The 56,976-nt window shown below is 69.2% G+C and carries 49 protein-coding genes and 2 tRNA genes (2 of these 51 running past the window's edge); 26 read left to right on the top strand and 25 right to left on the bottom strand.

The features are described 5' to 3' along the window. Nucleotides 1-546, top strand: partial view of a polysaccharide deacetylase family protein gene (locus tag C5B99_RS14205; RefSeq protein ID WP_104243191.1) — the end only. 1,074 nt of this gene lie to the left of the window's left edge; 546 of the gene's 1,620 nt are visible here — the last part of the coding sequence; the start codon falls outside the window, past its left edge; its stop codon occupies nt 544-546. Nucleotides 547-598: 52 nt separating this feature from the next. Here C5B99_RS14205 and C5B99_RS14200 read toward each other — a convergent pair whose 3' ends face one another. Both C5B99_RS14200 and C5B99_RS14195 read right to left on the bottom strand, forming a co-directional pair. After that, the gene (locus C5B99_RS14200) at nt 599-991 is read right to left on the bottom strand and encodes a DUF1801 domain-containing protein (RefSeq protein ID WP_104243189.1); all 393 of its coding nucleotides are present in this window, start codon (nt 989-991) and stop codon (nt 599-601) included. Between the two features lie 68 nt (nt 992-1,059). Next, a complete protein-coding gene (locus C5B99_RS14195) occupies nt 1,060-1,842 on the bottom strand; it encodes a glucose 1-dehydrogenase (protein WP_104243187.1) in 783 nt (260 codons plus the stop codon). A gap of 149 nt (nt 1,843-1,991) precedes the next feature. On the opposite strand from C5B99_RS14195, the gene C5B99_RS14190 reads away from it, so the two are divergent. Beyond that, nucleotides 1,992-3,083, top strand: coding sequence for a glutathione S-transferase family protein (locus C5B99_RS14190; protein WP_104243185.1), 1,092 nt, complete (start codon nt 1,992-1,994; stop codon nt 3,081-3,083). Further along, nucleotides 3,080-3,592, top strand: a complete 513-nt coding sequence (locus C5B99_RS14185; RefSeq protein ID WP_104243183.1) for a DinB family protein — start codon at nt 3,080-3,082, stop codon at nt 3,590-3,592. The genes C5B99_RS14190 and C5B99_RS14185 overlap by 4 nt, the downstream gene beginning before the upstream one ends. A 24-nt stretch (nt 3,593-3,616) precedes the next feature. Here C5B99_RS14185 and C5B99_RS14180 read toward each other — a convergent pair whose 3' ends face one another. From C5B99_RS14180 to C5B99_RS14145, 8 genes are all read right to left on the bottom strand, one after another. Continuing rightward, entirely contained in the window at nt 3,617-5,011 is a 1,395-nt protein-coding gene (locus C5B99_RS14180) for a sodium/glutamate symporter (protein ID WP_219819520.1), read from the bottom strand. Nucleotides 5,012-5,078: 67 nt separating this feature from the next. Beyond that, nucleotides 5,079-5,981 carry a LysR family transcriptional regulator gene (locus C5B99_RS14175; protein ID WP_104243181.1) on the bottom strand — a complete coding sequence of 301 codons (903 nt, stop codon included), beginning with the start codon at nt 5,979-5,981 and terminating at the stop codon, nt 5,079-5,081. After that, on the bottom strand, nt 5,978-7,099 hold the full coding sequence (solA, locus tag C5B99_RS14170) for an N-methyl-L-tryptophan oxidase (RefSeq protein ID WP_104243179.1): 1,122 nt from the start codon (nt 7,097-7,099) through the stop codon (nt 5,978-5,980). The genes C5B99_RS14175 and solA overlap by 4 nt, the downstream gene beginning before the upstream one ends. Nucleotides 7,100-7,192: 93 nt before the next feature. Beyond that, on the bottom strand, nt 7,193-8,080 hold the full coding sequence (locus C5B99_RS14165; RefSeq protein ID WP_181059515.1) for an aminoglycoside phosphotransferase family protein: 888 nt from the start codon (nt 8,078-8,080) through the stop codon (nt 7,193-7,195). A 147-nt stretch (nt 8,081-8,227) separates the two neighbouring features. Beyond that, nucleotides 8,228-8,301, bottom strand: a tRNA-Pro gene (locus C5B99_RS14160). Between the two features lie 85 nt (nt 8,302-8,386). Further along, nucleotides 8,387-10,915 (bottom strand): transglycosylase domain-containing protein, encoded by a 2,529-nt coding sequence (locus C5B99_RS14155; protein ID WP_181059513.1) that lies wholly within the window; start codon nt 10,913-10,915, stop codon nt 8,387-8,389. A gap of 5 nt (nt 10,916-10,920) precedes the next feature. Further along, nucleotides 10,921-11,883 (bottom strand): metallophosphoesterase, encoded by a 963-nt coding sequence (locus C5B99_RS14150; protein WP_104243172.1) that lies wholly within the window; start codon nt 11,881-11,883, stop codon nt 10,921-10,923. A 32-nt stretch (nt 11,884-11,915) separates the two neighbouring features. Further along, the gene (locus tag C5B99_RS14145; protein WP_181058023.1) at nt 11,916-14,372 is read right to left on the bottom strand and encodes a transglycosylase domain-containing protein; all 2,457 of its coding nucleotides are present in this window, start codon (nt 14,370-14,372) and stop codon (nt 11,916-11,918) included. A 164-nt stretch (nt 14,373-14,536) separates the two neighbouring features. On the opposite strand from C5B99_RS14145, the gene C5B99_RS19365 reads away from it, so the two are divergent. Continuing rightward, a complete protein-coding gene (locus C5B99_RS19365; protein WP_181058021.1) occupies nt 14,537-14,695 on the top strand; it encodes a hypothetical protein in 159 nt (52 codons plus the stop codon). 2 nt (nt 14,696-14,697) lie between these two features. Continuing rightward, nucleotides 14,698-15,159 (top strand): RidA family protein, encoded by a 462-nt coding sequence (locus tag C5B99_RS14140; protein ID WP_104243168.1) that lies wholly within the window; start codon nt 14,698-14,700, stop codon nt 15,157-15,159. Between the two features lie 96 nt (nt 15,160-15,255). On the opposite strand, the gene acs is transcribed toward C5B99_RS14140, so the two are convergent. After that, on the bottom strand, nt 15,256-17,223 hold the full coding sequence (gene acs / locus C5B99_RS14135; RefSeq protein WP_104243166.1) for an acetate--CoA ligase: 1,968 nt from the start codon (nt 17,221-17,223) through the stop codon (nt 15,256-15,258). A gap of 553 nt (nt 17,224-17,776) precedes the next feature. On the opposite strand from acs, the gene C5B99_RS14130 reads away from it, so the two are divergent. From C5B99_RS14130 to C5B99_RS14065, 14 genes are all read left to right on the top strand, one after another. Further along, entirely contained in the window at nt 17,777-18,961 is a 1,185-nt protein-coding gene (locus C5B99_RS14130) for a TadA family conjugal transfer-associated ATPase (protein WP_104243164.1), read from the top strand. Beyond that, on the top strand, nt 18,958-20,007 hold the full coding sequence (locus C5B99_RS14125) for a type II secretion system F family protein (RefSeq protein ID WP_104243162.1): 1,050 nt from the start codon (nt 18,958-18,960) through the stop codon (nt 20,005-20,007). Before C5B99_RS14130 ends, C5B99_RS14125 begins: the two co-directional genes overlap by 4 nt. A 109-nt stretch (nt 20,008-20,116) precedes the next feature. Further along, a complete protein-coding gene (locus tag C5B99_RS14120) occupies nt 20,117-20,335 on the top strand; it encodes a DUF4244 domain-containing protein (RefSeq protein ID WP_181058019.1) in 219 nt (72 codons plus the stop codon). Continuing rightward, complete coding sequence (locus tag C5B99_RS14115) at nt 20,332-20,700, top strand: TadE family type IV pilus minor pilin (protein WP_258063373.1); 369 nt, start codon at nt 20,332-20,334, stop codon at nt 20,698-20,700. The genes C5B99_RS14120 and C5B99_RS14115 overlap by 4 nt, the downstream gene beginning before the upstream one ends. Then, nucleotides 20,607-21,266 carry an Rv3654c family TadE-like protein gene (locus C5B99_RS19835; protein ID WP_104243160.1) on the top strand — a complete coding sequence of 220 codons (660 nt, stop codon included), beginning with the start codon at nt 20,607-20,609 and terminating at the stop codon, nt 21,264-21,266. Before C5B99_RS14115 ends, C5B99_RS19835 begins: the two co-directional genes overlap by 94 nt. Further along, nucleotides 21,218-24,112, top strand: a complete 2,895-nt coding sequence (topA, locus tag C5B99_RS14105; RefSeq protein ID WP_104243158.1) for a type I DNA topoisomerase — start codon at nt 21,218-21,220, stop codon at nt 24,110-24,112. The genes C5B99_RS19835 and topA overlap by 49 nt, the downstream gene beginning before the upstream one ends. Then, nucleotides 24,109-24,747: a dTMP kinase gene (gene tmk / locus C5B99_RS14100; RefSeq protein WP_104243156.1), complete on the top strand. Its 639-nt coding sequence runs from the start codon at nt 24,109-24,111 to the stop codon at nt 24,745-24,747. Before topA ends, tmk begins: the two co-directional genes overlap by 4 nt. Nucleotides 24,748-24,749: 2 nt before the next feature. Then, nucleotides 24,750-25,919 (top strand): DNA polymerase III subunit delta', encoded by a 1,170-nt coding sequence (locus C5B99_RS14095; protein ID WP_104243154.1) that lies wholly within the window; start codon nt 24,750-24,752, stop codon nt 25,917-25,919. Next, nucleotides 25,916-27,514: an alpha/beta hydrolase gene (locus C5B99_RS14090; protein WP_104243152.1), complete on the top strand. Its 1,599-nt coding sequence runs from the start codon at nt 25,916-25,918 to the stop codon at nt 27,512-27,514. Before C5B99_RS14095 ends, C5B99_RS14090 begins: the two co-directional genes overlap by 4 nt. A gap of 87 nt (nt 27,515-27,601) precedes the next feature. Next, a tRNA-Thr gene (locus tag C5B99_RS14085) sits at nt 27,602-27,677 on the top strand. A gap of 95 nt (nt 27,678-27,772) precedes the next feature. Continuing rightward, a complete protein-coding gene (gene folP, locus C5B99_RS14080; RefSeq protein WP_104243150.1) occupies nt 27,773-28,702 on the top strand; it encodes a dihydropteroate synthase in 930 nt (309 codons plus the stop codon). Nucleotides 28,703-28,765: 63 nt separating this feature from the next. Beyond that, nucleotides 28,766-29,548: a dihydrofolate reductase family protein gene (locus C5B99_RS14075; RefSeq protein ID WP_104243148.1), complete on the top strand. Its 783-nt coding sequence runs from the start codon at nt 28,766-28,768 to the stop codon at nt 29,546-29,548. A gap of 156 nt (nt 29,549-29,704) precedes the next feature. Continuing rightward, nucleotides 29,705-31,111 (top strand): D-alanyl-D-alanine carboxypeptidase/D-alanyl-D-alanine-endopeptidase, encoded by a 1,407-nt coding sequence (gene dacB / locus C5B99_RS14070; RefSeq protein WP_104243146.1) that lies wholly within the window; start codon nt 29,705-29,707, stop codon nt 31,109-31,111. A gap of 64 nt (nt 31,112-31,175) precedes the next feature. Then, nucleotides 31,176-31,742 carry an isochorismatase family protein gene (locus tag C5B99_RS14065; protein ID WP_104243144.1) on the top strand — a complete coding sequence of 189 codons (567 nt, stop codon included), beginning with the start codon at nt 31,176-31,178 and terminating at the stop codon, nt 31,740-31,742. Nucleotides 31,743-31,775: 33 nt separating this feature from the next. Here the strand turns inward: C5B99_RS14065 and C5B99_RS14060 are convergent, their stop codons facing one another. The 7 genes from C5B99_RS14060 to C5B99_RS14030 form a co-directional block, all read right to left on the bottom strand. Next, complete coding sequence (locus C5B99_RS14060; RefSeq protein ID WP_258063372.1) at nt 31,776-33,797, bottom strand: ABC transporter ATP-binding protein; 2,022 nt, start codon at nt 33,795-33,797, stop codon at nt 31,776-31,778. A gap of 190 nt (nt 33,798-33,987) precedes the next feature. Beyond that, complete coding sequence (locus C5B99_RS14055) at nt 33,988-35,397, bottom strand: MFS transporter (protein WP_104243140.1); 1,410 nt, start codon at nt 35,395-35,397, stop codon at nt 33,988-33,990. A gap of 239 nt (nt 35,398-35,636) precedes the next feature. Beyond that, complete coding sequence (gene ribA, locus C5B99_RS14050) at nt 35,637-36,272, bottom strand: GTP cyclohydrolase II (RefSeq protein WP_104243138.1); 636 nt, start codon at nt 36,270-36,272, stop codon at nt 35,637-35,639. Nucleotides 36,273-36,286: 14 nt separating this feature from the next. Then, nucleotides 36,287-37,024 (bottom strand): polyprenol monophosphomannose synthase, encoded by a 738-nt coding sequence (locus C5B99_RS14045; RefSeq protein ID WP_104243135.1) that lies wholly within the window; start codon nt 37,022-37,024, stop codon nt 36,287-36,289. 91 nt (nt 37,025-37,115) lie between these two features. Further along, nucleotides 37,116-38,123: a tryptophan--tRNA ligase gene (gene trpS, locus C5B99_RS14040; protein ID WP_181059507.1), complete on the bottom strand. Its 1,008-nt coding sequence runs from the start codon at nt 38,121-38,123 to the stop codon at nt 37,116-37,118. Between the two features lie 82 nt (nt 38,124-38,205). Next, the gene (locus C5B99_RS14035; protein ID WP_104243131.1) at nt 38,206-39,054 is read right to left on the bottom strand and encodes an exodeoxyribonuclease III; all 849 of its coding nucleotides are present in this window, start codon (nt 39,052-39,054) and stop codon (nt 38,206-38,208) included. 88 nt (nt 39,055-39,142) lie between these two features. Next, nucleotides 39,143-40,231, bottom strand: a complete 1,089-nt coding sequence (locus C5B99_RS14030; protein WP_104243129.1) for a YihY/virulence factor BrkB family protein — start codon at nt 40,229-40,231, stop codon at nt 39,143-39,145. Nucleotides 40,232-40,385: 154 nt separating this feature from the next. On the opposite strand from C5B99_RS14030, the gene ptsP reads away from it, so the two are divergent. The 4 genes from ptsP to C5B99_RS14010 all read left to right on the top strand — a co-directional run bounded on the left by ptsP (nt 40,386) and on the right by C5B99_RS14010 (nt 44,527). After that, nucleotides 40,386-42,077 (top strand): phosphoenolpyruvate--protein phosphotransferase, encoded by a 1,692-nt coding sequence (gene ptsP / locus C5B99_RS14025; protein WP_104243127.1) that lies wholly within the window; start codon nt 40,386-40,388, stop codon nt 42,075-42,077. Between the two features lie 162 nt (nt 42,078-42,239). Next, nucleotides 42,240-42,980, top strand: a complete 741-nt coding sequence (locus tag C5B99_RS14020; protein WP_104243125.1) for a methionine ABC transporter ATP-binding protein — start codon at nt 42,240-42,242, stop codon at nt 42,978-42,980. Continuing rightward, a complete protein-coding gene (locus C5B99_RS14015) occupies nt 42,980-43,660 on the top strand; it encodes a methionine ABC transporter permease (protein ID WP_104243123.1) in 681 nt (226 codons plus the stop codon). Before C5B99_RS14020 ends, C5B99_RS14015 begins: the two co-directional genes overlap by 1 nt. 57 nt (nt 43,661-43,717) lie before the next feature. Next, nucleotides 43,718-44,527, top strand: a complete 810-nt coding sequence (locus C5B99_RS14010) for a MetQ/NlpA family ABC transporter substrate-binding protein (RefSeq protein WP_104243122.1) — start codon at nt 43,718-43,720, stop codon at nt 44,525-44,527. Here the strand turns inward: C5B99_RS14010 and C5B99_RS14005 are convergent. The 3 genes from C5B99_RS14005 to C5B99_RS13995 form a co-directional block, all read right to left on the bottom strand. Beyond that, nucleotides 44,524-45,789, bottom strand: coding sequence for a beta-ketoacyl synthase (locus C5B99_RS14005; protein ID WP_104243120.1), 1,266 nt, complete (start codon nt 45,787-45,789; stop codon nt 44,524-44,526). The genes C5B99_RS14010 and C5B99_RS14005 overlap by 4 nt on opposite strands. Further along, entirely contained in the window at nt 45,786-47,324 is a 1,539-nt protein-coding gene (locus C5B99_RS14000) for a class I adenylate-forming enzyme family protein (protein WP_104243118.1), read from the bottom strand. The genes C5B99_RS14005 and C5B99_RS14000 overlap by 4 nt, the downstream gene beginning before the upstream one ends. Before the next feature lie 68 nt (nt 47,325-47,392). After that, nucleotides 47,393-49,057, bottom strand: a complete 1,665-nt coding sequence (locus C5B99_RS13995) for a glycerol-3-phosphate dehydrogenase/oxidase (protein ID WP_104243116.1) — start codon at nt 49,055-49,057, stop codon at nt 47,393-47,395. Between the two features lie 139 nt (nt 49,058-49,196). Between C5B99_RS13995 and C5B99_RS13990 the strand changes: the two genes are divergently transcribed. Together C5B99_RS13990 and C5B99_RS13985 are read left to right on the top strand one after the other, a co-directional pair. Further along, entirely contained in the window at nt 49,197-50,000 is an 804-nt protein-coding gene (locus C5B99_RS13990) for a triose-phosphate isomerase family protein (RefSeq protein ID WP_146082014.1), read from the top strand. A gap of 176 nt (nt 50,001-50,176) precedes the next feature. Beyond that, a complete protein-coding gene (locus C5B99_RS13985; RefSeq protein ID WP_104243112.1) occupies nt 50,177-51,346 on the top strand; it encodes a Cmx/CmrA family chloramphenicol efflux MFS transporter in 1,170 nt (389 codons plus the stop codon). 49 nt (nt 51,347-51,395) lie between these two features. On the opposite strand, the gene C5B99_RS13980 is transcribed toward C5B99_RS13985, so the two are convergent. The 3 genes from C5B99_RS13980 to C5B99_RS13970 are packed head-to-tail and all read right to left on the bottom strand — an operon-like array spanning nt 51,396 to nt 55,297. Further along, nucleotides 51,396-52,208: a maleylpyruvate isomerase family mycothiol-dependent enzyme gene (locus C5B99_RS13980; protein ID WP_104243110.1), complete on the bottom strand. Its 813-nt coding sequence runs from the start codon at nt 52,206-52,208 to the stop codon at nt 51,396-51,398. Then, entirely contained in the window at nt 52,205-53,911 is a 1,707-nt protein-coding gene (locus C5B99_RS13975; RefSeq protein ID WP_104243108.1) for an amidohydrolase, read from the bottom strand. Before C5B99_RS13975 ends, C5B99_RS13980 begins: the two co-directional genes overlap by 4 nt. Nucleotides 53,912-53,965: 54 nt before the next feature. Beyond that, nucleotides 53,966-55,297 (bottom strand): MFS transporter, encoded by a 1,332-nt coding sequence (locus C5B99_RS13970; RefSeq protein WP_104243106.1) that lies wholly within the window; start codon nt 55,295-55,297, stop codon nt 53,966-53,968. A 143-nt stretch (nt 55,298-55,440) separates the two neighbouring features. Between C5B99_RS13970 and C5B99_RS13965 the strand changes: the two genes are divergently transcribed. Continuing rightward, nucleotides 55,441-56,616: a CdaR family transcriptional regulator gene (locus C5B99_RS13965; protein ID WP_104243104.1), complete on the top strand. Its 1,176-nt coding sequence runs from the start codon at nt 55,441-55,443 to the stop codon at nt 56,614-56,616. Nucleotides 56,617-56,678: 62 nt separating this feature from the next. On the opposite strand, the gene C5B99_RS13960 is transcribed toward C5B99_RS13965, so the two are convergent. After that, nucleotides 56,679-56,976, bottom strand: the 3' end of a protein-coding gene (locus C5B99_RS13960; protein ID WP_104243102.1) for a RuBisCO large subunit C-terminal-like domain-containing protein. It continues 974 nt past the right edge of the window; 298 of the gene's 1,272 nt are visible here — the last part of the coding sequence; its start codon lies off the right edge, out of view; its stop codon occupies nt 56,679-56,681.

The raw sequence follows: 56,976 nt of genomic DNA, 5'->3' as shown, positions 1-56,976 counted from the left end.
ATCACGGAGACGCTCCTCGGGCAGCTGCGGGAGCAGGACGCGACCGCGACCTTCTTCCTCGTCGGCCCGAACGTGCAGCGGCACCCAGAGATCGCGAGGCAGATCGACGACGACGGCCACCAGATCGGCAACCACTCGTGGACGCATCCGCGGCTCACGACCCTCGACGACAAGAAGATCGAGGAAGAGGTCAAGAAGACCAACGACGCCATCGCGGCCGCGACCGGCGAACGGCCGAGCGTCTTCAGGCCCCCGTATGGCGACCTCGACGCGCGGGTCCTCACGAAGCTCGGCATGCCGGCCATCCTGTGGGACATCGACACCCTCGACTGGGAGGGGCCGCCGCACGAGACGCTCGTCGACCGCGGCGCGAACGAGGCGGAGGCCGGGTCGATCATCCTCATGCACGACATCCACGACTCGACCGTCGACGCGGTGCCCGAGATCCTCACAGGCCTCCACGACCGGGGATTCGTGCTCGTGACGATCGATCAGATCTTCGGCGGCGCCCCAGCCGCGGGCAACAGCTACACGTCGGCGCGGTAGCTCAGGGGTGCGAGACCAAGACGGCGAGGCCAGGACAGCTCCGCCAAGATAGCTAGGCCTCGACCTGCGCGGCCCAGGCCTTCACGAGCTCGGCGAGTGCGCCCCGCGCATCTTCGAACTCGGCCATGCTCGCGAACGAGACGACGGCACGGCCCGGGCCCCGCCACGCAAGCAGCTTCGAGCGGTCGTCGACGACGACTTCCGGGTGCGCTGGCTTCACCTTCGCGCCCGTGTGCAGGACGAGCTGCACGGCCTTCGGACGCCGGAGGTTGAGGGTCGCGAAGTCGTCGGCGACCTTGTAGTTCGGCGACTTCCACTTGATGCTCTCGATGACGTCGGGATGCGCGTCCAGCAGCAGCCCCCGCAGGCCGACCGCTGCACCCCGCAGTGGATGCTCGAGCTCGGCGAAGTAGGCGTCGACATCCGGCGACGGGGCAGCGGTCATGCCGCCAGCGTAGACCTGTGGTCCGCTGGCGGCTCGACTCGCAGCACTGCTCGGGCTCGGTGCGCCGATCAGTACTTCGCCGACTGGCCGCCATCGATGGGAACGACGGCCGCGTTGATGTAGCTCGCGTCGTCCGACAGGAGGAACGCGACGACCGCTGCGATCTCCTCGGGCTGCCCGTAGCGCTTCGTGGGGTTGATCTGGATGAACTGCTCTGCTGCCTGCTTCGGGTTCTCCGCGTCGAGCTGGCGCATCGAGTTCTCGACCATGGGCGTCCAGATCGCGCCGGGCGCGATGGCGTTGACGCGCACGCCGAACTGGCCGTACTCGACGGCCGAGTTGCGGGTGAGGCCGACGACGCCGTGCTTCGCGGCAGCATAGCCCGACTGGTTTCCGACGCCGCGGATGCCGCCGACGGAGGCCGTGTTCACCACGAAGCCGGAGCCCTGCTCGCGCATGACCTTGAGCACCTTCTCGAGGCCGAGGAACACCCCGCGGAGGTTGATGGAGACGACCCGCTCGAACTCGTCTGCGCCGAAGTCCTCGGTGAGGTTCTGGCGGCCTTCGATGCCGGCGTTGTTGAAGAAGCCGTCGATGCGGCCGAAGCGCTCGAGAGTGGCGGCGACGTAGGCGTCCGTGTCGGCCTCGCTGGAGACGTCCGCGGTCGTCGTGAAGACCTCGGCGTCAGGCGCGGCCTCGAGGATGGCTGCCTTGCTCGCTTCGAGGCCCTGCTCCGAGATGTCGACGAGTGCGAGCTTCCCGCCCTCGCTCGCGACGCGGACCGCGGTGGCGCGGCCGAGGCCGGATCCTCCGCCGGTGATCAGAACGACTTTGTCGGTGAACCGAGACATGCTTCTCCTTCGTTGCGGTGCATCGCCCGGCAGTCGCAGGACGACACTCTAGTTATGTCGTGGCCTAGTGAATTTATTCCCGAGAGGCCTCCGCGACGGGCCCGACTCGCCCCCAGCGAGCATCCACATCCGCTTCCTAGGATTGCGATATGACTCAGGCGACGCAGGACGCACGACCAGACGGCGAAGAAGCGGCAGAGCAGGGCGTGTACTCGAAGGCCGGGCAGCCCTTCGACCGAGATACCAACTACATCGGCGACCGCATCACGAAGGATGCGCGCCCGGTCGGCGAGGGCATCCAGACCTGGCCCGTCGAAGCCGGACGCTACCGGCTCGTCGTCGCTCGCGCCTGCCCGTGGGCGCACCGCTCGACCATCGTCCGCCGGCTCCTCGGCCTCGAGGACGCCATCTCGATGGGCATCTGCGGCCCCGTGCACGACAAGCGCTCGTGGACCTTCGACAAGGACCCGGGCGAGCTCGACCCGGTGCTCGGCATCCCGCGCATCCAGGACGCCTACCTGAAGCGCTTCCCGGACTACCCCCGCGGCATCACCGTGCCCGCCATCGTCGACGTGCCGAGCGGCGGCGTCGTGACGAACGACTACCCGTGGATCACCCTCGACTTCTCGACCGAGTGGACCGAGTTCCACCGCGACGGCGCCCCCGAGCTCTACCCGGAGGTGCTGCGCGACGAGATGGACGCCGTGATGAAGCACATCTACACCGAGGTCAACAACGGCGTCTACCGGTGCGGCTTCGCGGGGTCGCAGGAAGCCTACGACGAGGCCTACGACCGACTCTTCGCGGCGCTCGACATCGTCTCGGAGCGCCTCGAGACACGTCGCTACCTCATGGGCGACACGATCACCGAGGCCGACGTGCGTCTCTACACGACACTCGCCCGCTTCGACGCCGTGTACCACGGCCACTTCAAGTGCAACCGGCAGAAGCTGAGCGAGATGCCGGTGCTCTGGGCCTACGCGCGCGACCTCTTCCAGACACCAGGCTTCGGCGACACGACCGACTTCGTCGACATCAAGCGCCACTACTACGAGGTGCACCGAGACATCAACCCGAGCGGCATCGTCCCCGCAGGCCCGGAGCTCCACAACTGGAAGCTGCCGCACTTCCGCGAGCAGCTCGGCGGGTCGCCGTTCGGCGACGGCACCCCTCCCGGCCCGAACCCAGAGCCCATCGAGGCCGCTCACGACCTCGTGCACCTCGGACGCTCGCGCGCATGAGCAGCGATGTGATCGGCGTGCTCGACGACTTCGCGAGCCGCCCCGTCGAGGCTGCCGAGCGCCTCGCGGGCGAGCTGACCGCAGATGCCCTCAACGCGCATCCGGGCGGCCACGACAACTCGATCGCCTGGCTGCTCTGGCACACGGCGCGCGAGATCGACGTGCAGCTCACGCCCCTCTCCGGTGTTCCCGAGGTCTGGTCAGCTGAGGGCTTCGACGCCCGCTTCGGCCTCGGCGAGCTCGGCGACTCGGTCGGCTACGGGCACTCGACGGCCCAGGCGCGCGCTGTCATCGTCGACGATGCCACGCTGCTGCTCGACTACCTGCGCGCGGCGACGGATGCACTGCGCACGTACATCCGCTCGCTCAGCCCGGATGCGCTCGGCGAGATCGTCGACGAGCAGTGGGACCCGCCCGTCACGCGCGCCGCCCGCATCGTCAGCATCATCGACGACGCGGCCCAGCACGTCGGCCAGGCCGCGTACGCCGCAGGCATCCTGCGAGGGTGATGCTCGACGGCTCGGGCTCGAGCCCTACTTCGAGCTCGAGCCGCGTCCGACCGCGGCGGCCCTGCCCGGCTCCCCGCCGGGGCTTCGCTGCGACTTCCGCCCCGTGAAGATCACGATGGCCCCGCCGATCGCCGCGACGATGGCGATCGCGCCCCAGATGCCGACAGCGGCCCACGCGGCACCGCCGATCACCAGCAACGGCACGAAGGTGATCGCCGCGACCTCGACTGGCACGACCGGCAGGTAGGCGATCGAGAAGTCCTCCAACGTGCGCGACTTCATGCGCGGGTCCACGATGCGAAGCAGGGCGATGCCGGTCGCGACGGCGCCCGTCGCCCAGCCCCACGTGAACAGCTGGCGCTCGAACCACCCGTCCTGCATGAGTCGAGGCGCCGCGAAGAAGCCGAGGAACAGGCAGAACGCGAGACCGACGAGGAACAGGATGAGCAGGGCGAGCCAGTTGTCGGCCACGATGCTCGGCACGATGGAGACCATGCCGCACACGACGAGGACGTCGGTGGCTGCGCCGGAGATGGAGCGCAGCGAGTCGGGGTCGATGTACTTGCGCGTCTTCGAGACGGCCATGAGCCCCCGCAGGACGAGGCCGACGATGAACGCGATCGAGAAGAGGGGGAACGTCACGGCGGGGAGCAGCTCGCCCAGCATCAGGTTGATGCCGTAGGCGCCGGCGGACACCCCGGCGACGATCGCCGCCTGGAACGCGAGCGACTCGATCGTCCCACCGGAGAAGGTGTGCGTGCCGATCGAGGGCCGCGTCTTGATCTGATCGAGCACACCCGTGCGCAGGTCCTCCGGCATGCTCTTCATGCCAGCGAACTCCTTCGCGTGGCCACGCATCGCACCGATCTTCGCCTGGATGATGCCGCCGACCACGCCGACGAGCATGCCGACGGTCGCCGCCGTGAACGCGATCGACTGCACCTCCGGCTGGCCCGCATCCGCGAACACCGCCCCGATCGCCGCCGCCGACCCGAAGCCGCCCGCCCAGCCCGCGAAGAGCATGAGGCCGATGCTGTCTGGAGCCCCGAGCAGAGGGCCGAGGAGCACGAGCACCAGCACGAGGCCGATGACGACCTGCAGCGAGTACATGAGCACGCCATAGGCGGCGAACCCCGCGACGTTGCGGCCGATCTTGAAGATGTTGAAGTCGTCGGTGAGCGCGAGGCACGCGAACACGAGGACGATGAGCAGCGAGCCGTATGTGCCCAGCTGGTCGGAGAAGGGAAGGAGCCCGAGCCCGTTCGGACCGAGCAGCAAGCCGAGCGCACCGGCGATGACCGACGCGGGGATCATCATCGTCTGCAGCGGTTTGATCTTCGCCCTCGCGAGGGTGCCGATGATGAGGAGCATGCCGATGAGGCCGGCATCGACGAGGAGAGCTTGAGGCGTGTACTCCACGAGAACTCTTTTCTGTGCGTTGGGGATCGTGAATCCGGTCGTCGCTGACCGGGAGGAATGGGCGGGGTCAGCGGATGAGCGAGTTCTGAGCGGCCCAGCCGTGGAGCGCCGAGCTGATCGGCCCGAGCAGGCCGAGCGGGTCGCCCGCCGCGACGCGCACCGCCAGCGGATAGCTGTGCTCCGCGTCCTGCAGCTCACGGAACGCCACCCCCGGCCACGGGTGCAGCGCGAGCGACTGCGGCACGAGCGCGATGCCCAGCCTGGCGCTGACGAGACCGAGGATGGCCTGCTCGTTCGTGACGCGCGCGGCGATTCGGAGCGGGTGGCCGGAACGGAGGAACGCGCTCGCCGTCAGGTCGAAGGCGAGCGGCGCGCGCCCGCGATCGAAGAGCACGAGCGGGAAGTCGCGGAGCTGCTCGGCCGAGACGATCTGCTGCGCGGTCAGCTCATGGTCGGCCGCCACGGCGACGCAGAGGCGCTCGCGGAAGGCGACCGCGTGCCGGTCGCTGTCCGGCGAGAGGTCCCGGAGCAGCGCCACGTCGAGGTCGCCGTCGTCGACGGCCCTGCTCAGGTCCGTCGTGCCACCGTCGGAGACCGTGACGGCGTAGGGCGACAGCGGCTCGGCGCGGAGCAGAGTCGGCAGCGCGCTAGAGAACAGTGAGCTGATCGATCCGAGACGCAGCACCCGTTTCGCGCGTTCCTCGGTGGCCGTCGACGCGAGGTGCTGGAGGCCCTCTGCTCGACGGCGGATCTCCACCGCCTCCGGGTACAGCGCCTCGGCGGCCGGCGTCGGGACGACGTCGCGTCCGCCGCGTTCGAAGAGGGTGACGCCCAGCTGCGCCTCGAGGGCCGCGACCGCCTGGCTCACGGGCGACTGCGCGAGTCCGAGTCGCTTCGCGGCTCGGGTGAAGCTGCGCTCCGTGTAGACGGCCACGAAGCAGCGCAGCTGCTTCAGGCTGATCTCGCTCACGCGCTGAACCGCTGCGGCGCGAAGGGGGAGATGTCGAACTCCGGTGTGCGGCCCAAGGCGGTGTCGGCGAGGATGTCGCCGAAGACCGGGGTGAACTTGAAGCCGTGGCCCGAGTATCCGGTGCCCACCGTGATGCGCTCGCTGATCCTCCCGATGATCGGGGTCTTGTCGAACGTGAAGAGGTCTGCGTGCACGGAGTGCTTGGCGATCGCGTCTGGCAGGCCCGGGATGCGCGCATGGATGTCGTGCGAGATCTTGGCGCGCTCGGCGACGCTCAGGCGGCGTTCGAGCTGCTCGGGAGCGTCGATGTCTCCCCACTTCGCGTCGTAGCCGGCCTTCACGAGCGAGCCGTCGAGGGTCGGGACGCCGAAGATATGCACGTTGCCGTGGTCTCGGATGAACGCGGGAAACACCTCGGGTGCGAAGTCGTGGGGGTTCTCTGGCGCGAACCAGGTGAGCGCGATGGGCTTGATCGTCAGGTGCGGTGCGAGTTCCGGGAGGAGCTGTGGGGTCCAGATCCCTGCCGACACGATGACCTGCTTGGCGCTCAGCGTGCCGTCCGCTGTGGTGACGTGCACTGCGCCTGCGGTCTCCTCGATCGAGAGCACCGCCGTGCTTCCGCGCAGCTCGGCGCCCGCGGCGCTCGCGCGTCGTTGGATCTCGGTCACGGCCGATTCGGGTCTGAGCGCACCGCCGAGCTCGTCGAGGACGGCGATCTCGTCGGTCAGCTGCTCATGCTGCGGGTAGCGGCTCCGGAGCTCCGCCGTCGACAGGGCCGCGTGCGGGATATCGGCGTGGGCGAGGGAGCGGCGCACCTGCTCGAGGCGAGGGTCGTCGGGGGAGCCGATCGAGAGCACGCCCGTCGACTGGAAGATGGGTGCCCGGCTCTCCTCGGCCAGCTCGAGCCAGGCATGACGGGCCGCGAGCAGCAGGGGCACGTAGTGGGACCCCTCGTGGTAAGCCGCGCGGAAGAGGCGGCTCTCGCCCGAGTAGGCCCCGTCGTCATGGACGAGGCTCTGCGCCTCGAGGCCCAGCACGCTCGCGCCATTGCAGGCCAGATTCCAGGCCGCGTACGAGCCGGCGGCTCCGAGTCCGATGACGACAACGTCTGCATCCATCACATGATCATGCGTGGTCCGAAACTCAAACGCAAGACTTAAATCAGATTGAGGCAGTCATTCGGCAAACGAAAAACAGCTGATGTCGGTGTCTCAGAGGTCGGACAGCGCCTTCGCGATCGCGAGGTGCAGGGTCACGAGCGTGGGCCACCCCTCTTCCGAGACCTGGTGCGCGTTCAGAATGGCGTGCGCGATGCACCATTCCCTGGCGTCATCGAGATCGATGCCCGCCTCGCCACTGATCAGCTCAACCCGGCTGCGCACCTCCGCGTGCATGAGCGCACCGCCCCGGTAGTCCTCGACGCGAGTTCGCAGCGCCGGGTATACCTCGAATCCGGCGGGACCCGCGACGGGCTTCGGGTCGATCGCAAGCCACGGCTCCCGCTCGGCGGCGAGCACGTTCCCGTAGTGCAGATCGAGGTGCAGCAGCCTCGGCTCGTAGGGACGCGAGTCGAACGTGTCGAGGGCGCGGTCGACCCACCGGCGAGGCACCGAAGGCGGATGCGCCCGCAGGGGCGCGATCCAGTCGCGCGCCTCGACGCGGAAATCGGGCACCGAATGCGGGGGAGCGACGTGGAGGCGCCGCAGGAGGCCGCCGATCACGAGGCACGCGTCGTCGGTCTCGACCGAATGCAGGTCGAGATCCGCGTCGAGGGGCTCGAGGAGCAGCGCGAAGTCAGACGGATGCGCCGCCACGAGCCGCACGATGCCCCCGCCGTTCCAGTGGCGAAGCCCGAGGTGCTCGACGGCTGCCTCCCGATGGGGCCAGCTGAGCTTCAGTACCTGCGGCTGCCCGTGACGAGCGACCGGCAGCACGATCGCGTTATGGCCGTTGTGAGCCGCACCGGTGATGGTCAGCTCCCACGCGTCGAGGCGCTCGTCGATGAGAGACGGCAGGCGGCGGAGCCACTCGTCGCCGTCCACCCCGAGGTCGGCGGGTCGACCCGCGACGCGGCGGACGAGGTCTTCTGGGATCAGCACGATGGCCACACTGACGGCATCCGCCGAAAGTACACCATCACGCGGGGCGCGTTCCTCTCGGAGCGAGGGCTGAAGGAGGGCCCGAACGCGGGCACGAAAAAGGCCTGAGCTTGCAAGCAAGCTCAGGCCTTTTCGATCACACAACTGTCGGGGTAGCGGGATTTGAACCCACGACCTCTTCGTCCCGAACGAAGCGCGCTACCAAACTGCGCCACACCCCGATCGCTCACCGCTGAGCGGCGAACTCCCCAAGAGTACCCGAAGGTTGCTCGCGCCGCCAACCGAGGGCGCGAGCAACGGAAACTCCTACGGCCCAGAGGAGACGAACAGCCTGATGTCGCCGGTCGGCTCGATGGGAGTGCCGGTCGCGGGGTCGGTGCGGATCACCTGCCCGCTCGGCACGCTCGCGCTCTTCTCGGCGATCACGGTGACGGTCCCGCTGAAGCCGGCGCCCGCGAGCAGCGTCGTCGCCTCATCCTGGGTCTTGCCCGCCACATCCGGTGCCAGGAGTCCGTTCGACGCGTCCTCCGACAGGGCCGAGGGGTGGATGGTGATCGTCGTCCCCTTGTCGACACGCGTGTTGGCGGTCGGCAGGGTGTTCGCGACGCTTCCCGGCGACTGGTCGGAGTCGGCCGATGGACCGATGGACACGCCGAAGCCGAGCCCCTCGAGCACCTGGCGTGCCTCCTCCGTCGACCGGCCGGTCACGTCCGGCACGGTTGCGAGCACCAGCGCGTCCTCGTCCTCCACGTACTCGGGGAAGTCGCCTCCGCCGTACGTGGTCATCGCGTGCCCGATGATGTCGTTGAAGAGCACGTGACGCGTCTGGCTCCCCGCCGCGAGGGGCAGGTCGACGTCGTACATGGGCAGGAGGCCGTTGGCGTTGCCGACCCAGACGGCGAGTCCGACCCTGGTCGTCGCCCCGACCATCCACGTCTGCAGGCCGTTGTCGGTCGTGCCGGTCTTGCCGATGAGGGGAACGATGCCCGGGTTCGACCGCGAGCCGGTGCCGCCGTTGACGACGCCAGCGAGGGCTTCGTCGACGCCCGCCGCGACCTGCGGCGAGACGGCCTGGATGCAACGGGATTCGGGACCCGAGACCTCGGTGCCGTCAGGAAGCGTCACGCGGTCGATGCCTGTCGGCGAGCAGGTCGTGCCATTGTTCGCGAGCCCTGACATGACGGTTGCCATCGAGAGCGGGGCCATCTCGTTGGCGGCGCCGAGGATGGCGGCGGGTACCGAGGAGTTGATCGCTCCATCGGCGCGGTGACCGCCGAGGGCCATCGCGGTGTCGCGGATGCGGCACTGGTCGAGGCGCTCCGCCATCGTCACGTAGGCGGTGTTGATCGACGAGGCAGTCGCCGACTTGACCGAGACGGTCCCAACCCGCTGGCCGCTGTCGTTCGTCGGAGCCCACGGGCCGTCTGACTCGGCCTCGCACGTGTTGGAGAAGTTCTCGAGGTAGAAGGTGCGGTTCTGTCCTGGGACGGACGAGTAGAGCGACTTCCCCGACGAGAGCCATTCGGCGAGCGTGAAGATCTTGTACGTCGAGCCGGTCTGGAATCCGGTGGAGCCGCCGTACTCGTAATCGGCGTTGTAGTTCACCGAGGTCACACCGGGTTGGCCTTGGTTCTCGGCCACCTCGCTGAACTGGGTGTTCTGCACCATCGCGAGGATGCGACCGGTGCCGTTCTCGACCATGGAGGCGGCGGCGCCGAGCTCCGTGCCCGGGTAGCTGGACGGCACGGCGTTCTGCATCGACTGCGTCGCGACGCCCTGCATGTCGAGGTCGAGGGACGTGTAGATCTTGTAGCCCTTGCCGGCGAGGTTGAAGTTTCGCTCGGCCTCGGTCGCACCGAAGGCCTCGTCCTGCAGCACGGAGAGCTGCACGAACTTGCAGAAGTACTTCGCGTTGCCTTCCGCGAACTCGCACCCGTGGTTCGGCTCCGTGACGTTCGGCTCCACCGGCAGCGCGATGGTCGCCTCGTAGGTCGCCTGGTCGATCGCGCCCTCCTCCATCATGCGCATGAGGATGTAGTCGCGTCGCTCCTTGTTGCCCTCGATGTTCTCCTCGCGGTCGAGGCGGTAGGCGTTCGGCTCCTGCACGATCGCGATGAGGCTCGCGGACTCCTGCAGGTTCAGGTCGAGCGCGGACTTGCCGAAGTAGCGCTGGGCTGCCGACTCGATGCCGTAGGTGGTGCCGCCGAAGAGGGCGATGTTGAGGTAGCCCTGGAGGATCTCGTCCTTCGAGTACTGCTGCTCGACGCCGATGGCGAGGCGCATCTCCTGGAGCTTGCGGCCCGTGTTCGGGTCGGTCGCCTCGATGTAGGCCTTCTCGCTCTCGGCGGGGTCGAGGATCGCCTCGGCCTCCTGCACGCGCACGTTGCGGACCCACTGCATGGTGATGGTCGAGGCGCCAGCTGAGGCGTCGCCGATGACCGAGGTCACGAGGGCTCGCGCCGCGGAGATGACGTCGACGCCGTCGTGCTCCCGGAAACGCGGGTCCTCAACCGAGATGGCAGCAAGCGGCACCCACGGCGAGACCTGGTCGAGGGGTACCTCGATGCGGTTCTGGTTGTAGAACTGCGCGAACTTCACGTCCTGCCCGCCCTGCTTGGCGTAGAGCTCGGTGACCTGCTGGAGCTCGTTGATCTCCAGGTAGTCGGGGAGGCTCTCGAACAGGTTGATCGAGCTGTTGTCCGCGATGTTGGCGACGGAGATCAGCGGAGTCACGAGCGCGGTGATGAGGACGGCGGCCAGGCCGCTCACCCCGACCAGTCCGAGGACGCGGGTCAGAGGACCGCGCTTCCGGTTTCCACGTTGCTTTGTTGCCATGGCGGTCACGATACCCGGGGTAGGAAGGTCAGGAGGGTCGCCTCCGGTGGGCATGCGAAGCGCACCGGGGCGTAGATGGAGGTGCCGAGTCCGGCAGAGACGTGCAGGGCGGCGCTGCGGCCACGCGAGGTCCACGTGCTGAGGCCCTTCACCTGCTCACGCGGGATGTCGCAGTTGGTGACAAGTGCCCCGTAGCCGGGCACGCAGACCTGGCCACCGTGGGTGTGGCCGGCGAAGATCGCGTCTGCGCCCAGGTCGACGAGGCCGCTGAGCACACGCTGGTACGGGGCATGAGCGAGGCCGATCGTGAGGTCCCAGTCCTGGCCCTCCGACGCGTCTCGCAGCGCCTCGCCCGCCGCGGCGAAGTCGTCGGCGTCGATGTGCGGGTCGTTGACCCCGAAGAAGCGGATGCGCCTGCCGGCGACCTCGAGGACGGCGGCAGCGTTGTTGAGGGGCGTCCACCCGAGGCGGTCGAAGTGGGCGGTGAGGCCCTCCGTGTCGAGGTGCGGAGCCTTCTTCGCAACGTGGGTGGAGCTGCTGAAGTACGTGAAGGGGTTCTTGAGGACGGGGCCCAGGTAGTCGTTGGAGCCGTACACGTGCACCGAGGGGATCCCCTCGAACGGCTCGAGCATGCTGGCGACGGTCGGGACCGCATCGACGTGGCCGAGGTTGTCACCTGTGCCGATGACGAGGTCGGGCTGGAGGGCGGCGAGCCCTCTGACGAAGTCCTGCTTCTTGCGCTGCCAGGGGGCGACGTGGAAGTCGCTGAGGTGCAGCACGCGCAGCGGGGCCGAGCCCGGGGGCAGGATGCGCGACTCGATGCGTCGCAGGCGGAACGCGCGGCGCTCGATCATCGTGCCGTAGATGGCGGTCGCCGCCCCCACCCCGAGAAGGGTGAGGGCGACGGCGCTTGCTGGTCCGAGGCCGGAAGAGGTTTCTTGGCCCGAGGTGGCGACGGAATTCGCCATGTGGAACTCGTTTCAGTTGGTGCGATGGCCTGCTAGGGGCCGGAAGAGACGTAGACCTGGATGGAACCGCTGCGCTCCAGCTCCGCGCCGGGCGCCGGGTCGGTGCGGATCACCTGTCCCTTCGGGACGGTCGAGCTCTCCTCGGTGAGGATCGCCATCGTGCCGCTGAAGCCGAGCTGGGAGAGTGTGGACTGCGCCTGCTCCTGTGTCTGCCCCGCCAGGTCCGGTGCGACGAGCGCCGCGGTGGTCGGTGTGGGGGCTGGCCCGCGCGACGGGCTGATCGTGATCGTCGTTCCCTGCGTTACGCGGGTGTTCGCGCTCGGCAAGGTGCTCGCCACGGTGCCTTCCGGCTGATCGGATGCGACGGCGTTGCCGACGGACACGGTGAAGCCGAGCCCCTCGAGCGAGGACTTCGCCTCAGCGGTCGTCTTTCCGGTCAGGTCGGGGACCGTCACCTGCTCGTTCTTGACGGCGCTGCCGGTCGGCTCGGGGAACGAGTCGCCTCCGTAGGTGCGCATCGCCTGGGCGATGACGTCGTTGAAGATGACGTGACGCGTCTGGCTTCCGACCGCACGGGGGAGGTCGACGCCGTACATGGGGACCTGGCCGCTGGCGTTGCCCACCCAGACGGCGAGGCCGACCTTCGTGGTGGCTCCGACCATCCAGGTCTGCAGGCCGCTGTCCGTCGTTCCGGTCTTGCCCATGAGCGGTGCGATGCCGGGGTTCGAGGCGCTGCCCGTGCCGCCGTTGGCGACGCCCTGGAGGGCCGCGGTCACGCCGGCCGCGACCTCGGGGGTCACCGCCTGGTTGCACGTCGACTTCGGGGCCTCGATGGATGAGCCGTCGCGCAGCGTGATGCTGTCGATCGCGATGGGCGTGCAGGTGACGCCGCCGTTCGCGAATCCGGCCACGGCGGTCGCCATGGACAGAGGCGCGATCGTGTTGGTTCCGAGCACTGCGGCCGGGTTCGACTCGTTGATGGCCCCGTCGGCGCGGTGCGCGCCCATGGCCATCGCGGTGTCGCGAATGCGGCACTGGTCGAGCTGTTCGGCCATGGCCACGTACGCCGTGTTGATGGACTGCGACGTCGCCTGGCGGACCGACACGTTGCCGACCTTCGCGCCGCCGTCGTTGGTCGGCGACCAGGAGCCGCCGTCAGCCCCGAGGCAGGAGTTCTGGAAGTTCGCGAGGTTGAAGGCGCGGTCCTTGCCGTTGACCGAGGAGTTCAACGACTTCCCTGACGCCAGCCATTCGGCGAGGGTGAACATCTTGTAGGTCGACCCGACCTGGAACCCCGTGGAGCCGCCGTACTCGTAGTCGGTGTTGTAGTTCACCGACGTGTACCCCGGTTGGCCGGCCAACTCCTCCGTGTCGCCGAAGGCGGTGTTCTGCACCATCATGAGCACGCGGCCCGTGCCCTCTTCGACCATCGAAGCGGCAGATCCCATGTCCATGCCGTCGACGTAGGCGGGCACGGCCGAGGCCATCGAGGCCTGGCCCTGAGCCTGCATGTCGAGATCGAGGGTCGTGTGGATCTGGTAGCCCTTGGTCTGGAAGTTGAACTGCCGCTCCTCGTAGGTCTCACCGAAGGCGGGATCCTGCACCATGACGAGCCGCACGTAGTCGCAGAAGTACTGCGCGTTGCCCTCGGCCGCGCCGCAGCCGTGCTTCGGCTCCGTCGGGCGGGGCTCGACGGGCAGCACGACGGTCGCGTCGTAGGTCGCCTGGTCGATCGCGCCCTCCTCCATCATGCGCATGAGGATGTAGTCGCGGCGCACCTTGTTCGGCTCGATGTTCTCGGGCACGTCGAGGCGGTAGGCGTTCGGCTCCTGCACGATCGCGATGAGGCTCGCGGACTCCTGCAGGTTCAGGTCGAGCGCGGACTTGCCGAAGTAGCGCTGGGCGGCCGACTCGATGCCGTAGGTGGTGCCGCCGAAGAGGGCGATGTTGAGGTAGCCCTGGAGGATCTCGTCCTTGGAGAACTGCTTCTCCACGCCGATCGCGAGACGCATCTCCTGGAGCTTGCGGCCCGTCGTGGTCTCGGTCGCCTCGAGGTAGGCCTTGTCGCGTTCCTCTTGATTCGGGATCGCTTCGGCCGTCTGCACGCGCACGTTGCGCACGTACTGCATGGTGATCGTGGATGCGCCTGCCGCGCCATCGCCGATGACGGACTGGGCGAGCGCACGCGCCGCCGAGATGACGTCGACGCCACCATGCTCGCGGAACCTCGGGTCCTCCACCGAGATCGCCGCGGCGGCGACGTACGGGGAGATCTGGTCGAGTGGGACCTCTTCGCGGTTCTGGTTGTAGAACTCGGCGAACTTCTGTCCGTTGGCGGCGTACAGCTCGGTCTTCTGCTGCAGTGAGCCGATCTCGAGGTACGTCGGGAGGTTCTCGAACAGCGAGATGGTGCTGTTCGCGGCGACGCCGGTGACGGCGATGAGCGGGGTGATCATGGCCGTGACGAGCACGCCCGCGACTCCGCTCATACCAAGCAGCCCTAGGAGGCCACCCAGAATGTTGCGTTTGGGCGCCCCTGGATTCGTGACAGACATAGGATCAAGGGTAAGTCACACCCGCTCGTGGCGTCTTCAGGAGTGTTCAATGAGTACCCCATGAAGAGCCTGAGCGCTCATCGCACAGGAGGACGTCCATGCAGAAGTGGGAATATTTCATCACCCCGCTCCCATTGCACACCCCCACTGTCATCCTCAACAACTGGGGTGCTCAGGGCTGGGAGCTGGTGCAGGTTTCCACGAATGCTGAGGGCGGGTCCGTCGCCTACATGAAGCGCCCGATCGCGGGGGAGTGAGCATGAGCCAGGTAGAAGAACGTCTCGGCGCGATGGGAATGGCGGTACCTCCGGTTGCCGCTCCGGTCGCCGCCTACGTGCCCGCAGTCGAGCACGGCGGCCTCGTGTACACGTCGGGGCAGCTCCCGTTCATCGAGGGAGCGCTCCCCGAGAAGGGCAAGGTCGGCGCTGAGGTGCCGCGCGACGATGCCATCGAGTTCGCGGCCTTCGCCGGGCTCAACGCGCTTGCGGCCATCAAGTCCGTCATCGGCGACCTCGATCGCGTGACGCGAGTCGTGAAGGTCACCGTCTACGTCGCATCCGCCCCCGACTTCACCGAGCAGCCGCTCGTCGCGAATGGCGTCTCCGAGATGCTGGGGCTCGCCTTCGGCGACGCGGGCACGCACGTCCGCGCCGCGGTGGGCGTCGCCGTGCTGCCGCTCGACTCACCGGTCGAGGTCGACCTCATCGTCGCGTACGAGTAACGGCCCGCCGCGCGCGGCGCGAGCAGCTGAACCGACGGAAGCCCTGCATCCCTCCTCCGAGGGGTGCAGGGCTTCCGTCATTCTGGCTGCGTCGGGTCAATCGTCGTCGGCGGCTCCGGATGCGACGCCGGAGGAGATCGCCGACATCACCGAGGCGTCGGTCAGGGTCGTCGTGTCGCCGACCGCCTTGCCGTCTGCCACATCGCGCAGCAGGCGCCGCATGATCTTGCCGGAACGGGTCTTGGGGAGCTCTGCGACGACATACACCTGACGGGGGCGAGCGATCGCGCCGATCTTCGTCGACACGTGCTCGCGCAGCACCTTCGGAGCGTCAGAGGCCTCGATCTCCGCCTTCTTGCTCTCCTTCAGGACGACGAAGGCGACGACCGCCTGCCCCGTCGTCTCGTCGCTCGCGCCGACCACCGCCGACTCGGCGACGAACGGGTGGTCGACGAGCGCCGACTCGATCTCGGTCGTCGAGAGCCGGTGGCCGGAGACGTTCATGACGTCGTCCACTCGGCCGAGCAGCCAGAGGTGCCCGTCCTTGTCGACGCCGGCACCGTCGCCGGCGAAGTAGCGGCCAGGGAACTGGGACCAGTACGTCTCGATGAACCGCTCCCGGTCGCCGTAGATGCCTCGAGTCATCGACGGCCACGGCTCCGTGATCGTGAGGAGCCCCATCTCGCCGGGGTTGACGCGCTCGCCCTTGTCGTCGACGACCTCGACGACCACCCCGGGGACAGGCACCTGCGCTGCGCCGGGCTTGAGCGCGACCTGGCTCGGGATCGCGGAGATCATGATGGCGCCCGTCTCGGTCTGCCACCAGGTGTCGACGACGGGCACGCGGTTGCCGCCGATGACCTCCCGGTACCAGGACCAGGCCTCAGGGTTGATCGGCTCCCCTACGGAGCCGAGGAGGCGGATCGAGGAGAGGTCGTACTTCGCGGGGATCTGCCTGCCTGACTTCATGTATCCGCGGATCGCCGTCGGCGCCGTGTAGAAGATCGTGACGCCGTAGCGCTCGATGATGTCGAACCAGCGGCCGAGGTCCGGGGTGTCGTGCGTGCCCTCGTACATGACCTGCGTCGCACCGTTCGCGAGCGGTCCGTAGACGAAGTAGCTGTGGCCGGTCACCCAGCCGACGTCGGCCGAGCACCAGTAGACGTCCTGCTCCGGCTTCAGGTCGAAGATGGTGCGGTGCGTGAACGACGTCTGGGTGAGGTAGCCGCCGGTCGTGTGCAGGAGGCCCTTCGGCTTCCCGGTCGTGCCCGACGTGTAGAGGATGAAGAGCGGGTGCTCGGCGGGGAACGGCTTCGCGACGTGCTCATCGCTCACCTGCGAGATCTCCTCGTGCCACCAGAGGTCACGCCCCGGGGTCAGCGACGGCTCGTTGTCGGCGCGACGGACGACGAGCACGTGCTCGACGGTGTGCCCGTCTGCCTCGAGCGCCGCATCCACGGTCTCCTTGAGGGGGAAGATCCGCCCCTTGCGGATGGAGCCGTCGCTCGTGATCACGAGCTTCGCGTTCGCATCCTCGACGCGGCTGCGGATGGAGTCGGCGCTGAAGCCGCCGAAGATGACCGAGTGGATGGCACCGATGCGCGCGCAGGCGAGCATCGCGACGACGGTCTCCGGGATCATGGGCATGTAGATGGCGACGACGTCTCCGGCCGCGACGCCGAGGCTCTCCAGGAGGTTCGCGGCCCGCTTCACCTCGCCGAGGAGGTCGGAGTACGTGATGGTGCGCTTGTCGCCGGGCTCGCCCTCCCAGTAGATCGCGACTCGGTCGCCGTTGCCGGCGAGCACGTGACGGTCGACGCAGTTGAAGCTCGCGTTGAGCGTGCCATCGGCGAACCACTTCGCGAAGGGAGCATCGCTCCAGTCGAGGACCTCGGTGAACGGCGTCGACCAGTGCAACTCCTTGGCCTGCTCGGCCCAGAATCCGAGCCGGTCTTCTTCTGCCCGTGCGCCGAGGTCGGCCGGCACGGGGGAGGAGGACGTGAAGTCGTCGCTGGGCGGGAAGGTCTCGAGGTCTTCCAGGAGGTGTTCGATCTTGTCAGCCACCACAGGTCCTTTCGCGTCGTTGCGATGCCGCGCCACCTCATTGCGGCGCAGCCTCTGAGAAGTCTACGGAGCCAGCATGCGCTCCGACTCCCGCCTTTCGGGGGGAATGTCGGAGCGCTTCGGAGGATCCCTGCGGCGCCGGGTCCCGCGGAAGTGAACCGGCAGCAGTGCCAGCGGCGACGCGCTCGACGCTCGGTCTCTGAGCGCCGGAGCGCAGCCCCACCGGCCTTTCAGCGTGCGGGATTTGTGCAGCCGTGCGGTCGTGAGAGCGCAGCCGAACATTTTTCGATTGTCTGGGAACCAGACGTGGTCTCGGGCGAAATATGCACTAGCATGGACTTCGATGGTTTCGCTCTCTGTCGCAACTGTCGTCGCTCTGCAGCAATCAACCCCCCTGAACGCTGCATGAGCTGAGGCGCTCGGATATCCCCCTGTCCGGGCGCCTCTTCAGTTAACCGCGCGACTCTGCGGCTCTTGGACCTGTGGAGAACGCTCCTCCCCAGTCGGCGCACCGTCGCCCGCGCTCGAGCGCGGCCGTTCGTACGCTTCCTGCATGTCCTTCACCTCAGGCTCCGGCGCAGCGCCCGCCCAGCGGTTCGTCGCTCGTCCAGCAGCCGACCGAGCCGCGTCGCTCACGTTGCCGCCACGCGCCGGTTTCGACGACTCCACACCGCGATCGGTGCGCCCGCTCACCCGAGGCCAAGCGGACGCGTTCGGCCCGCTCGCCGGGTACGTGGCAGACGGCGAGGTGACCGACCTCTTCGTCAACGGCTGCGACGGGCTGTACGTCGACCGGGGGCGCGGCGCCGAGCGGGAGGAGTCCTGGCTGGCCCCGAGCGAGCGGGCGCTGCGGGAACTCGCGGTCCGCATCGTCGCGGCCGGCGGACGGCACCTCGACGAATCCGCGCCATGCGTGGATGTGCGGATCGCCGACGGTATCCGCGTGCACGCCGTGCTCCCGCCCGTCTCGACCACGGGCACCCTGCTGTCGATCAGAGCCCCGAAGGTTCGTCAGCTCACGCTTGAGCAGCTCGACCGACAGGCGTTCTTCGCTCCCGGTGCCGAGGACCTCGTTCGCGAGGCGGTGCGGACCCGAGCGAACGTCCTCGTGACCGGTGCGGGCGGAAGCGGGAAGACGACCTTCCTGGCTGCCATGCTCTCGGAGGCCGATGCGCGGGACCGCATCATCCTGATCGAGGACGTGGCTGAGCTGCGTATCGCGCACCCGCACAGCGTCTCGCTGGAGGCGAGGCAGGCGAACATCGAAGGCGCGGGCAGCGTGCCCCTCGAGCGCCTCGTCCGCGAGTCCCTGCGGATGCGCCCTGACCGACTCGTGCTCGGCGAGTGCCGTGGCGCGGAGCTGCGGGAGCTGCTGGCGGCCCTCAACACCGGCCACGACGGCGGCGCGGGCACGCTGCACGCGAACTCGCTCGCGGACGTGCCCTCCCGGCTGGAGGCCCTCGGTGCGCTCGCGGGGATGACACCGGACGCGGTTGCGCGGCAGACGGTGAGTGCCATCGACCTCGTCATGCACGTCGAGCGCACCCCGTCCGGGCATCGACGACTCGCGGAGATCGGCGAGTTCCGTCTCGATGCTGCTGGTCGATTGGCGATCGCCACGGTGACGCGCCCGCGGGGCGCGCCCGGCGTCGACGTCGCCGGGTCCACGTCCCTCCCTGAGGCGGGGACGGGGACCGGCGCGACCGGAACCCGTCACCGAGAGCCCAGGCGGTCATGACGAGGCAGGCCATCGACGAGGCCGAGCAGACGGCTGCGGTCGTCGAGCGCCTGGCCGCACTGCTCCTCGGCGGCGCCACGGCGGCCTCCGCCTGGCAGCACGTCGCGAGCTTCGCCGCAGCCGAGTCGGCGCACCCGGCGAGTCATCACGCTCGGGCGGGAAGCGCGCTCCGAGGCGAGCTGCGACGACGAGCGATCGCCGTGTTCCGCGTGAGGGTGGCGCCGCCGCGCGTCGACGTCGCCGAGCCCGTCGAGCTCCGGGTCGCGCGAGGCCTGCGTGCGGGCCAGCGCGTCGGCGCGATACTCCGAGAGCAGCAGGCGACGAGCTGGCGCTCCCTCGGCTGTGCGTGGTCGCTCGCCGAACGCACGGGTGCCCCGCTCGCCCGCGGCCTCGCCGACCTCGGGCAGTCCTTCCGAGATCATGCAGCAGCCGAGCGCGATGTGGAGCTCGCGCTCGCCGGCCCGAGCAGCGCCGCACGCCTCGTCATGGGTCTGCCGGCAGTGGGGGTGCTGCTCGGCCTCGCGCTCGGCTTCGACAGCCTCGCCGTGCTCTTCGGCACCCCCATCGGCCTGGCCTGCCTCGTCGGCGGCCTCGCGCTCATGACGACCGCGCACCTCTGGAACCGCGCCCTCATCGCGGCGGCCTCGAGACGAGACCCGGTGCCGGGCCTTGCACTCGACCTGACGGCGCTCGGCATGCTCGGCGGGGCATCCGCCGGCACCGTCCTGCATCAGGTCGAGCGTGTCCTCGAAGACGCCGACCTGGCCCACGGCGACCGGCCGATTCGGGAAGCCTCGCGCTCAGACGGTCGCATCGAGCGGGTCCTCGACCTCGCCGGAGACGCCGGAGTACCCGCCGCCGAGCTCCTCCGGAGCGAGGCCGCACTGGAGCGCCGAGACGCCCGAGCCGCATCGAGTCGGAACGCCGCGCAGCTCGGAGTGCGCCTCATGCTGCCGCTCGGGCTCTGCGTGCTCCCCGCGTTCCTGCTCCTCGGCGTCGCGCCGCTCATCCTCGCGGTGCTCACCCAGACGATCTCGCGGCTGTGATGCGCGCCTCGAAGGCGCGCCGCCGCCGCCACTCCTTCGGCAGCCCAGACGGTTGCCCCTCGACGCTCGTGCCGACTCCGAACTGACAACCAATAAGAGAGGTACAACCTTGCTCACCAACGACCGCCTCAGCGCAGGCCCACGCGCCATCCTCACGAGACTCCGAGCCCGTCTCCACGACGAGGAGGGTGCGGCGACCGCCGAGTACGCGATCGCGACCATGGCCGCCGTCGCCTTCGCGGGACTCCTCGTCGTCATCATGCAGAGCGACGAGGTCCGCGAACTGCTCGAGAACATCATCCGGACCGCGCTCACGCTGGACGAATGATGCTCCGGGTGCCGCGGTGGCGACAGCTCGCCCGCTCGTGCCGGGGCTCCGCGACCGCGGAGTTCGCCATCGTCGCACCCGCCGTCGTCCTCCTGCTCGCGCTGTGCCTCGCCGGACTCCAAGGCGTCGTGGTGCAGGTGCGGCTGCAGGATGCGGTCGCCGACTCGGTCAGGCTCATCGCCAGGGGTGACGACGAGGCCATCGCGCGTGCCCGCATCCAGGCGCTCGTGCCCGACGCGAAGCTCGAGATCAGCCACGCGGATGGGCTCGTGTGCGCGCTCGCATCCGCGCCGCTCGAACTCGGCCAGCGGGAGCTGCCCGTCACGGTCGCCGCACGCGCCTGCGCTCTCGGTGGTGGCCGGTGATCGCCGCGAAGCTCGCCGGAGAGCGCGGCGCCGGTGGGGTCGTCGTGCTCGCCGTCGGGCTGCTCGTCCTCGCGATCTCCATCGGCGCGATCGGCATGCTGGCTGCCTTCCCCGCCAGGCAAGCTGCGCAGGCGGCCGCGGATGCCGGGGCGCTCGCGGCGGCGGACGTCGCCTCGGGGTATCTGGACGGAGAACCGTGTGCGGAAGCGGGTCGCGTCGTCGAGGCGAACGGCGCATCGCTGGAGGAGTGCGCGACCGATGGCCGGGAGGCCGTTGTGCGAGTTCGTGTAGAGTCCGGCCCGTTCGTCTTTTCGGAATCGTCGAGGGCAGGACCGCCGCCGGAACGAGAAGACGTGAGGCGGAGCCGCCAGCATTTGGAAGCCTTCCGTTTCAGCCAGCCCGTTCACAGACCAGCCCGTCCATATAATGGGCGCCGACGGGTGGCAACAGCCCCCACATCACTCCGGCCAGCCGGAATCGCCGTGCGAAAGCACGCAGACCCATCCAAGGAACGCTTGTGTCAGGCAGCAACACACTGGTCATCGTCGAGTCGCCGACCAAAGTGAAGAGCATCTCGCAGTATCTCGGTGATGACTACACCGTGCTCGCCTCCGTCGGACACATTCGCGACCTCATCGAGCCCAAGAACCTCCCGCCGGAACTCAAGAAGGGCTCCCTCGGCAAGTTCAGCGTCGACGTCGACAACGGCTTCGAGCCCTACTACGTGGTCTCCGAGCAGAAGAAGAAGACCGTCGCCGAGCTCAAGCGAGCTCTGAAGGACGCCGACGAGCTCATCCTCGCAACTGATGAGGACCGCGAAGGAGAGGCCATCGCCTGGCACCTCCTGCAGGTGCTCCAGCCGAAGGTCCCCGTCAAGCGCATGGTCTTCCATGAGATCACCCGCGAGGCGATCGAGGCGGCCAAGGACCGGACTCGCGACATCGACGTGCACCTCGTCGACGCCCAGGAGACCAGACGAATCCTCGACCGTCTCTACGGCTACGAGGTCTCCCCGGTCCTGTGGCGCAAGGTCGGCCCCGGGCTCTCCGCCGGCCGCGTGCAGTCAGCGGCGACACGCCTCATCGTCGACCGCGAACGCGAGCGCCTCGCCTTCGTCAAGGCCAGCTACTGGGGCGTCGAAGCACGCTTCGCGCCGGAGCCCGGCAAGGACGGCGCAGCCTTCGTCGCCCGCCTCACGAAGCTCGACGGCGAGCGCGTCGCCACCGGACGCGACTTCGACGATCACGGTGTGCTCAAGAACACCAGCGTGATCCTCGGCGAGGCCGAGGCGACCACGCTGACCGTGCAGCTCACCGCGGGCACCGTGCCCCTCACGGTCTCCTCCGTCGAGTCCAAGCCGTACACGCGCCGCCCCGCCGCGCCGTTCACGACCTCGACGCTCCAGCAGGAGGCTGCGCGCAAGCTGCGCTTCACCGCCCGCCAGACGATGAGCGTCGCCCAGTCGCTGTACGAAAACGGGTACATCACCTACATGCGTACCGACTCGTCGTCGCTCTCGTCGCAGGCCCTCAACGCGGCCCGCACGCAGGCGTCGAAGCTCTACGGCGCCGAGACGGTCCCCGCCGCTCCCCGCCTCTACGGCTCCAAGTCGAAGAACGCGCAGGAAGCGCACGAGGCGGTCAGGCCAGCAGGGTCCACCTTCGCGCTTCCCAGCGAGCTGCGCCCCAAGCTGAGCCCGAACGACTTCAAGCTCTACGACCTCATCTGGAAGCGGACCATCGCCTCGCAGATGGCCGACGCCAAGGGGCAGACGGCCACCGTCACGATCGACGCCTCGCCCGTCGACGTGTCCGATGCGCAGGGGACGGTCACCAGCCGCGCGGCGGAGTTCCAGGCATCCGGCACCGTCATCACCTTCCGCGGCTTCCTCGCCGCCTACGAGGAGGGAAAGGACGAAGCGCGCGACGACTCGACGACCGCGGAGGCCAAGCTGCCGCCGCTCGAGAAGGGCCAGAAGCTCGAGACCGAGACGGCAGACGCCAAGAGCCACGAGACGAGCCCACCCCCGCGCTACACGGAAGCCAGCCTCGTCAAGACCCTCGACGAGCTCGGCATCGGCCGTCCGTCCACCTACGCGTCGATCATCTCCACGATCATCGACCGCGGTTACGTCGCACCGCGCGGCAGCGCACTGGTCCCCAGCTGGACGGCCTTCTCCGTCGTCCGCCTCCTGGAGGAGCACTTCCACGACCTCGTCGAGTACAACTTCACGGCGCAGATGGAAGGCGACCTCGACCGGATCGCCGCAGGGTCCGAGCAGCGCAACGACTGGCTGCGTGGCTTCTACTTCGGCACCGAGGACCACAAGGGCCTGCGCGGCGTCATCGACAACCTCGGTGAGATCGACGCCCGTGAGATCAACTCCACCCCCCTCGCCGACGGCATCGTGCTCCGCATCGGACGCTACGGCCCGTACCTCGAGGTGGCGCCGGAGACGGAGGGCGACACTCCTCGCCGCGTGAACGTGCCTGAGGAGCTGGCCCCGGACGAGCTGACGGCCCAGAAGGCGATCGAGCTCGTCGAGGCACCGATCCAGACCGACCGCGTGCTCGGCGTCGTCCCCGAGACCGGCAAGCGCATCCTCGTCAAGGACGGCCGCTTCGGCCCCTACGTGACCGAAGGCCCCTCCGAAGCTGAAGAGGCCGCCGCGGAGGCGGACGCGAAGGCCAAGGCACTCGCGGAGGAGGCGGAGGCGAAAGCCGCTGCGGCCGAGGGGCGTCCCGTCAAGAAGCCGCGCGCCAAGAAGGCCGCCGCGGCAGACAAGCCGCGCACCGCATCGCTCTTCAAGTCCATGATCCCCGAGCAGGTCACCTACGAGCAGGCCATCGGGCTGCTCGAGCTGCCCAGGGTCGTCGGCGTCGACGCCGAGACAGGTGCGGAGATCACCGCGCAGAACGGCCGCTACGGCCCGTACCTGAAGAAGGGGACCGACACCCGCTCCCTCACGAGCGAGGACGAGATCTTCACGGTCACGCTCGAAGCGGCGCACGAGCTGTTCGCGCAGCCCAAGTACGGTGCTCGCACCACGAAGGCCGCGATCAAGGAGTTCGAAGCCGACCCGGTCAGCGGAAAGCCGATCAAGATCAAGGACGGCCGCTTCGGGCCGTACGTGACCGACGGCGAGACGAACGTGACCGTCACACGGGGCGCGAACCCCGAGGATGTCACCTTCGAAGAGGCCGTGCAGATGCTCGCCGACAAGCGCGCCAAGGGACCGGTGAAGCGCAAGACCACGGCCGCGAAGAAGCCTGCCGCCAAGAAGCCTGCCGCGAAGAAGCCGGCGGCCAAGTCGACGACGGCGAAGACGACCGCCGCGAAGAAGCCGGCCGCGAAGCGCGCACCCGCCAAGAAGCCGGCGGCCAAGGCCAGCGAAGCAGCAGCCACCGAATGACGGGCCTCTTCATCACGCTCGAGGGCGGCGACGGGGCAGGGAAGTCGACGCACTCGGGCCTGCTCGAGAACTGGCTGAACTCGCTCGGCCAGCAGGTCGTGCGCACCCGCGAACCAGGCGGCACCGACCTGGGCGCCGACATCCGAGAGCTCGTGCTCCACCGCAAGGGGCACATGGACGCGCGAGCCGAGGCGCTCCTGTACGCCGCCGACCGCGCACAGCACATCGCGACGGTCGTGAGGCCAGCCCTCGAGCGCGGCGACATCGTCGTGCAGGACCGGTACCTCGACTCCTCGATCGCGTACCAGGGGACCGGTCGTGAGCTCGGCGCCGACGAGGTCAGAGACCTCTCGCTCTGGGCCGCGCGCGGCCTCCTTCCCGACCTCACCGTGCTCTTCGACCTCGACCCGGAAGAGGGCCGTCGCCGCATCGGCGAGACCCGCGGCACCTACGATCGGCTCGAAGCGGAGTCCAAGGCGTTCCACGACTCCGTCCGCTCGGCGTTCCTCGCCCTCGCCGCAGCAGACCCCGGCAGGTTCCTCGTCATCGACGCGACCCAGCCTCGAGAGCACGTGGCCGAGCTCATCCGCACCCGCGTCGCCGAGCTCCTCGAGCGGCAGTCGGCGGGCGAGTAGCCGTGACCGTCTGGGACGACCTGTCCGGTCAAGACGACGCGATAGCGCTGTTCTCCAACGCGGCGAAAGCCTCGAAGCGGGGAGCGATCGACCCGAGTGGCATGACCAACTCCTGGCTCATCACCGGCCCTCCGGGTTCCGGCCGAAGCAACATGGCCTACGCCTTCGCGGCCGCGCTCCTCTGCCCGGACGGCGGATGCGGGGTGTGCCCGTCGTGCGTGCAGGTGCGCGCTCGCTCACATCCCGACCTCACGGCGGTCGTGACCGAGACCGTGCAGCTGGACATCAAGACCGCCCGCGAGCTCGTCGAACGCGCCTCCATGTCCCCCATGACCGGGCGCTACAGGGTCATCATCGTCGAGGACGCCGACCGCATGGTCGCACGCACCTCCAACACCCTCCTCAAGGCGATCGAGGAGCCGCCGGAATCGACCGTCTGGGTGCTCTGCGCTCCGAGCGAGGCCGACCTGCTGCCGACCATCCGCTCGCGAGTGCGCAGCGTGCGCCTGCGCGTCCCCGCGGTTCGAGACGTCGCGGCCCTGCTCGTCCGGCGCGACGGGATCGAGCCCGACACCGCGCTGCGTGCCGCCCGCGAAGCGCAGAGCCACGTCGGCATGGCCAAGCGCCTTGCGACCAGCGAAGACGCCTGGGGGAGGCGCGACGCGTCGCTCGACGGGCTGCTCGACATCCGCACCACCGGCGAGGCCGTTCGCAAGGCGGCGCAGCTCGTCACCATCGCCGACGAAGATGCAACCGCCAACGCCGCCGATCGCGACGAGCACGAGCGCGCCGCGGCATTCCGCTCGCTCGGGCTCACACCGGGACAGGCGGTGCCACGGCAGTTGCGCGGCCAGATCCGCGAGCTCGAGGAGCACCAGAAGCGCCGGGCCAAGCGAGGGCAGGTCGACGCGATCGATCGCATCCTCACCGACTCCGTCTCCCTGCTGCGCGACCTGCTCATGCTGCAGCTCGAGCTGCCCGTCGAGCTCGTCAACGAGCACCGGAGGAGCGAGCTGGAAGCCGCAACGGGCTCCCGCAGCTCCGACGACGTGCTCACCAGCATCGACGCCGTCAGCAAGGCTCGCGCACGACTCGCCGCGAACGTGCCCGTGGCGCTCGTGCTGGAGGCATTCTTGATCAGCTGGACACAGAAGCAGCAGGGAGCATCATGACCAGAACGACCACCCGCGCTCGAGCGACTGCGCGGGGCATCGGCGCCTCGCTCCTCACAGCCGCCGTCATCTTCGCGCTCAGCGGATGCACGCTCATCACGACCCTCTCGGGCCCCGGAACGTCGGGAGACCGCGGGCCGCAGGAAGACGCGCAGCTCGTGCCCTCCGGGCTCGAGCCGAGCATCCAGGCGTACTACGAGCAGGACCTCGACTGGGGCGACTGCGGCAACGGGCGCGAGTGCGCCACCGCAGAAGCTCCCATGAACTGGGGCGACGGGGCGTCCGAGAAGATCGAGCTCGCCATGGTCAAGGTGCCAGCAGCGAGCGGCAACCCCCTCGGCACGATCTTCACGAACCCGGGTGGCCCCGGCGCCTCCGGCATCTCCTTCGTCCGCGACAGCGCCGAGTACGTCTTCACGCCCGAGCTCATGGACGACTTCGACATCGTGGGCTGGGACCCGCGCGGCGTCGGGGAATCGAGCGCCGTCGACTGCCGCGACGACGCAGGCATGGACGAATGGTTCTACGGCGTCGACGAGGAACTCGACGCCGAGACGGCGACCGACCAGCAGATCATCGACGCGGTGACCGCGAACTCCAAGGAGTTCGCCGACGACTGCCTCGAGAACACGGGGGCTCTCCTCGAGTTCGTCGACACGAAGAGCACCGTCAAGGACCTCGACATGATGCGAGCCCTCGTCGGCGACCCGAAGGTCAACTACTTCGGGTTCTCGTATGGCACCGACATCGGCGCGCAGTACATCGACATGTTCCCCGAGACCGTCGGACGCGTCGTGCTCGACGGCGCGACCGACCCCACGCTCTCGACCTTCGAGGTCGTGCTCGCCCAGCAGGGCGCGTTCGGCGAAGCGACCCGCACCTACCTCGAGGACTGCCTGACGACGACCAGCTGCCCATTCACGGGCAGCGTCGACGACGCGATCGCGAAGATCAACGCCCTCATGGCCGAGGCCGACGACACGCTCCCCAACAACGCCGACGGGCGGAAGCTCACCAGCAGCGTCATCGACACCGCCATCAGCTCGGCCCTGTACAACGACCAGAGCTGGCCGTACCTGAGCGAGGCGTTCGCCGCCTACGAGGCCACCGGCGACCCGGCAGGATTCTTCGCGCTCAGCGACTCCTATTACGGGCGCGAGCCCGACGGCACCTACGCGGACAACATGTTCGAGGCGTTCACGGCCATCAACTGCCTCGACTACCCGGTCGAGACCGATCCCGCGAAGATCGCCGACTTCAACCGGCAGATCGCGGAGTCGACCCCCATCGGCATCCCCGGCCCTGAAGCGCTCGGCGACACGACCTGCCAGCAATGGGCGTTCCCATCCACCAACGAGCTCGCGCCCGTCACGGGAGCGGGTGCGGACCCCGTGCTGGTCATCGGCACCACGGGCGACCCGGCCACGCCATACGCGTGGGCGGAGGCAGTGACCGAGCAGCTCGAATCGGCCACGCTCGTCACCTTCGAGGGTGAAGGACACCTCGCCTACACGCAGGGCGACAGCTGCGTCACGGGCGCGGTCGACGCGTACTTCATCGACGGGACGGTGCCCGCAGAGGGCCTCGTCTGCTGACTCCGACACCCCGATGTGCACTTGAGCTGAGTGTGCGTTATGCTTTGGTGTCGAGTTCAGCGCCCCAGGGAGTTGAGCTGCAGGCAGGCCGCCTTAGCTCAGTCGGCAGAGCGATTCACTCGTAATGAATAGGTCGCGAGTTCGATTCTCGCAGGCGGCCCCATCGCCCCTCCGCACTTCGGTGCGGAGGGGCTTTCGTCTTCTCCGGCGGCACCGAGTCGGCCGCGCTCCTCAGCGCGCCTCGCCTACGCTGATGAGATGCTCGAGCGCCGGCACCACCAAGACCCCGACCAGCACCCGCCCCTGGCATTCCCGGGCCTGCGCAGCCCGGTCCATCGGCTCGGCGAGGGGGAGGGGTTCGACTTCTCTCACCGGGTGGCGGTCATGGCGATCGTGAACCGCACCCCCGACTCGTTCTACGACGATGGGGCGACCTTCGCGCTCGAGAGCGCCGTGGATGCGGTGCTCGCCGCCGAACGGGCGGGAGCGGACATCGTGGACATCGGCGGTCAGCCCTTCGCGCCAGGTGAGGAGCTCTCCGAGCAGGACGAGATCAGCCGGGTGGTGCCCGTGATCCGTGCCGTGCGGGAGCGGACCAGCATCCCCATCTCCGCGGAGACCTACCGTGCACGCGTCGCCGAGGCGTGCCTCGAAGCGGGCGCAGGCATCATCAACGACACGAGCGGCCTCCGCGACGAAGACCTCGCGCGGGTCGTCGCGGGCTCGGATGCTCAGCTCGTCATCACGCACAGCGTCGCGGCCCCGCGGGCGGAGCTCGCCCGGCCGCACTACGACGACGTGGTGGGAGAGGTGCGCTCGTTCCTGCAGGCGCGCGCCGAGCGGGCCATCGAGCTGGGGGTCGGGGAGGACCAGCTCATCGTCGACCCGGGGCACGACCTCAACAAGAACACGCTGCACACGCTCGCACTGACACGGCACTTCGACGAGATCTCGTCGCTGGGCTTCCCTTCCCTCGCCGCGGTCTCCAACAAGGACTTCATCGGCGAGAGCCTCGACAGGCCGAAGCGGGAGCGGGTAGCCGGGTCGCTGGCGGCGGCCGTCGCGTGCATCCTGCTCGGCGCTCGCATCGTCCGAATGCACAACGTGCCAGAGGCGGTCGACGCGACCCGCATGACCGAGGCGATCCTCGGCCTCCGTGCGCCCGCGTACACGCGACACAACGTCTAGGGCGCCCCCAAGTTCGCACTCGACTCACCACTGCCGTCCACGTCTGCGTGGCATGCTCTCAGCATGAACGCTCCATCCTCGGCGATCCGCTCGCTGCTCGGTCCTGCGGGTGCCCGTGAGCAGCTCGACGACGAGCAGCTGCTCGCCCACTACGCCTACCCCGCGAACGGGGCGTTCCGGCTGAACTTCGTGGCGAGCGTCGACGGGGCTGCGATGGGCGGCGACGGCAGGTCGGGGAGCCTCGGCACCGCCGCGGACCATCGTGTGTTCGAGCTGCTGCGTCGCCTCGCGGACCTTGTGCTTGTGGGGGCTGGCACCCTTCGCGACGAAGGCTACGTGGGCCTTCGAGTCTCCGAGCCCTCCGTGGCCTGGCGCGAAGAGCGGGGGCGCCCCCCACATCCGACGCTGGGCATCGTCTCGAACCGTCTCGCGCTCGACCCGAAGCACGAGATGTTCGCGGATGCGCCCGTACCGCCCATCGTGGTGACTCCCGTCTCCGATACCGAGCGGCTCGCACCGTTCCGGGAGGTCGCGACCGTGCTCACCGTGCCGGAGCATCCGGAGCGCCCTGGAACCCTCGACGTCACCGAGCTCCGCGCCATGCTGCGCGAGCTGGGCCACACGGAGGTGCTCTGCGAGGGCGGGCCCTCGCTGTTCGGCGAGGTCAACGCTCAGGGCGCGTTCGACGAGCTCTGCCTGACGATCTCGCCGGCGTCGGTTGGTGGGCAGGGTGGACGCATCACGCACTCGGAGACGCTTGCGCAGCACCCGCTCGCCCTTGCCGGTGTCCTGGAGTGCGACGACACGCTGCTGCTCCACTACCTCCGCTCTGCCGGCCTGAGCTGAGGGCTCGAGTCTCCCGCCTGCCCCGCCGAGCGAGCCAGCGGGCAGGAGGCCTCCCCGAATCCTCGGTCAGGCGCGGCGCCCGCATCGCGTGGCTAGACTTGCAGCTTGCCGTGCCGTCGAACGACGACGCGGCCCCTCGTTCCGCCCGGAGGTGACATGGCCAGGTCAGGAAAGTCCCCGCGCTCAGTCGCCAGTCGCCTCCTCGGCTTCGCGCTCGCGGGCGTCCTCGCGCTCGGAGGGGGCTTCGCGGCCGGCGCGGCCGGGTTCGCAGCAGCAGCACCGGCGTTCGCCGGCACGTCCGAGATCCTCCCCGCCAAGTCGCTCGGCGCGGTTCGCGAGGCACCCGTCGAGGCCACCGCCGCCGAGCCGATGCGAACCTGCTCCATCGAGGACGTGGCGAGCGCCGCAGGAGCCCTCGACTTCCACGGCGTGGTCGTCGACTCGCAGAGCGGCGAGGCGATCTACGAGCGCAAGGCGACGGACGCGGTGCCGACGGCATCCGTCATGAAGCTCCTGACCACGACCGCGGCCATGCAGGTGCTCGGCCCGGACTTCCGCATCCCGACACGCGTCTACGCAGGCAGCGAGCCGGGCTCGGTGGTCATCGTGGGAGGTGGGGACGTGACCCTCGCCTCCACCGACACCGGCGCGGGCAGCTACTACTCCGGCGCGACAGCGACGCTCGCCGACCTCGCCGCCCAGACCCGGACGGCCTGGGCGAGCGACCCGAGCCTCTCCGGCACGCCCCTCACCCAGGTGCTCGTCGACAAGTCGGCGTTCAGCGGGCCGGAGTGGCAGCCGTCGTGGTTGCAGGCGGACCGCACCGACGGCTACATCAGCCCGATCTCGGCGCTCATGGTCGACGGCGGACGCCAGAACCCGGCGAGCCTCGTCTCGCCCCGCACGGATGACCCGAGCGGCGCCGCCGCTGGCGCGTTCGCCACGAGGCTCGGAGCCGCGACGGCAGGCGCGAGCGGCACCGTGCCGGAGGGCGCGACGCTGCTCGCGGAGGTCTGGTCGCAGCCGGTCTCAGAACTCGTGCACTACGCCCTCATCGACAGCGACAACAACGTCGCCGAGATGCTCTCGCGGCTCGTCGCGATCGAGCAGGGTGTCGGTACTGACTTCGCCGCCATCCAAGCCTCGACCAGCCAGGCTCTGTCGACCCTCGGCCTCGACGCCGACGGCCTCGTCCTCGCGGACGGCTCCGGTCTGTCCGCCGACAACCGAGTTCCGCCCGAACTCGTCGCCGAGCTGCTGCAAGCCATCTCGCAGCCGGACATCGCCGCGTCCCAGATGCTCGACGACCTGCCCGCATCCGGCCAGACCGGCACCCTCCAGACGAGGCTCACCTCCCTGGGCGTCCCCCCAGGCGCCATCACCGCGAAGACCGGGTGGATCAACGAGGTCTACGGACTCGCCGGCTACATGACCGCCGCGGACGGCAGCAGGCTGACCTTCGCGTTCTTCGTCGTCGGCGCCGTGACGCCCGCCAACCGCGACGCGCTCGACAGCATCGCCGCCCGCGCCTACTCGTGCGGCGCATCCCTCGCCAACTGGTGAGCGACGAGCTGAGCGGGCGCGGATGCGCCTGGCTCATCCAGGAACGCTGCGGCAGACTGGGGGCATGAGCCGCGCACTGCTGATCGTCGACGTCCAGAACGACTTCACCGAGGGTGGGGCCCTCGAGACAGCCGGTGGTGCCGCCGTGGCCGCTGGCATCACCGAGCACCTCGCGGAGCACGGCGAGGACTACGCGGTCGTCGTCGCCTCGCGCGACTGGCACGACGCCGACAGCGACAACGGTGGGCACTTCCACCCGCAGCCCGACTTCGTCGACAGCTGGCCGGAGCACTGCGTGGCCGGCACGCCGGGCGCCGACTACCACCCCGCGCTCGACACGAAGCTCGTCGATCTCCACATCTTCAAGGGGCAGGGCTCGCCGTCCTACTCGGCTTTCGACGGTGCCACCGCCGAGGGCGAGCCGCTCGCCGAGGCGCTGCGCGCTCGCGGCGTCGACCACCTCGACGTCGTGGGCATCGCGACCGACCACTGCGTGCGGGCATCCGCGCTCGACGCCCACCGGGAGGGGTTCACGGTGCGTGTCGTCGACGGCCTCACCTCAGCCGTGGCCGCAGCGTCCCGCGCGGCGGCTCTCGACGAGCTGCGTGCCGCCGGCGTCACCGTCGAGTAGCGCTCCTGCCCGCGCGCGGGCCAGCTGGCCGGCTCAGCTGGGGAGGAGCAGCTGGTGCTGTGCGAGCTCCCGGTAGAGGGGGACCGTGTCGACGAGCTCGAGGTGCTTGCCGCGGCCGAGCACCTGACCGTGCTCGAGGACCACGATCTCGTCGCTGTCCACGACCGTCGACAGGCGGTGGGCGATGACGATGACGCTTCGACCCTCCGAGACCTTGTCCAGGGCGTCGCGCATGAGCCGCTCGTTGGCACCGTCGAGGGCTGACGTCGACTCGTCGAGCAGCAGGATGGGCGGGGCCGAGAGCAGGGCGCGGGCGATCGCGAGGCGCTGGCGCTCGCCGCCGGAGAGCATGACGCCGGACTCGCCGACCTGGGTGTCGAGCCGGTCGTCGCTGCGGTCGAGGACGTCCCCGAGGTTCACCTCGCGGAGTACCTCCTCGCAGGCGACGTCGTCGGCGTCCGGTCGGCCGAGGAGGAGGTTCTCGCGCAGGCTTCCGGCGAGCACGGGCGCGTCCTGCTGCACGTAGCCGAGCTGTGCGCGCAGCTGCTGCCGGTCGATGGAGCGGAGGTCCACGCCGCCGAGGCGGATACTGCCACCCGTGGGGTCGTAGAAGCGCTCGAGCAGGGCAAGGGCCGTCGACTTGCCCGAGCCGGAGGGGCCGACGAGGGCGAGGCGCTCGCCGCGGCGCAGCGCGAAGCTGACGCCGTCGAGCACCAGCGGCGCCTCGACGCGCGCCTGAGCCCCGTCCTCCGCGAAGAGTCGAGCGTCGGGGTCGGACGCGGCCCCCGTCATGGCCGCTGCCATGCCGCCGCGCGACGACTCTCGGCGGATCGTCTCGAGCCGCGCGGCTGCCCGCTCGCGAGCTGCCCGCGCGCGCACGACGTCCTCCGGGTAGTGGAAGGTGACGTCCTCGAACTCCACGGCGGGCGCGTCCGGTGCCCCGCGCTCGTTGGCCGGACCCTCGAGGACGACCAGCGCCGCCTCGTCGCGGTCGCCTGCCCCCTCTTCGGGGATCGCGATGATCTCCTCGATGCGCCCGAGCGCGCCGAGGGCGGTGTTCACCGCGGTGAGGGCGCCGAAGAAGAGGCCGAGCGGCATGATCATCATGAACAGGAACATGATGAAGGCGATGAGGTTCGCGATGCTCAGCTCGCCTGCCGCCACGCGCAGGCCGCCGACGCCGAGCACCGCGATGAGCGCGCCCTGCATGGCGAAGCCCGCGACGGGCACGATGAACGCGGAGATGCGGGCCACGTCGAGGCCACGCTGGTAGGCGCCGACCGCGTCGGTGTCGACGAGGCGCTCCTCGCGTTCGGTCGCGCCGAACGCCCGCACGGTCCTGACCGAGGAGATGGCGCGTTCGACGGAGGCGGTGAGGTCGCCCACCTTCTGCTGGGCCGCGGCGCTGGCCTCGCGGATGCGCATCGACATGCCCACGACAAGCAGCAGGGCCACGACGACGACGGCGAAGGTGATGAGGAACAGGACGCCATCGAGCACGATCATCGCGACGACGGCACCGATGAAGGTGAGGGCGCCGCCGATGGCTTCGACGAGTCCCTGCGTGAGCACGGCCCGGAGCATGGTGGTGTCGCTGCCCACGCGGGAGACGAGGTCGCCCGTCCTACGGGCGTCGAACTCGGCGACCGGCAGCCGCAGGAGCTTCGCGACGAGGCGGCGTCGCGTGTTGAGCACGATCGACTCGCCCGTGCGCTGCAGGAGGAAGTGCTGGACCCCGTTGGCGATAGCGCCGATGACCACGGCGCCCACGAGCACCCACACGACCCAGGCGGCGATGGTGCCGACCTCGACCTGGTCGATGAGCACGTTCACGAGCAGCGGCTGGGCGAGGCTCAACGCCGAGCTGAGCACGCTGATGGCGATGATGCCCGCCAGCAGCGGCTTGTTGACGAGGAGGTGCGGGAGGAGCTGCTTGAAGGTCGCCCTCGGTGCGCCCGACGCCTCACGAGCCGGTCGCCCGGGGAATCCCCTGCGCTTCTTCTGCGCCGTCTCCCCGCTGCCAACTGCTCCTGCATCCACTGGCTTGTCGCCCAAACTCCTGGCCTTTCGCCCGCAGCGCGCCGAGATGCGCGCACGCCGATGGCGCGCAGTCGTGTGCGCGCACCCGCCAAGGGTACCCGCCCCGACCTGGGGCATCCGCCCCTCCCGGCCCGCTGGGCAGGCAGACGACAAGGGGCCGTGCATCCGCAGTGGATGCACGGCCCCCGTCGATGAGGCGCGGCGACTACTTCGTGTTGGTCACGTATGCGATGTCGCGGGTCTCCTTGGAGATCAGCAGCGCCACGAAGGTGAGGACCGCGGCGCCGGCGAGGTACACGCCGACCCAGAACGGGCTGCCGTCGCCGAACGCCCAGAGCGCGATGAAGACGGTCGGCGCGAAGCCGGCGCCGAAGACGCTCGAGAGGTTGTAGGCGATGGCGCTTCCGGTGTAGCGCACGTTGGCGGGGAAGAGCTCCGGGAGGACGGCGCTCATGGGGCCGAAGGTGAGGCCCATGAGCGTCATGCCGATGACGAGCATCCCCTGCGTGCCGATGAATCCGCCAGCGAGCAGCGGCGTCATGGCGAAGCCGAAGATGAAGATCGCGCCGGTGGTCCAGAGCAGCATCTTGCGGCGGCCGTACTTCTCGGCGAGCGGGCCGGAGACGAGCGTGAAGATGCCGAAGAAGACGACGGAGACGATGAGCATGATGAGGAACTGCTCGCGCATGTACCCGAGACCTGGAACCCAGGCGGACCGGTCGAACGCCTCACCGGCGGCTTCCGCCTTCGCGGCAGCCTGCTCGGTCGTGGCCTTCGTGCCGAAGGACAGCGTGAACGCGGTCATCATGTAGAAGAGCACGTAGGTGGCGAGCATGATGAACGTGCCCAGGATGATCTGGCGCCAGCTGGTCTTGAACGCTGCGAACAGCGGAACCTTGGAGACCTCGCCTGCGGCGACGACCTTCTCGAACGCGGGCGTCTCGAGGAGGCTGATGCGCACCCAGAGGCCGACGATGACGAGGATGGCGCTGAGGAGGAACGGCACTCGCCAGCCCCAGGCGAAGAACGTCTCGTCGCTCATGAAGTGGGAGAGCAGCACGAAGAGCAGGTTGCCGAGGATGAAGCCGATGGGGGCGCCGAGCTGCGGGAAGGTGCCGTAGATGGCGCGCTTGTTCGCCGGGGCGTTCTCCGTGGCGAGGAGGGCCGCGCCGCTCCACTCGCCGCCGAGGCCGAGGCCCTGGCAGAAGCGCATGATGACGAGCAGCGTCGGCGCGAGGATCTCCCAGCCGGGCGTGAGCGCCGTCGGGAGGAGCCCGATCGCGAAGGTGGCGATACCCATCGTGAGGAGCGTCGCGACGAGGGTGCCCTTGCGGCCGATGCGGTCGCCGAAGTGGCCGAAGAGGATCGACCCGATGGGGCGAGCGATGAAGGCGACGCCGAAGACGGCGAACGAGGCGAGGAGTGCCGTCGTCTCGTTGTCGTTCGGGAAGAAGAGGGCCGGGAAGACGAGGCTCGCGGCGGTCGCGTAGATGTAGAAGTCGTAGAACTCGATCGAGGTTCCGACGAGGCTCGCGGTGAGGACCTTGCCGCGGGAGTTCTTGACCTCGAACTCCTCGACGGACGCTCCGGTCTTGGTCTTGCTGGGGGATGACACGTTGCTCCTGAGACAGCTGGCTCGCTGGTGAGTCGCGGTTTCGGTGCGGGTTGCGCGGTGCTTGAGCTCAGAGCAGCGGTGGGTGGAACGCGTCGGACCGTGCGGATGCGAGGTGGATTGACGCGTGCTCGGTCGGATGCTTGTGGCTTCCGGCCGAGACGAGGTTACACGTCATTCGTCGCTTTCGCTGGCCCACTACCCAATCGTGGGCCGCATGAGGTATGCGGTTCCGGCTGTGCTCAGCTGGCGGCGTCGTCGTTCGGCAGCTGGGGAAGCTCGCTCATGATGTGACCCATGCGCTGGACCTTGGTGGTCAGGTAGGCGAGGTTCGCGTCTTCACGCCCCACCTCGAGGGGCACGCGCTCCTCGACCGTGATGCCGTGCGCTTCGAGGGCCTCGGCCTTGGCCGGGTTGTTCGTGAGCAGGCGGATGCGGGAGATCTGGAGGTCGTCGAGCATCCGGGCGGCTGCCGTGTAGGCACGGCTGTCGGCGGGGAGGCCAAGCGCGAGGTTCGCATCCACCGTGTCGAGCCCCTGTTCCTGCAGGGCGTAGGCGCGGAGCTTGTTGAGGAGTCCGATGCCGCGGCCCTCGTGGCCGCGGAGGTACAGCACGATGCCGCCGTCGCGACCGATCGCCTCGAGGGAGGCGTCGAGCTGCGGCCCGCACTCGCACTTCAGCGAGCCGAAGGCCTCACCCGTGAGGCACTCGGAGTGAACGCGCACGATGGCGCCGTTCTCGGGCTCACCGGAGATGATCGCGAGGTGCAGCTGCCCGTCGGCGTCGTCGGTGTACGCGCGGAAGCGCAGGACCCCGTGGCGCGTGGGGATCGAGGTCTCGGCCTCGAAGGTGACGGAGGAGGTGGGTGCGTCGCTCATGGAATCGCCTTCGCTCAACGACCGGTCAGGCGCGAGAGCGCGCCGAGTCGGTAGCCGAGGCCCCAGGCGAACACGCGCCAGACGGCCTCGACGATGATGTCGCTCGACATCTTGGATGCGCCTTCCTGGCGTTCGACGAACGTGATGGGCACTTCGCTCACGCGAATGCCGGAGCGTTCGAAGAGCCAGGCCATCTCGATCTGGAAGCAGTAGCCGGCGCTCTTGATGCGGCCGAGGTCGAAGCCCTGGAGGAGGTCGACGCGGTAGCCGCGGTAGCCGGCGGTGATGTCGCGGATCTTGCTCTGCAGCAGCACGCGGGCGTAGATGGACGCGCCGCGGGAGAGGATCTGGCGCTGGAGGGGCCAGTTCTCGGTGCGCCCGCCGGGCATCCAGCGGGTTCCGATGACAAGGCCTGCGCCAGCATCGAGCGCGTCGATCATCTCCGGCAGTCGCTCGGGCGGGTGCGAGCCGTCGGCGTCGAACTCGAAGACGTAGGTGTAGCCGCGCTCGGCTGCGAGCGCGAAGCCCTCGAGGTAGGCGGTGCCGAGACCGAGCTTGCCGGCGCGGTGCAGCACGGTGACGCGCTCGTCGGCCGCGGCCATCTCGTCGGCCATGTCGCCGGTGCCGTCTGGGCTGTTGTCGTCGACGACCAGCACGTGGATACGCGAGTCCGCCCCGAGAACACGGTCCACGATGGAGCGGACGTTTTCGCGTTCGTTGTAGGTGGGGATGATGACGAGCGTTTCGGGCATTGCGTCATCCTAGCGCGGAGATTCGGCAGAAATGGTGCGATCAGCTGGGGTGTGGGAAGTGCCCAGCTCGCCTCTCAGGGAACTGGCGAGGTCAGCGTCTCGGCTTGGGGAAGCCGACGCGGGCGTAGACCTCGTCGAGCGTCGTGAGGGCGAGTTCGCTTGCCCGCTCTGCGCCGCGCTCCAGGATGCGGTCGAGCTCGGCGGGGTCGGCCAGGAGCTCGTTGGTGCGTTCGCGGATGGGAGCGAACGTCGACTCGACGAGCTCGGCGAGGCCCTTCTTGAGGTCGCCGTAGCCGCCGCCCGCATACTGCGCCGTGATCTCGTCGATCGACGACCCTGAGAGGACGGAGGCGATGGTGAGGAGGTTCGACACTCCTGGCTTGGTCTCGCGGTCGAAGCGGATCTCGCCGTCGGCGTCGGTCACCGCGCGCATGATCTTCTTGCGCGTGACCTTCTCGTCGTCGAGCAGGCGGAGGAGGCCAGCGTCCGACTCCGCCGATTTCGACATCTTGGCGGTTGGGTTCTGCAGGTCGTAGACCTTCGCGGTCTCCTTCATGATGTGCGGTTCCGGCACGACGAAGGTGTCGCCGAAGCGCGAGTTGAACCGCTCGGCGAGGTTGCGGGTGAGCTCGATGTGCTGGCGCTGGTCTTCGCCGACGGGCACGGACGCGGCCTGGTAGAGCAGGATGTCTGCGGCCATGAGCACGGGGTAGGTGAAGAGGCCGACGGTCGTCGTGTCTGCGCCGTACCGCTGCGACTTGTCCTTGAACTGCGTCATGCGGCTGGCCTCGCCGAAGCCCGTGATGGTGGACAGCACCCACTGCAGCTGCGCGTGCGCGGGCACCGCCGACTGCACGAAGAGGATCGACTTCTCGGGGTCGATGCCCGCCGCGATGTACTGCGCAGCCGTCACCCGGGTGCGCTCGCGCAGCGAGCTCGGTTCGAAGGGCACGGTGATGGCGTGCTGGTCGACGACGCAGTAGATGGCCGTGAAGTCCTCCTGCATGGGCACCCAGTTGCTGAGCGCGCCGATGAAGTTGCCGAGGTGGAGCGAGTCGGCGGAGGGCTGCATGCCGGAGAAGAGCACTGGCTTGGTCATCAGGAGATCCTCGAGGTCGTGCGGTTGGTCGTGCGAGTGGGGTGGGCCGGTGCGGGCGGATGCGGGGCGACGACCCCGGAGGTCAGAACGTGTAGTCGACGACGACGGGCGCGTGGTCCGACCAGCGGGTGTCGTAGCTGGCGGCGCGGTCGACGGCGTAGGAGACGGCGCGCTTGGCGAGCTCGGGGGTCGCGACCTGGTAGTCGATGCGCCATCCGGTGTCGTTGTCGAACGCCTGGCCTCGCTGCGACCACCACGTGTATGGGCCTTCGACCTCGCCGGTGAGCGCGCGGCCCACGTCGACGTAGCCGAGCCCGTTGCCGGTGCTGCCGTCTGCGCCTTCGACGCTCGCGCCGTGCTCGCCGAAGATGCGGTCGAAGTAGGCGCGCTCGCGGGGGAGGAAGCCGGCCCGCTTCACGTTGCCCTTCCAGTTCTTGATGTCGAGCTTCGTGTGGCCGACGTTGAGGTCGCCGACGATCAGCGAGTGGGCGCTGTGGGCCTGCAGCTCGGGGAGCCTCGCGCTCATGGCGTCGAGGAACTTCCACTTCTCGTCCTGCTTCGGGGTGTCTGCCTCGCCGGAGTTGACGTAGCAGCTCACGACCGTGAGCGGGGTGCCGTCGATGTCGAAGTCGGCTTCGAGCCAGCGGCCCGCCGAGTCGAAGTCGTCCGGGCCGAGCTCGGTGCGGACGGCGCTGATCGGGATTCGGGAGGCGATGGCGACGCCGGCGCGACCCTTCGCGGTCGCCAGGTGGTCGTGCAGGTCCCAATCGGACGTGTCGATGAGCTTGTGCAGCTCTTCCGTGGGGGCGCGAACCTCCTGCAGTGCCAGGATGTCGACCTCGCGTTCGGCGAGCCACTCGCCCATGCCCTTCTTGTAGGCGGCACGGACTCCGTTGACGTTCACTGACGCGATGCGAATGGTTCTTGGCATGCGCTCGAGTCTAGACGGGACCACCGACACGGGCACTCGGCGTCGCCGGTCGCCTGTCCCCTGGCGCCCCTCAACTGGGGCGCGTCGTCTAGACGCGTCCGCCTTGGAAGCGGCGTCGCTGCGCCTCGGCTTCGATCCTGCGCTGCTCACGCAGGAGAGCCCGGTACTCGGCCATGGCCTTCCACCGGAAGAACCGAGGTGCCGCGTTGAGTCGCTCCCGAGACTCGATCACCTGGGTCGCGATCTTCTCGCGCTCGGCACGGAGGATCGTGTCGGACGATTCCTCGCGGGCCTCCTTGGCGGTGAGGAGCCTCGGGGAGGCACCGATGTCATCCATCGTCACCTTGACCCACGCCGCGGTGAGCAGGAGCACGGTGCAGAGCAGGTTGAGGAAGATCATGAGGCCGAGGAGCACGGCGAAGGACGCGACGAGCGGATTGCTCGTGGCGCCGCCGATGAGGGCCGTCGAGACCTGCTTCAGGATGCCGATGATGATCGCCCCGAGGAAGGCGGCGAAGAACAGCGAGCGCGTGGGGATGCGCAGGCCCGCGAGGATGCGCAGGATGCCGGCTAGGACGACGGTGTCGAACGCGAGGAGGATGAGGATCGTCACGATCCGGATGACGACGAGCGCGAACCCGCTCGACTCGTCGATGCCGACCGTCTCGAGCAGCGACGAGAGGAAGGTCGAGGAGAGCACCGTGAGCGCGGTCGAGATCGCAAGGGCCACGGCGAACGCGAGGAGGAAGCCGAGGTCGATGAGCTTCTGGACGACGAAGCTCCGCTTGGTCGCGACGGGGACGTCGAAGATCGTCCGGATGCCCGTGCGCGCCTGTCCGAGCCAGCCGAGCGCGGTGCCGAGGGTACCGATGAGGGCGATGGCACTCGCCCAGCCGAAGGCTCCCGTGCTCTCGAGGAGGCTCGGGTCGATCGCACCCTGCTCGCCGATGAGCCCGGGCAGGGATGAGTTGAGCACTCCGATGAGCCCGTCGCGGAGCTCGGTGTTCGTCGCAAGGAAGATGCCGGCGACAGAAAAGAGTAGCCAGATGCCCGCGAAGATGGAGAAGATAGCGGAGTAGGCCATGCCGCCGGCCAGCACCGAAGCACTTCTCGCCCCGAAATGGGCGAAGACTCGGGCGGGGCGGGTAGCTTGGGCCCAGGCGACCAGTGCTTGCATGCGCTCGCCGAACGGCGCCTCCGGGGGGAACTTCGGAAACGGCGGCGCGAAAGTGGAACTGCGCGAACTCTTGGTTGAGTCTTGCTCGGTCACGGTCGAAGCCTACGTTGCTGTGCCGATACGCTGTCTGAGTTACCAGCACGAAGGAGTTGCTATGAAATACACGGGGTTTGGCGTCGGGACCGGCGTCGCTTTCGGTGAAGTCCTGCGCATGCCTGATCCGCTCCCCGAACCGGCCGACGAGCGCGCCACCGGCGACGCCGCGACCGAGTACGAGCGTGCGATCGCCGCACTCCGTGAGACCGGCGAGGCGCTGACCGCTCGAGCAGCGACCGTCGACGGCGCGGCGAAGAACGTGCTGGAGTCGCAGGCCATGATGGCTGCCGACCCGTCGCTCGCCGACAGCATCAAGGCGGCCACCGAGGGTGGCAAGACCGCCGAGCGTGCCGTCTTCGAGTCCTTCTCCTCGTTCGCCGAGATGCTCAAGAGCCTCGGCGGCTACCTGGCAGAGCGCGCCACCGACCTGGGTGACGTCTCGCAGCGCGTCATCGCCCTGCTCCGCGGCGTTCCTGCACCCGAGGTGCCGTCGAGCGACACCCCGTTCATCCTGGTCGCGCACGACCTCGCGCCCGCCGACACAGCCAAGCTCGACCTGTCGAAGGTGCTCGCGCTGGTCACCCGTGACGGCAGCCCGAAGGCGCACACCGGCATCCTGGCGGCCGAGAAGGGCCTCCCCGCGGTCGTCGCGGTCAAGGAGGCCGACAGCCTCCGCGACGGCGAGACCATCGTCGTGGACGCGGCCAAGGGCCAGGTCATCACCGAGCCGTCCGCCGAGCGCATCGCGGAGGCCCAGGCCGAGATCGACCGCGTCGCGGCGATGAAGGCCGCTCCGGTCGAGCCTGGCGAGCTCGCCGACGGCACGCCCGTGCAGATCCTCGCGAACATCGGCAAGCCCGTGGATGCGGAGCGCGCGGCAGCGCTTGGCGCCGAGGGTGTCGGCCTGTTCCGCACCGAGTTCCTCTTCCTCGACAGCGACACGGCCCCGTCGGTGGAGAAGCAGACCGCCGACTACACGGCGGCGCTCGCCCACTTCCCCGGCAAGAAGGTCGTCGTGCGCGTGCTCGACGCCGGTGCCGACAAGCCCCTCGCGTTCCTCACCGAGGCCGACGAGCCCAACCCGGCACTTGGCCTTCGCGGCATCCGCGTCCTCATGAAGAAGGAGCAGATCCTCCGCGACCAGCTCCAGGCGCTTGCCAACGCGCAGGCCGCGACCGAGGCGAAGGTCTGGGTCATGGCTCCCATGGTCTCCGACGCGCACGAGAGCGAGCACTTCACGGCGCTGGCTCGCGAGTACGGCCTCATGACGGCTGGCAGCATGATCGAGGTTCCCTCGGCTGCGCTCCTGGCCGAGCAGATCCTGGAGACGAGCGACTTCGTCTCCGTGGGCACCAACGACCTCACGCAGTACACGCTCGCGGCCGACCGTCTCCTCGGCAGCGTCGCGGCGTTCCAGGACCCGTGGCACCCTGCCGTGCTGCGCCTCATCGAGCGCATCGGCGAGGCGGGCGAGCACCACCAGAAGAACGTGGGTGTGTGCGGCGAGGCCGCGGCCGACCCGAACCTGGCGATCGTGCTCGTGGGTCTCGGCGTTCGCTCGCTCTCCATGGCTCCTCCCGCGTTCGTCGAGGTCCGCGCCGCGCTCAAGCGCGTCACTCTCGAGCAGGCGAAGGAGATCGCGCACCTCGCGATCTTCGCGAAGTCGGCCGAGGGTGCGAAGGGGCGCGTCGTCGACGCACTCGCGACGCGTGGTGTCATCACGACGGCCGTGCCGGTCGTCGAGGCGTAGGCCTCACTCTGCAAGCGCTGCCGGCTCACCGGCGGGCGTCGCAGGTGTCGAGCGGGGCGCATCCGGATTCTTCCGGATGCGCCCCGCTTCTGCGTGCGCGGGGTTCCGCATCCGACGGCTCGGCGCTATAGTTGTACACAATCTAATAACGACGGAGCGTGCATGCCTGATCCCGGCCCCGTGGCCGCTCTCGAACGCGTCACGGTGCGATACGGGGCGGGTGCGCCAGCGCTCGACGGCATCGACCTGCAGATCCGACGGGGCGAGATCCTCGGCATCGTGGGGGAGTCCGGCGCCGGGAAGTCGACGCTGCTGCGGCTCCTCGATGCCGACGAGACGCCGAGCGAGGGGACGGTGCTCATCGAGGGCGCCGACCCGTCTGCGATGCGCGAGCGCGAGCGTCGTGGCCTTCGCCGCCGAATCGGGATGGTCTTCCAGAGCTTCAACCTGCTCGCGAACCGGACGGCGCGGCAGAACGTCGAGCTCCCGCTGCGGCTCCAGCGGCGCAAGGATCCGGCGTTCGTCGACGAGCTGCTCGACTACGTGGGTCTCGGCGATCGCGGCGGCGACTACCCGGCTCAGCTCTCGGGCGGGCAGAAGCAGCGCGTCGCCATCGCACGCGCGCTCGTGACGCGGCCGCCGCTGCTGCTCTGCGACGAGCCGACCTCGGCGCTCGACGAGCGGACGACCAGCGACATCCTGCGGCTGCTCGCCTCGACGCGCGAGGATTTCGGCACGACCATCGCGCTCGTCACCCACGAGCTCGCCGCAGTCAAGGCCATCTGCGACCGGGCCGCGATCCTCGACCGGGGCCGCCTGCAGGGCATCGTCTCGGTCGAGCACAGCGCGCGCGACGACCGCGGCTCCTACGCCGAGCACGCGAAGCGGATGCTCGAGTCGTGATGGAGCTCATCGACAGCATCGTCTCCTCCCTGACCGGCAACGCCGACGCGATCGGCCAGGCCCTCGCCGAGACCGGGTACATGCTCGTGTTCTCGCTCGCGGCGGCGGTTGTGCTCGGGCTACCGCTCGGCGTCCTCATCTACCTGACGCGGCCGGGTGGGGTGCGCGAGCATCGTGGTCTGTGGCGGATCGCCAACCTCTACGTCACCGTCGTCCGGTCGTTCCCCTTCCTGCTGTTCGTGGTGTTCCTCATCCCGCTCACGCGCCTCGTGTTCGGCACGACGTTCGGCACGCAGGCGGCGACGTTCCCGCTGTGCTTCGTGGGCGTCGCGATCTACGCGCGCCTCGTCGAGCAGATCCTGCTGGAGGTGCCCTCCGGTGTGATCCACGCCGCCAGGTCCATGGGCGCCGATACCGGGCAGATCATCACCCGCTTCCTGTTCGTGGAGGCGCGCAGCGGGCTCGTCTACGCGCTCACCTCGGCCGCCATCAGCCTGCTCTCGTACTCGACGGTGCTCGGTGTCGTCGGGGGCGGAGGGCTCGGCGACTTCGCCCTGCGCTACGGGTACCAGGAGTACGACTACCCGCTCATGTACACGACCATCGTCATCGTCATCGTCTGCGTGCAGCTCCTCCAGACCGGGGGCCACCGGCTCTCGGTCGCCCTCGACCGCCGCTGACTCCCGTCGGACGACGCCCATCCGCCTCCTGTACGACCCGAAAAGGAACCAACCGCCATGAGATTCCGCCTCCGCTCGATCGGCGCCGCACTGGCTGTCGGCTCCCTCGCCCTCCTGACCGCAGGGTGCTCTCCGTCCGCCGGGGAAGCGGGTGGCGACGTCGTCACGATCAAGGTCGCCGCGACGGTCACGCCCATGACGGATGTCGTCGAGGCGGCGGCCGAGGTCATCGAGAAGGGCTACGAGATCGAGCTGGTGCCCGTCTCGGACTACGTGCAGCCGAACGTGCTCGTCGAGAACGGCGAGATCGATGCGAACTTCGTGCAGTTCGTGCCCTTCATGGAGGAGTTCAACACGAAGAACGACGCCTCGCTCGCCGGGGTGAAGCCGATCTACTCGACGGTCGTGGCGTTCTACTCGAAGACCCTCAGCTCGCTTGACGAGCTGCCGCAAGGCGGCAGCGTGGTCATCCCGAACGACAGCGCGAACGCGGCACGTGCCCTGCAGCTGCTCGCCGACCAGAGCATCATCACGCTCGACCCGAGCGTCGAGCGGTTCACCGCGAAGGTCGCCGACATCACGGAGAACCCGCGCGAGCTGACGATCACGCAGGTCGACCTGCTGCAGCTCAACACGGCGTACGAAGAGGCGGATGCCGTCTTCAACCTGCCCTCGTTCGCGCGCCAGCTGGGGCTGACGCCGGTCGACAACGGTCTCGCCGTCGAACAGGACCCTCAGTTCGCCGTGACGCTCGTCACGCGCGAGGACAAGCTCGGAACGCCCGAGATCGCGGCGCTCGAGAAGGCGTTCACGAGCGACCACGTGCGGGAGACGCTCGAGTCGCTTGACGTGCCGCCGGCGTTCTAGATATCCCGCGAGCGGGCGGGCGCCACGAACTCGCGCAGCAGGATCGAGGCGTTGTGCCCGCCGAAGCCGAAGGAGTTCGAGAGCACGGTTCGGATGCGCGCGGGGCGGGCCTCGCGCGCCACGACGTCCAGCTCTGGGAACTCGGGGTCGTCGAGGTTGAGGGTCGGTGGAATCAGGGAATCGCGCATGGTGAGCAGCGAGATGACGGCCTCGAGCGCGCCCGCGGCGCCCAGCAGATGCCCGGTCGCGGACTTGTTCGCGGTGACGGGCACCTCGCCGAGGCGGGCGCCGAGCAGCTCGCGCAGGGCGGCGGTCTCCATGGCGTCGTTCAGCGGCGTGCTCGTGCCGTGCGCGTTGACGTGGTCGAGCTGGCCGGTGCTGAGCTTCGCGTCGTCGAGGGCGGAGCGCATGGCGGCGATCGCGCCGCTCCCGTCCGGCCTCGGCGCCGTCGGATGGTAGGCGTCCGACGTCGCACCGTATCCCGCGATCTCGCCCAGGATCTCCGCGCCCCGCGCAAGTGCGCTGGTCTCTGACTCGACGAGGAGGGCGGCCGCTCCGGCCGACATGACGAAGCCGTGGCGTCCGCGGTCGAAGGGCCTGCTGGCGGTCTCGGGCGCATCCTCGTGGCCGAGCGCGAGGGCGCCGAGCGTGGCGTTCACGGCCAGGTTGACGCGGTTGAGGCAGTCGTCGGCCGCGACCACGAGCACCGCGTCGGCGTAGCCGTGTCTGATGGTGCGCATCGCCTCGCCGAGCGCGACGGTGCCGCTGGCGCACGTCGCCGAGAGCCCTGCACTCGCCCCGCGCGCGCCGTAGCGTTCGCTGAGGTACGCGGCTGCCGCGTCAGGGCCGCCGTACACGACGACGCCAGGCGGCACCCGGCGAGGGCCTGAGGCATCCAGGACGCGCGCGGCATCCTGGGTGAGCGAGACGGGTCCCGAGCCGGTTGCGATGGTGACGGCGAATCGGCTGGCATCGAACGGCAGGGCGCCAGTGGCGATGCCCGTGGCGCGCATCGCCTCGTCCGCCGCCGCGACGGCGTAGTGCGCGTGCCGGTCGAGTCTCGCGATGTCCCGCTTGGGGAGGTGGGAGGCGGCGTCGAAGCCGCGCACCTCTCCGGCGACGCGCACGGCGAGGTCGGAGGCGTCGACGCCGGCGATGAGGCCGATGCCGCTCTTGCCGGAGATCAGCGACGACCAGGTGCTCGCCACGTCGAGCCCGTTCGGCGTGACGGCTCCCACGGCGGTGACGACGGCGCGGTTCATAGCCGGTCCGCGTCGCCCGAGTCGACGAGCTCGAGCACGGCGGCGCGGCGGATCTTCCCGCCGGCGGTCCTCGGCAGGACGCGGGCACGGTAGAGGCGGTGGGGGACGAACTGCGGCGCCAGGTGCGCACGCAGGTGCGCGAGCATCCGCGCCTTGGCGGGCAGCGACTCCGCCTCGCCCTCGACGACGACCGCCACGATCGAGCCGAGCGTGGCGTCTGGGAGGGCGACGGCACAGCACTGCTCGCAGCCGGGCAGGGATGCGAGCGCGCGTTCGACCTGGGGCAGGGACACCTTGTGGCCGCCGGAGACCGCGACGTCACCTGCACGGCCGAGCAGCTGGATGCGCCCGCCCGCGAACGAGGCGAGGTCGCCGACGCTGGCCCAGCCGTCGGCATCCGTGATGCGCTCTGCGCTCGTCGCGGCGAGGTAGCGCTCGACGGCTGAGCCGACCCTGATGTTGAGCGTGCCCGTCTCGCCGGTGGGCACCTCCGCACCAGATTCGTCGCGCACGCTCACCTCGACGCCGCCGAAGGGCGTGAGGCTCGTGCCGTCGCCCGCGTCGCTGTACCCGATGAAGCCGATCTCGGAGGCGCCGTAATAGCTGCGCAGGTGCGCCGTCGGGAGCGTCTCCTCGAAGCTGCGGCGGATGTGCTCCGGCTGGTTCGCACCGCCAGTGATGACCTCGAGCAGGGAGTCGAGCGGCTGCTCGGCGCGACGTGCGGCCTGCAGGATCGCGAGCAGCATCGCGGGCACGCCGACGAGGCGCTCGACGCGGTCGGTCGAGATGGTCCGCGCGGTGGCCTGCGCGTCGAAGCGGCTCTGCAGGAAGAGGGAGCCGCCGGTCGCGAGGACCTCGACGAGCGCGTAGAGCGTGAGGCTGTAGGAGAGCGGGCCTGGTGCGATCGTCGAGCGGCCGTCCTCGACGCCGAGGTACCTGCGGCTGATGTCCACATTGTGGTCCCAGCTGCCCCGAGTTCGCAGGAAGCCCTTGGGGAGGTCGGTCGTGCCCGAGGTGAACAGCAGAAGGAACGGCTCGTCGCGGGGTCGGACCTCGGGGCCAGGCGCCGAGTCGCCTCGCTGAGCGAGGGCATCCGCCGCCACCGAGTCGAACGTGGCGAGGGAGGCGACGGTTCCGGCGAAGGAGGAGGCCCTGAGGTGCGCTTCGAAGTCGGCATCGTCGGTGATGACGAGTGCCGGTTCGACGCGCTGCAGGATCTCGAGGCGGTGCTCGAGCGGCCACAGCGGGTCGAGGACAGCGGCGACGGCCCGGAAGCTGATGGCGCCGGTGAGGAGCCGCGCCGCGTCGATCGCGCGCGACAGCGAGACGGCCACGATCGGCACGCCTCGTGTCTCAGCCGACGAGGCGCCGAGCGCGACGGGTTCGGACGAGCCGAGGAGGGTCTCCACCCCCGCGCGCACCGCTGCGCACGAGCGGGAGAGCTGACGGTAGGTGAGCCGCTCGCCGTCGCCGGCGAGCGCGATGCGATCGGGCCTGCGGCCGGCGGTGTCGATGAGCGTGCGGGTGAGTGGCACCAGTCGAGTCTAGGACGTGCCCCTGGCCGGCTGCGTGGGGAGCCAGCCAGGGCACGTCGATCGGGTGGCTAGTCGAGCCCGCCGCGGAAGCGAGTGATGTACGCGGCGTGGTCGGCGAGCTCCTGGGTGACGCGCTCTGCCGACCAACCGGCCGCATCCGCTGCCACGGCCGCCGACTCCTCGGCGACGGAGACGGCGAGGTTGGCCTCGAGGCCGACCATCGTGCGTCGATGCAGGATGTCGCTGAGGTGCACGGCGCTCTCCTGCTCGATGGCGAACACGATCTCGGCGGCGACGATGGCGGAGGGGCCTTCGCCGATGACCGCCGCGAGCTGCGTCCTCTCCGCGGCGAGGGCGGCGATCTCGAGGGCGCGGGCGCCGTAGACGCGCACGAGGCGGTCGGAGATCGCCTCGTCCCACGGCAGCTCGCGTCTGAGGTTCGCGCGCCGCAGGGACGTGCTCGGCCACTTGCTCCAGGATGCGCCGGGCAGGGCGGCCTTGGCCGCGCCCGAGGCGGGCAGCTTCCGTCCGAGGAGCTTGTCGGCGATGAGGTCGACCGTCTCCTTCGCGAGGCTGAGGTGCGGGGTGAGCTTGCCGCCGACGATGCTCACGAGGCCCAGGCGATCGTCGTGGGCGGTGATGATGTGGCTGCGCGAGATGGCACCGGTCTTGGCGGCGTCGACGAAGGGCAGGGGGCGGACTCCGGTGTAGCTGTAGAGCACGTCGGCCTTGGTGAGCTTCGCCTGTGGGATGACGAGGTTCGTCTCCTTGAGGATGTACTCGACCTCCGTCGCGGTGCCGCGCGCCTTGCCCGGGTCGCCGTCGAAGCGGTCGTCGGTCGTGCCGATGAGGTACTTGCCGTTCCAGGGGATGACGAGGATCGCGCGGTTGTCGGTGAACGCCTCGTAGTAGATGGTGGCGGTCGGGGCGCCCGGGAACTCGTCGACGACGAGGTGCGTGCCGGTGGTGCCGCCGATCTGCCGCTTCACTCCCGCGGGCAGGGAGAGCTCGTCGAGCCAGGGGCCTGCCGCGTTGACGACGGTCTGGCCGCGCACCGTGAAGCGCTCGCCGCTCGTCAGGTCGGTGGCCTCCACTCCGGTCACGGCGGTGCCGTCGCGGACGAGGCTGTCCACGCTCGTGTAGTTCGCGACGCGCGCGCCAGCGTCGCTTGCGCTCAGGATCGTCTCGAGCACGAGTCGCTCCGGGTACGCGATCTGCGCATCGTAATAGTGGAGTCCGCCGCCGAGGCCTCTGCGGCGGAGGCCGGGGAACTCGGTGGCGAGCTCCTTCACGCCGAGGTGCCGATGCGACGGCAGCGATTTCTGGAGGGAGAGCACGTCGTAGAGGATCATCCCGATCCGGAACATCCAGCCGGGGAGGTGATTGTGCTTGTAGAGCGGCACGATGAAGGGCATGGGCTCGATGAGGTGCGGCGCGATGTGGAGGAGGGCCTCGCGGTCGTGGAGCGACTCGTAGACGAGGGGGATCTCCCCGTGCTCCAGGTAGCGGAGGCCGCCGTGGATGAGGCGGGAGTTCCAGGCGGACGTGCCCTCGCCGAAGTCGCTGCGTTCGAGGAGGGCGATGCTCAGGCCGCGCATGGCGGCTTCGCGGGCGACGGCGGCGCCGTTGATGCCGGCGCCGACGACGATGACGTCGAAGGTGCGGCTCGCGAGTTCGCGTGGGCTCGCACGCGGGAGTCCGCGGTGGAGGGAAGTGCTCGGCGTCGTTGCCATGGTGCTCCTGACCCGGTCGTGCGGCCAGGCCGCGAAACGAAGTTGTACGTACATGTTCGCACAGGATTAGACTTGCGGCGAGTGCGCTGCTGAGAGTGTGCTCGACGACCCTGAACGCCACGACTACGGAGGAACAGCGATGACGCTGCCAGCCATGATGATCGGTCACAGCTCGAAGTCCTACGCGACCCTCGCCGACACGCGAGCCTGGGTCGCCGAGGTCGTGGGCGAGCTGAGGGGGAGTCCCCGCAGCGGCGACGGCATCTTCCTCTGCGCGCCCGACCCGGTCATCTCGATCGCAGGCAACGCGCTCGACGAGATCGGAGCGCAGGTCGGGGCACAGGATGTCTCGCCCTTCGGTCTCGGGGCCTTCACCGGCGAGACGGCGGCCGAGGTGCTGTCGGAGGTCGGTGCGACGCTGGTCATGGTCGGGCACCCCGAGCGCGCGAAGCTCCTCGGCGAGACCCTCGCCGACGTGCGAGAGAAGTGCCGTGCCGCATCCGACGCGGGAGTGGTCCCCATCCTGATCGCCGGGGAGCCGGAACGGGGTGAGGCGGCCAGGTCGATCATCGACCGGCAGCTGACGGAGGCGTTCGCGGATGTTCCCGGCGACCGGCCGATCGTCGTCGCCTACGAGCCGAGCTGGGCGATCGGGCAGCCCGAGCCGGCCCCCGGCGACTACGTGGCGGCCACCATCGCGCATATCCGCGGGCAGCTCGCCGCTCGCTCGGGGGACGTGCGCATCCTCTACGGCGGCAGTGCCGGGCCAGGGACCTTCGCCGCCATCTGGGACGCCGCGGAAGAGCTCGGCGCGGGGCACCCCGATGGTGTCTTCCTCGGACGCTTCGGCCTCCGGGCGGCAGGCTTCATGGAAACCGTCCGCGAGGTGCGAGCGGTGCAGGACCAGCTGGTGATCGATGCGCCGCGCATCGATCGCGGGTAGGGTGCTGGTCATGTCGAGTCCCGAGTCAGACAGGTCAGGGGCTGCCGGTCACACCGCCAGCCCCGCGAACCACTAGTCGTACCGCCCCGCACGCTGCGGGTGTGAGTCCGCTCTCCCGGGCAGCTGGCCGTGGTGACAGGAGTTCCCTCTCTTGATCGCTCACCTCGGAGTCCTCGATGCCTGCTGCCCTGTATCTGCTCGCCCTGGCCGTCTTCGTCATGGGCACATCCGAATTCATGCTCGCGGGTCTCCTTCCCGCGATAGCCGCCGACCTCGACGTCTCCGTCGGCACCGCGGGTCTCCTGACCTCGGCCTTCGCGATCGGCATGGTCGTCGGCGCGCCCGCTATGGCGGCGTTCGCGCGACGCTGGCCACCGCGTCTGACGCTCATCGTCTGTCTCTGCGTGTTCGCGGGATGCCACGTCGTCGGCGCGGTGGCGACGTCGTTCCCGCCTCTGATCGTCACGCGGGTGCTCGGTGCGCTCGCGAACGCGGGGTTCCTCGCGGTAGCCCTCGGCGTCGCCACGACACTCGTTCCGCCGGACCGGAAGGGGCGTGCGCTGTCGATCCTGCTGTCCGGCACGACGATCGCCACCGTCGCTGGCGTGCCCGCGGGCGCTCTGCTCGGCACCGCGCTGGGGTGGCGCGCGACGTTCTGGGGGATCGCGATCCTCTGTGTCCCCGCACTCATCGGGATCGTCCGGGGCATCCCGCAGAGGAACGCTCGGGACGAGGCGAGCGGCGTCGCGCCGAGTCTGCGCGCCGAGCTCGCTCAGCTGGCGTCACCGAGGCTCCTGCGAGCGATGGGGCTCGGCGCGCTCATCAACGGCGGCACCTTCGCGGCGTTCACGTTCCTGGCACCCGTGGTGACCGACACTGCGGGGCTCGACGAAGGGTGGGTTCCCGTCGCGCTGGTGCTGTTCGGCGTCGGCTCGTTCCTCGGCGTCACGATCGCGGGTCGGATGTCCGATCAGCGCCCCGGCCTTGCCCTCGCCGTCGGCGGCCCCCTGCTGCTGGCCGGATGGATCGCGATGGCCTGCGGCGCCACCCACCCTGCGTTGCTCCTCGCCCTGGTCCTCGTGCTCGGGGTGCTCTCGTTCGGAGTCGGCAGCACGCTCATCGCCCGAGTCCTGTACGAAGCCTCCGCAGCGCCCACGATGGCCGGCTCCTACGCGACCGCTGCCCTCAACATCGGGGCGGCCGCCGGACCGGTACTCGGTGCGCTCGGGCTCGCACTGGGGGTGGGGGCGCTCGCGCCAGTCTGGGTCGCCTCAGCGCTCACCGCCGTCGCGCTCCTCGTCATGATCCTCTCGCGAGCCTGGAGGCCGCGGGCGAGCACGGCGTAAGCCGCCGTGACGGCGTCCGCCTCGGTCGCCTGGTGCTCCGAGAAGGCGCCTAGATCCAGGGTTTGGCGGGCGGCGCGGTGTCGAGTGGCCGGCCCTGGAAGTCTGCGGCCGCAACTCCCGACAGCGACCGACCAGTTGCCCATGCGAGCAGGTCGGAGAGCGTGCCGGAGACCCGCAGGTCCGTGTCTCGGACCCCTGGCCCGCATTCGGCCGAGGCCCACGGGTGGAACGCGCTCCGGTCATCCGTCGCCACGGCGCTGACGAAGTGATCGTGACGAGCCCAGGTGTCCAGGACCTCCTGCAGGATGCGTCGCTGGAGGACGGCGGGGACGTCGCTCGGGGTGACTCCGGCGTCGAGGTCGATGAGGTGCATCCACAGCTCGCGGGTTCTCAGCTCCAGCGTGTCCCTCACCGCGAGTGGCGACCCCCGTCCGTCCCGGACCTGGTAATCCCAGCGGTCCTCGGGGAGCGCGGACCAGGCGGCCTCGAAGCTCCGCGCCTCCGCGGCCGAGAGTCGTGCCAGTTGCGCGGCGGTCAGCTGAGCCCCGGCCTCGATCTCTGCATCGCGTGCCGCTCGGGATTCGTACATGGGGTTCCGAGACCCAGTCGCCGCCCAGTCCACGAGGCGAGCCAGCGCGCGTGCGTTGTAGGCCACGTGCGCGATGACATGGGCGCGCGTCCAACCGGGGAGGAGCGAGGCGTCCCGCAGCTCCCCGGCGTCCAGGTGAGAGAGGGCTTCGTCGAAGCGTGCTTGCGCATGGAGGACTTCTCGCAGACCCTCCGCTGTCGCGCCAGGGGTGCCGGGAGCTTGCCTTCCCCCGGTCGGGGGTGTGCTCTGGGCGGTCGCATCGGACACGTTCATCTTGCTCCTGCTCTCTTGTCTCTGATCGTCGTGGGAATCGGGGCCGGGCCGCCAACGGCGGAGCTCCGCGAGTCGTAGCTGAGCTCTCCGCCCAGTACTGTCGCGACGACCTCGATCGCCGAGATATCCGTCGCCGAGATCGGCGAGGACGCGAGCACGGTCATGTCGGCGAGCTTGCCGACCTCGAGGGTGCCCTTGTCTCGCAGCTGCCCCGTTGCCTCCGCGGCCCACTCCGTGTGCGTCCGCAGTGCTTCTTCCGGCGTGATTCCCTCGCGCGTCCCGAGGATCTCGCCGCCCGCGGTGAGGCGGTCCACGGCTGACTGCATGCCTCTCCTGAGATTGTTGTCTGCCACTGGCAGATCCGACGAGCCGGTGAGGATCCCCCCGGCATCGATGATCGACCGCCCACGGTAGAGCCAGTCGCGGCGTCCTGCCCCGACCCGCTTGAGGATCTGGTCGCCGAGGGGCCCGATGAACCCTGCTTGAGGGGTCACGGCGATTCGCAGGCGCCCGGCGCGTGTGACCTGGTCTGGTCGGGCGATCCCGAAATGCTCGATCCTGCACGGCGCCGGGAGGGGGCCGTAGAGCGAGTGCGCTTCCTCGATCAGGTCCAGAGCGAGGTCGATGGCGGCGTCGCCGATGGCGTGCAGCGCAAGCGGCCAGCCCGAGCGGTAGATGGCGAGCGCCTGCTCTCGGTAGTGCGCAGGCTCATCGAGCAGGTACCCGCGATTGTGGTCGTGCCCGCAGAAGTCCTCGGTCACGGCTGCCGTCGCGCCGAGCAGTGACCCGTCCAGGAACACCTTGACGTGCCCGAACCGCACCTCGTCGGTCCCGAAGCCGAAGCGCACGCCCAGATCGAGGCCCCTCCCCTCGCCATGGCCGTGGAAGTCGGCTGGGTGCGCGCGGAGCGGACGGAGGGCGTCTGCGGCCGGCATGAGCTGAGCGCGAGCGTGCAATGAGCCTCGCTCGGCCGCGGCCTGGTAGGCGGCCACCTCGACAGGGCTGTGCCCGATCCAGCCGCCGCCGACGCCGGCCTCGGAGAAGCTGGTGATGCCCTCGGCGGCGTACCTGGCGGTTGCAGCTTCGATCGCGTCCACGAGCACATCCTGCGAATAGGGCATGAGCAGTGCCTGGACAAGGCCTTGCGCTGCCTCTTCGAGCACACCGGTCGGTGCACCGCTCTCGTCCAGGAGGACAGCTCCGCCTGCTGGCGGTTCGAAGCCGTCCCGGAAGACGCCGATCCTTCGAAGCGTCTCGGTGTTGACGATGGAGGCGTGTCCAGACGTGTGGCGCATGGAGAGCGGGTGATCACCGGTGATCTCGTCGAGCCGCTCGAGGCTGGGGTATCTGCCGTCATAGCGAGCCTGATTGAAGCCCGTCACGTGGATCCAGGCGCCAGGCTCGTCGTCGACCGCAGCGACAGCTGCCTCTATCGCGCCGTACAGGGATGCGTAGGTGGGGCTGTCGCCGGCGTCGACCGCCCCGAGGCTGAGCCCCCACCATGCTGTGTGGCAGTGCGCGTCGATGAATCCCGGGGTGATGCAGGCGTCGCCGAAGTCGATCTCCTCGCGAGCACTGATGCCGGTGAGGTCCTGGTCGAACCCGACGATGCGTCCGTTGAGGATTCCGACGCAGCTCGCCTTCGGTCGCGCCCGGTCCATGGTGAGGATCTCGTGGGCCCGGATCTTCACGTCGATGTGCATGGTGCTCTCTCTTCCCTGTTGCTCGTTGCTCGCCCTGATCCGCGCGACGAGGTGCTAGTGCTTGAACCCCGGAAGGCTGACGCTGAAGCGCGGCGCGATGGCACCGCAGACGGCAGTGATGATCGAGATGAGTGCCAGCATGAGGGCGGCGGGCCACCAGGAGTCATTGGCCGTCGCGACCAGTCCCGTGACGATGAGCGGGACGAAGCCGGCCACCATGGCGGCCGTGTTGTTCGCCACCGCCACGCCCGTGTACCGGGTTCTCGCGGGGAAGAGTCCGGTCAAGACGGCTCCCGTGCCGGCGTAGGGGAACGACAGGGTCGACACGGCCAGCACCATCGCGAGGATGACCAGGGTCGGGATACCTGAGGTGAGCAGCATGAAGGCGGGAATCGCCACGATCGCGGACGCGATTCCGCCCCAGAAGATGACGCGGCTGGAGCCGAACCGCGCCCCGAGCCTCCCGGCCCAGACGATCACGAAGATCTCCGCCGTGGCGGCGGCGATCGTCCCGAGAAGCATCAGCCACGGTTCATAGCCGAGCACGTTGACGCCGTACCAGACGCAGAAGGTGGTGACCAGGTAGAAGCCGCCCATGCCGAGGAGCGAGGCACCCAGTCCGACGAGGATCTGGCGCCAGCTGTGCTTGAACGTCGTCCGGACCGGCGTCGGCGCTGTCTCGCCGGCCGCCTCGAGCTGGCGGAAGACCGGTGATTCTTCGAGTCGGCTGCGGATGTAGATGGCGATGAGCAGCAGCGGAAGGGAGAGCAGGAACGGGATCCGCCAGGCCCACGAGTCGAAGTTCTCCTGCGTGAAGAAGAACGTGATGAGGAAGAACCCGCCTGACGACAGGATCGTTCCGATCGGAGAGCCGATGAGGGGGATGACCGCGTAGCGCGCCCGCAGGTGCAGGGGAGCGTTCTCGACGACGAGCGTGAGCGCTCCCGACCATTCACCTCCCACGAAGAGCCCCTGGACGACGCGGAGGAGCACGAGCAGGATCGGGGCTGCGATGCCGATCGCCGCGTAGGTGGGCAGGATGCCGATGAGCCCGGTGATGAGGCCGATGCCGATGATGGTGATCATCAGCGTCTTGCGTCTCCCGATCCGGTCGCCCATCGCCCCGAAGATGATGCCGCCGAGCGGGCGGGCGGCGACGCCCACACCGAACGTGGCGAACGAGGCGAGCGCTGCTGCGCTCGCGTTCTCGTTGGTGAAGTACTGCACGTTGAAGACGAGCGCTGCGGCTGCGCTGAAGAGGAAGAAGTCGTAGTACTCGAGTGCGGTGCCGACAAGTGCGCCGATGGCGACCTTGTTGGCGTCTCTTGAGCTCAGCTCTTGTACTGCGCTGTACTCGATCGTTGCTGTCGGTGCGTGGTGGCTCATGATGATCTCCAGTGAGGATCTGGCCGGCAACCGCCGTATGCGGGGGCCCACAGGAAGCCTCCCAGGAGGTTCGTCATCATTTCGGGGGCATCGGCTCCCATCTTGCTCCCTAAATCAGTGCATCTGCACATAATGTGGAGGTCATGACCTCACCCTCCCCTTCGGGGATCTCCCGACATCCCCGAACGGAGGACCGCGAGCGCTGGCTCGCGATCATCGACCTGATCGAGGTGCCGCAGCTTGTCGAAGCGTTCATGGACCTGATCTTCACCATTCCCGGCTACGCCTCGTCATTGGTGCCGCGATCCGAGATTCGCAGGACGGCGACCCAGGCGTTCGATGCGATGATCGACGGGCTCAGAGAGGGTGGCCTGCCGGACGTGGTCGAGGTGGCCAATCGTGTCGGTGTCTCACGCGCCCGTGCGGACGTTCCGCTCAGTTCCCTGATGTCGGCCATCCACGCCGATTTCCAGGTGCTCTGGGAGGCCGTGACTCGGACCGCGTCCCCCTCGGACGCGGGCCTCATCGTGCGGCACACGGCCGTCGTCATCCGAACCGTCGACGAGTACGCCCACCGGGCGCAGCGCGCGTACGTCGCCGAGCGTGAACGCATGCAGGGCGAGGCGTCGGCGGTGCTGCAAGGCCACATCGCAAGTCTCTTCGAAGGGGCTCCGGCGAACGATCGGCTCCAGGCTGTCGCCGCGCATCTCGGTGTGCAGGTCTCGGCGCCTCTGCTCGTGTGCGCCGCCGTGGGGTCGGACACGGAGGCGCTGCGTCTGCTGCTCGCGGACTTCGATCGGGTCGGCACGCGATTCTTCACGCATACGGTCGCCGACGGGATCATCGCCTTCGCGCCACGGAGTCCGTGGGGTGACCGGACTGCTGCATCCGCCGCCCAGCTCCAACGCCTGCGGGAGCAGCGGGTTGGCCTGGTGGAGGCTCGTCGCGGGCTCCCCGAGCTCGGTCAGACTGCTCAAGTCGCTCTGTCTCTCGCTCGTCTGCTCGGCCCAGACGAGGTCGATGCTCTGACGTGGGAGCGGGGGTGGGCGCGTTTCGCGAAGCGCGCAGTCGTCGATGCGGGGGTGCCGCTCCTGGCGGATGTCGATGCGGCGCTCGCTCGCTGCGGCCCCTCTGAGCAGACTCGTCTACGGGAAGCGGTCGTGAGCTATCTGCGGACCGGGAACATCAGCGCGTCGGCGGCAGAGCTCTTCTGCCACCGGAACACGCTCGGCAATCGCCTGCGGCGGTTCGCCGAGGTCACGGGCCTGGACCCGATGCTGCCCGGCGATGCCGCACGACTCGTCGTGGCCTGGAGCTAGGACTTCGTGCGAGAGACCTTGTCCGGATCCGAAGGTGCCGGGCGATCAGCTCTGAGGCACGCCTAGTCGAGGGTGCCCCAGGCTGCGATGGCCGCGTCGAGCTCCGGTGTCTGCCCGTCGGAGTCGCGGACGTCGCGGCCTGCGAGCGCCGCGTCGATGGCCTGGTGCATGGCGAGGCCTCCCGACGCGGGTCCGCCCGGGTGCCCCTGGATGGCGCCGCCGACGCCCAGCACGATGTCGTTGCCGAGATCGCCGACGTACGTCGCCACGGTGCCCGGGTGCACGCCGCCGCCGATGATGGGCGCCGTGCTGCGGAGGCCAGGGCGGGGCACCTTGAGCTGCTGCGCGGTCTGCAGGTAC

Source organism: Pseudoclavibacter sp. Z016 (assembly GCF_002931215.1).
Classification (GTDB): Bacteria; Actinomycetota; Actinomycetes; order Actinomycetales; family Microbacteriaceae; genus Pseudoclavibacter.
The sequence above is the reverse complement of the archived record's forward strand: the minus strand, read 5'-3'. Positions and strand labels throughout refer to the sequence as shown.

What these genes read in the sequence shown, in the direction of transcription:
- C5B99_RS14200 (WP_104243189.1), bottom strand. Translation starts at nt 991, where the DNA reads ATGACCGCTGCCCCGTCGCCGGATGTCGACGCCTACTTCGCCGAGCTC.
- C5B99_RS14195 (WP_104243187.1), bottom strand. Translation starts at nt 1,842, where the DNA reads ATGTCTCGGTTCACCGACAAAGTCGTTCTGATCACCGGCGGAGGATCC.
- C5B99_RS14190 (WP_104243185.1), top strand. Translation starts at nt 1,992, where the DNA reads ATGACTCAGGCGACGCAGGACGCACGACCAGACGGCGAAGAAGCGGCA.
- C5B99_RS14185 (WP_104243183.1), top strand. Translation starts at nt 3,080, where the DNA reads ATGAGCAGCGATGTGATCGGCGTGCTCGACGACTTCGCGAGCCGCCCC.
- solA (WP_104243179.1), bottom strand. Translation starts at nt 7,099, where the DNA reads ATGGATGCAGACGTTGTCGTCATCGGACTCGGAGCCGCCGGCTCGTAC.
- C5B99_RS14155 (WP_181059513.1), bottom strand. Translation starts at nt 10,915, where the DNA reads ATGGCAACAAAGCAACGTGGAAACCGGAAGCGCGGTCCTCTGACCCGC.
- C5B99_RS14150 (WP_104243172.1), bottom strand. Translation starts at nt 11,883, where the DNA reads ATGGCGAATTCCGTCGCCACCTCGGGCCAAGAAACCTCTTCCGGCCTC.
- C5B99_RS14145 (WP_181058023.1), bottom strand. Translation starts at nt 14,372, where the DNA reads ATGAGCGGAGTCGCGGGCGTGCTCGTCACGGCCATGATCACCCCGCTC.
- C5B99_RS19365 (WP_181058021.1), top strand. Translation starts at nt 14,537, where the DNA reads ATGCAGAAGTGGGAATATTTCATCACCCCGCTCCCATTGCACACCCCC.
- C5B99_RS14140 (WP_104243168.1), top strand. Translation starts at nt 14,698, where the DNA reads ATGAGCCAGGTAGAAGAACGTCTCGGCGCGATGGGAATGGCGGTACCT.
- C5B99_RS14130 (WP_104243164.1), top strand. Translation starts at nt 17,777, where the DNA reads ATGTCCTTCACCTCAGGCTCCGGCGCAGCGCCCGCCCAGCGGTTCGTC.
- C5B99_RS14125 (WP_104243162.1), top strand. Translation starts at nt 18,958, where the DNA reads ATGACGAGGCAGGCCATCGACGAGGCCGAGCAGACGGCTGCGGTCGTC.
- C5B99_RS14115 (WP_258063373.1), top strand. Translation starts at nt 20,332, where the DNA reads ATGATGCTCCGGGTGCCGCGGTGGCGACAGCTCGCCCGCTCGTGCCGG.
- tmk (WP_104243156.1), top strand. Translation starts at nt 24,109, where the DNA reads ATGACGGGCCTCTTCATCACGCTCGAGGGCGGCGACGGGGCAGGGAAG.
- C5B99_RS14090 (WP_104243152.1), top strand. Translation starts at nt 25,916, where the DNA reads ATGACCAGAACGACCACCCGCGCTCGAGCGACTGCGCGGGGCATCGGC.
- folP (WP_104243150.1), top strand. Translation starts at nt 27,773, where the DNA reads ATGCTCGAGCGCCGGCACCACCAAGACCCCGACCAGCACCCGCCCCTG.
- C5B99_RS14075 (WP_104243148.1), top strand. Translation starts at nt 28,766, where the DNA reads ATGAACGCTCCATCCTCGGCGATCCGCTCGCTGCTCGGTCCTGCGGGT.
- dacB (WP_104243146.1), top strand. Translation starts at nt 29,705, where the DNA reads ATGGCCAGGTCAGGAAAGTCCCCGCGCTCAGTCGCCAGTCGCCTCCTC.
- C5B99_RS14065 (WP_104243144.1), top strand. Translation starts at nt 31,176, where the DNA reads ATGAGCCGCGCACTGCTGATCGTCGACGTCCAGAACGACTTCACCGAG.
- ribA (WP_104243138.1), bottom strand. Translation starts at nt 36,272, where the DNA reads ATGAGCGACGCACCCACCTCCTCCGTCACCTTCGAGGCCGAGACCTCG.
- C5B99_RS14045 (WP_104243135.1), bottom strand. Translation starts at nt 37,024, where the DNA reads ATGCCCGAAACGCTCGTCATCATCCCCACCTACAACGAACGCGAAAAC.
- trpS (WP_181059507.1), bottom strand. Translation starts at nt 38,123, where the DNA reads ATGACCAAGCCAGTGCTCTTCTCCGGCATGCAGCCCTCCGCCGACTCG.
- C5B99_RS14035 (WP_104243131.1), bottom strand. Translation starts at nt 39,054, where the DNA reads ATGCCAAGAACCATTCGCATCGCGTCAGTGAACGTCAACGGAGTCCGT.
- C5B99_RS14030 (WP_104243129.1), bottom strand. Translation starts at nt 40,231, where the DNA reads ATGCAAGCACTGGTCGCCTGGGCCCAAGCTACCCGCCCCGCCCGAGTC.
- ptsP (WP_104243127.1), top strand. Translation starts at nt 40,386, where the DNA reads ATGAAATACACGGGGTTTGGCGTCGGGACCGGCGTCGCTTTCGGTGAA.
- C5B99_RS14020 (WP_104243125.1), top strand. Translation starts at nt 42,240, where the DNA reads ATGCCTGATCCCGGCCCCGTGGCCGCTCTCGAACGCGTCACGGTGCGA.
- C5B99_RS14015 (WP_104243123.1), top strand. Translation starts at nt 42,980, where the DNA reads ATGGAGCTCATCGACAGCATCGTCTCCTCCCTGACCGGCAACGCCGAC.
- C5B99_RS14010 (WP_104243122.1), top strand. Translation starts at nt 43,718, where the DNA reads ATGAGATTCCGCCTCCGCTCGATCGGCGCCGCACTGGCTGTCGGCTCC.
- C5B99_RS14005 (WP_104243120.1), bottom strand. Translation starts at nt 45,789, where the DNA reads ATGAACCGCGCCGTCGTCACCGCCGTGGGAGCCGTCACGCCGAACGGG.
- C5B99_RS13995 (WP_104243116.1), bottom strand. Translation starts at nt 49,057, where the DNA reads ATGGCAACGACGCCGAGCACTTCCCTCCACCGCGGACTCCCGCGTGCG.
- C5B99_RS13990 (WP_146082014.1), top strand. Translation starts at nt 49,197, where the DNA reads ATGACGCTGCCAGCCATGATGATCGGTCACAGCTCGAAGTCCTACGCG.
- C5B99_RS13985 (WP_104243112.1), top strand. Translation starts at nt 50,177, where the DNA reads ATGCCTGCTGCCCTGTATCTGCTCGCCCTGGCCGTCTTCGTCATGGGC.
- C5B99_RS13980 (WP_104243110.1), bottom strand. Translation starts at nt 52,208, where the DNA reads ATGAACGTGTCCGATGCGACCGCCCAGAGCACACCCCCGACCGGGGGA.
- C5B99_RS13975 (WP_104243108.1), bottom strand. Translation starts at nt 53,911, where the DNA reads ATGCACATCGACGTGAAGATCCGGGCCCACGAGATCCTCACCATGGAC.
- C5B99_RS13970 (WP_104243106.1), bottom strand. Translation starts at nt 55,297, where the DNA reads ATGAGCCACCACGCACCGACAGCAACGATCGAGTACAGCGCAGTACAA.
- C5B99_RS13965 (WP_104243104.1), top strand. Translation starts at nt 55,441, where the DNA reads ATGACCTCACCCTCCCCTTCGGGGATCTCCCGACATCCCCGAACGGAG.